This is a genomic window from Aeromonas sp. ANP5 (assembly GCF_963870295.1).
Taxonomy (GTDB): domain Bacteria; phylum Pseudomonadota; class Gammaproteobacteria; order Enterobacterales; family Aeromonadaceae; genus Aeromonas; species Aeromonas veronii.
Genome location: NZ_CAWMRY010000034.1, coordinates 1 through 56,964 on the forward strand (window position 1 = coordinate 1; position 56,964 = coordinate 56,964).

Sequence of the window (56,964 nt, forward strand, 5' to 3'; positions counted from 1 at the left end):
ACAGTATTGCTCTGGGCTGTATCAGTCATTACATGAACGGTACGGGGTGAAATGCTCGATGACGGATGGGTATGACTGTTACCAGAATGCGTTGGTGGAGCGGGTGAGCGGGGTTTTGAAAGGAGAGTTATTGTTGCAAAGCCCGCAGGATTTGACGCAAGCGCGGGAAATGGTGCGTGAAGCGGTGGATATTTACAACGAGGAGCGACCGCATCATGCGTTGAAATTCAGAACCCCCGATGCGGTACATAGGGGATTCTGAGAAGAGAAATGCTAGTTGCAAATGTGTAAACCTATTTCAGGACTAGACACTCATTAACGCACACTCATTAATGAAAATGCCCTATCCAAAGAGAAAGGATTGGGCTGCAACATAATGATCTCAGAGTTGAGCATCCGGCTGGTTGGCGGGGGCGGCCTTGATAAAGGCTTGCAACTGTTCGCAGTTGGCGACGATGCGGTGGATAGTGGGGTAATCGTCCAGGGTCATGTCGTAGCGGCGGGCGTTGTAGACCTGGGGCACCAGCATGCAGTCGGCCAGGGTCACTTCGTTGCCGACGCAGTAGACACCGGCGGTGGTCATCAACAGCTGTTCGAGGGCGGTGAAGGTCTCGTCAATCCAGTGGCGATACCAGCGAGCCTCCTGCTCGTTGTTAGCCCCGAAGTGCTCTTCCAGATAGTTGAGCACCCGCAGATTGTTGAGCGGGTGGATATCACAGGCGATCATGTTGACGATCTGGCGCACCCGGGCCCGCGCGTCGGGGGAAGAGGGCATCAGAGAGTAGGCTGGATAGGTCTCGTCAAGGTACTCCATGATGGCGACCGACTGACCGATCTGCACATCGCCATCCACCAGAAACGGCACTAGCCCTTGCGGGTTGATCCGGCGATAGGCCTTCTCGCTCTGCTCGCCTTGCCGCAAATTGATGGGATGCTGCTCGTAGGCGAGCCCCTTGAGCTGCAACACGATCCGCACCCGAAAACTTGCCGACGAACGCCAATAGCCAAACAACTGCAACATAATCTGTCCCTGCATCTTATCTGGGCCCGAAGCCCGGCAGGTGCTCGCCACCTGCCTCCTTGTGTATCCGGCACCGGTTGAGGGCTCGTCGTGATCCGGACATATCCCGAATATCCTTGCCGCCAACCGGCGCTGGCCATCAACCTCCCTGACCGCTCGCTGGCACCACCTGTTGAGAGATGGTGCCAAACAGGTTTTGGCCAGAGCGATCTTCCATCGCGATCGACACTCTATCACCAAACTGCAAATAGGGGGTTATAGCTTGATCACAATCAAGAATTTCCAGCATGCGGCGCTCGGCGATGCAGGATGAACCGGCGCTGCGATCGTAGTTGGAGACGGTACCGGAGCCGATGATGCAGCCCGCACCGAGCGGGCGGGTCTTGGCCGCATGGGCAATCAACTCGAAGAAGCTGAAGGTCATGTCCACCCCGGCATCAGGTGCGCCAAACAGGGCACCATTCAGATGGGTGTGCAGGGGCAGCAGCACCTTGCCATCGCGCCAGTCATCGCCGAGCTCGTCCGGGGTGATGGCCACCGGCGAGAAGGCGCTAGACGGTTTGGACTGGAAGAAACCAAAGCCCTTGGCCAGCTCCGCCGGAATGAGGTTGCGCAGGCTCACGTCGTTGACCAGCATCAACAGTTTGACGTGACTGGCGGCCCCCTGCGGGCTCACCCCCATCGGCACGTCGTCGGTGATGATGGCCACCTCCGACTCGAAATCGATCCCCCACTCTTCCGAACCCATGACAATCGGCCCACGGGGAGCCAAAAAGCTGTCGGAGCCCCCCTGATACATCAGGGGATCGTGCCAGAAACTCTCGGGCATCTCGGCGCCGCGCGCCTTGCGCACCAGCTCCACATGGTTGACGTAAGCGCTGCCATCGGCCCACTGATAGGCGCGCGGCAGCGGAGAGAGGCAAGACGCTTCATCAAAGGGGAACGCCTCGGCCACGCGGCCCTCGTTAAGCTGCTGATAGACAGCCTCGAGCCTGGGGGCAACCTCGGCCCACTCGTCGAGGGCGGCCTGCAAAGTCGGGGCAATCTCGCTCACCCGCACCGCTCGGGCCAGATCCCTGCTCACAACCACCAAAGCGCCATCGCGCTTGCCATTGTTCAATGTTGCCAATTTCATAAGCGATTCCTTATTTGCCGGCAGCCGCGCTCGGGCGCTGCCAGCTGGAGACATACCGGGTGTTCTCGATCCCTTCGCACAGACTGCCAACGTTCAGCGCATCGCGGGTATCGAGCATCACCGCCACCTCGTCGGTGAACTTCTTGGCATAGGCCTGCCCTGCCGCAAACGCCTTGGGATGGGGGCCGTGGGTGAAACCGGCGGGATGGAAGGTGACCATGCCCCGCTCGATATTGTCCCGGCTAAAGAAGTCCCCGGCGTGGTAAAAGAGCACCTCGTCGTAATCGTCATTGCTGTGATAGAAGGGCACCTTGAGGGCGCCGGGATCGCTCTCGATGGGGCGCGGCACGAAGGTACAGATCACGAAGCGACTCGCCACAAAGGTAGAGTGGGCCGACGGCGGCAGATGGTAGCGGTGGCTCATCAGCGGGCGGATATCCCGCCAGTTGAGGCGCACCACGCACAAGTCGCCGTGCCACCCTTGTGCATCCAGCGGGTTGAACGGCCAGGTGATGACCGACACCTGATCGTGGCGCTTCACCTGCAGCGACCAGGGATTCTCATCCTGCTGGGCCAAAAAGCGCTCGTTGATGGCGGGTACATCCAGCGCCGCCGGGTCGAAGATGGCGTGATTGCCCACCAGCCCCTTGTCCGGCAGCTGGTAGCTGTCGTTGGTCGCCTCGATCATCAGGATGAACAGGGGCGCCGTCGGCTCGATGCGCCACATGGTGCCACGGGGGATCACCACATAGTCACCGTCCCGCAGGCTCAGGTGGCCGTAGTCGCAGAAGAACTCGCCGCTCCCTTCGTGGATAAAGAGCAGCTCGTCGCCATCGGCGTTGCGCACCAGAAACGGCATCGCCTCGGAGAGCCGCCAGATGCGATAGCGGCAGTGGGGGTTGCTAAGAATGTCGGGAGCCACCCAAGGGGAGAGCGAGCTTACCTCCTCTTGCAGGGCATTGAGGTCAAACAGCCGTGGCCGCAGCGGCCCCTCCCAACTGCTCCAGTCGGTGGGGGCATGCTTGTGGTGCATGTGGGTGGCGGGGCCGAAAAAGCCGCTGCGCCCCAACTCGCGCTCATAGATGGCCTGCTCCGGCAGGTCGGCATGGGCCTGCCGGGAGTGGGTTCCCTCCCGATGGGGGAAGTTAATCCAGTTACGCATCGCTCGCTCCCTCTTTGCGGGCACCCTTCTCATCCTCGACGCCATCCAGCACGCCACGGCGGATCTGGTCCAGCTCGATCGATTCAAACAGCGCCTTGAAATTGCCCTCACCAAACCCTTCGTTGCCCTTGCGCTGGATGATCTCGAAGAAAACCGGGCCAATCACGGTATCGGTAAAGATCTGCAACAGGATGCCATCCTTGGTAGGGGAGCCGTCGATGAGGATGCGCAGCTCTTTGAGGGCCGCCAGATCCTCCTGATGCCCCTCGACCCGACTGTTCACCTTCTCGTAGTAGGTATCCGGGGTCGGCATAAAGCCGGTACCGCGGCTGCGCAGGGTGCGGATGGTGTGGTAGATATCGCTGGAGGCCATGGCGATGTGCTGGATCCCCTCCCCCTTGTACTGACGCAGGTACTCCTCGATCTGCGACTTGTCATCCGCCGACTCGTTGATGGGGATACGGATCTTGCCGCAGGGGGCGGTCATAGCGCGTGAATGCAGCCCGGTCAGCTTGCCCTCGATATCGAAGTAGCGAATTTCACGGAAGTTACCGATCCGCTCATAGAAGTTGGACCAGACATCCATATTGCCGCGATGGACGTTGTGGGTCAGGTGATCGATCTCCATAAGACCGGCATCCACCTCTGCCATCCGGGACTGCCAGTCGGGGTAGAAGACAAAATCCACGTCATAGATGGAGCCCTTGTCGCCATAGCGGTCGACAAAGGAGAGCGTGCTCTCGCCGATACCGTAGATGGCGGGAATATTGAGCTCCATCGGGCCAATCTTGCCGACAAAGGGCTTGGCCCCCTTGGCGATGGCGTACTGCTGGGCTTTGCCCGCATCGCTCACCCGAAATGCCATGCCGCAAACGCTCGGCCCGTGCAGGCTGGCAAACTGCTCCGCCTGGGAGTGAGGCTCGGCATTGACCACAAAGTTGATATCCCCCTGCCGGTAGAGCCAACACTGCTTGTGTTTGTGCTTGGCGACCTCGGCAAACCCAAGCGAAACGAACAGGCTCTTGAGGGCGGCAATCCCCTTGGCATCGGGGGCTGTGTACTCGACAAACTCGAAACCGTCTGTGCCTAACGGATTGATGGTATGGGTGGCGGAAGAGGTGGCATTCATCGGGCGCTCCTTGCTCTTGATTCGGTTAAAACGGATTGCGGCACCCAGCGGCGCGGCAAGTGTTAACAACTTGTTTCATTAGAAGCAGGGCGTAGCAGGAATAGAAGAGGCGGGTTGCAGATAGTTTTTCGCAGCTGGCAGCAAAAGATGTAAATGAATTGTGACATTCAAGCTGCAGCCCTGCGGATCAAACGGTGACGACCAGTATGGCTGTCAGCTTTGCATTACAGTTGCCAGTTTTTGACCATCAGATGGGGCAAGCAGGCCCGGGCCTTTTGCAGTCGCACAGGCGTCGGATTGATCAACCACGCCTCTTTCCCCAACTCCAGCAGCGGCAGATCGTGCAGGCTGTCGCTCAAGGCCAGCTCGGCATCGAGGGCGCAAATCTCTGGCAACAGCTTGTGCTGGCCGTGGCAATAGAAGCGGGGCATCAGGCCGCCAAAACGGTAGTGCATCTGCGAGCCAATGATCCGGTGGGGCAACTGGCCGGGCAGTTGCTGATAGAGCTGGGCCCGCACCAGCGCGCAGGGACTGGCGGAGATCACCCAGCAGCGCGCCCCCTCGTGTTGCAGCAGATCGCGAGCCTGACAAAACAGTCCCGGCCTGGTGCGGCAATAGGCGCGCACCAGCTTGCGCCAGCCCAAAGGAGAAAGTCCCAACGAGATGGCCCACCAGATAAGGGAGATACCGCGCCGCCGCTGGCTGGGAAGAAGATAGACCAAGCCACCCAGCGCAATCACTGGCAACAGCAGCAGCGGCCAGATCCGGCGGCGCAGGATATAGCACAGCAGACCGGCGTGGCTGTCGCCGGGGGCCAGGGTGTCGTCAAAGTCGGCCAGGATCCAGCGCGGTGCACGTCCGTCAGGATCACGCTCTTTCGCTGAATGGATAATGGCGTCGGACGCTGGGCGCATCAGCATCAGGGCGCAAGGGCTGCGATGGCTGCCGTGAGCTCGGGAGTGACAAATTCACTCCCCACATCGGGCGGGCAGACAAAATCGAACGGCTCGCACGCCAGGGTAAAGCTGAGCCGCCAGGCGTGCAGATAGCCGCGATCGGCTGGCGTGCCGCCATAGCGCTCATCCCCGAGAATGGGGGCGCCGATACTTTTGAGGGCAACCCGGATCTGGTGGGTTTTGCCGGTCTGGGGCTTGATGCGATAGAGCCGCAGCCCCTCGCGCACCGACACCGAATCAAACCAGCTGATGGCGGGGTTTTCCAGCGTGCGAGCCAGCATCCAGCTACCGCCGCGCCCCTTTTGCATATCCCCCTTCACCCAGCCCTGCTTTTTCTTGGGTTTGCGATCGGAGAGCGCCAGATACTGCTTGGTCACCTCACGGGCCGCAAAAGCCATGCTCAGCTCACGGTTCGCCTCCGTGGTGCGGGCCAGCAGCACCAGCCCAGAGGTCATCTTGTCGAGCCGGTGTACCGGATAGAGAGTGAGCCCAGTATCGGCCTTCACCCGATTGACCAGTCCCGGATTGACCGCCTCCCCGTCGCCCTTCTCGTCATGCATGCCGATGCCGGGCTGCTTGTCGATAACCAGGAAAGAGGGATGCTCAAACAATATCCGGTACATAAAACCTCGGGAACTGGGGGATAAGGCACGCAGCCAACGACTGGCGGCGCTCGGGAGTGCTGCATTCTCCCTGCTCATCCGCCATTTGGCAAACCGGACAGGCGGAGGATAAAGATAAAAAATGGCCCCGCCTGCAACAGGCGGGGCCATTTTCGCTCATCTTGGCAGCTCAACCCTTACACATTGCGCGGGCGCAGGTGGGCGTGCCAGCGCGCTTCCCACTTCTTGAACAGCCAGACGATGACAAAGGTGAGCAGCATATAGAGCAGCCCTGCGGTCAAAAACGCCTCGAACGGACTGTAGTAGCGAGAGTTGATGATCCGCGCCGCGCCGGTCAGATCGACGATGGTGATGATGCCCGCCACCGCTGAGCCTTGCAGCATGAAGATCACCTCGTTGCTGTAAGCCGGCAGTGCCCGACGAAACGAGTTGGGCAAAATGATCCGGGTCAGGGTCTGCCAGCGAGTCATGCCAAAGGCGTTGGCAGCCTCAATCTGGCCGCGCGGCATATTGTGTACCGCCCCGCGCACGATCTCGGCGGTATAGGCGGCGGTATTGAGGGTGAAAGCCAGCAGCGCACAGAACCAGGCTTCGGAGAAGAGCGACCAGGCGGCACTGTTCTTCAGCCACTCCCACTGGGCGGCGCCGTAGTAGATGATAAAGAGCTGCACCAGCAGCGGGGTGCCGCGAAAGAAGTAGATATAGGCCCAGATTGGCCCCTTGATCAGCCAGTTGCGGCTATTGCGCAGGATGCCCATGGGCACCGCCAGCATCAACCCAAGGATCAGAGAGAGGGCCACCAGCCAGACGGTGGTATAGAGCCCCTCCCAGTAGGTGGGCCACTCTTTGAGAATGATTGAGAAATCCATGGCTTACCTCGTCTTGATGGCATAGTGACGCTCGGCCCACTTGAGCGCCGAGGTGGAGACTGCGGTGAAGATCAGGAAGATCAACGCCACCGCCATGTAGAAGGTGAAGGGTTGCTGGGTCGAGCCCGCCGCCAGCGAGGCTTTACGCACCATGTCATCGAGGCCGATGATGGAGACCAGCGCGGTGGTTTTCAGCAGCACCAGCCAGTTGTTGCCAAACCCCGGCAAAGCGTGGCGCATCATCTGGGGGAAGAGGATCCGCACAAACACCTGGGTTGCCCGCATGCCAAAGGCCCGTGCGGCCTCCAGCTCGCCTTTGTCCACCGCCAGAATGGCGCCGCGAAAGGTCTCGGTCATGTAGGCGCCAAAGATAAAACCGATGGTCGCGACACCGGCCACAAAGGGGCTGATGTCGATATAGTCCGGGAGCAGGGAGACCCACTCCTGATTGGGATTACTCTCCAGTAACCAGCTGTTGTAAGTCTCGTTGACCCAGGTGCAGATGCCGTTGATCAGCACCTGGCCGCCAAAGAAGAGCAGCATCATCAGCACCAGATCAGGGATGCCGCGAATGATGGTGGTGTAGCCGGTGGCGATGGCCCTGGCCCACTTGTAGGGAGAGAGTTTGGCCAGCGCCCCCAGCATCCCCAGCAGCAACGCCAGCAGCAGGGAGGCCAGCGCCACTTCCAGGGTGACCCAGGCGCCCTCCAGCAGCGAGGCTTCGTATCCTTTCAAATCAAACATATGCAGCTCCATCGCCACTGAATCTTCACGCACCTGCTAACCAGAAGGCTCCATAGCAGTCCGAATGAAATATGTGCAGCTCCATTGCAATCAATGCGGGCCCGTAAACTCCCTCAGGGAGGTGACGGGCCCGATGACTACTGACGGGATCAACCTGTCGTTACTTGCCGTAGACGTCTTTGGACTTACTCGCCGTATACGTCGAACTCGAAGTACTTGTCGTTGATTTCCTTGTACTTGCCGTTGGCACGCAGCGCCAGAATGGCGGCGTTGAATTTCTCTTTCAGATCCTTGTCAGCCTTGCGCACCGCAATACCGGCACCCTCGCCAAACCACTTGGGATCGGTCAGTTTCGGGCCGACGAATTCGAAGGCATCACCCCCCTCTTTCTTCAGCAGACCGTCGGTGATGGCGGCAGAGTCGGCCAGCACATAGTCCACACGACCGGATTTCAGATCGAGATAGGCTTCATCGGCGGTGCCGTAACGCTTGATGGTGGCATTGGGGAAGTTGTCGGTAATAAAGGTATCCATGGAGGTTGCACGCTGCACCGCGACGGACTTGCCTTCCATAAAGGCTTTGTCGAGCTGAACATCAGTGCCCTTCTTGGCGGCGAAGCGGGCCGGAATGTGCTGGTACTTCTGGGTGAAGTCCACCTTCTTCTTGCGCTCTTCTGTGATGTCCATGGTGGCGATGATGGCGTCAAACTTGCGCGACAACAGCGCCGGAATGATGCCGTCCCAGTCCTGCTTGACCAGGGTGCACTTCACTTTCATCTCTTCGCACAGGGCGTTGGCGATGTCGATATCAAAACCTTTCACCTCGCCACTGGGCTCGGTCCAGGAGAAGGGGGGATAGGCACCCTCAACCCCGATCCGGACCTCTTTCCACTCCTTGGCCATCAGGCTACCGGACGCGAGGGCAGTAACTACGGCTGTCGCCAGCATCAGCTTGTTCATGTATCTCTCCTTGATAAAACAGTTGATTGGGTAACCAGGCATCCCGCCATCAGTAGATGGAGGAGATGAATTGCTTGAACCGCTCGGATTTGGGATGGGCGAAAATCTCCTTGGGGTTGCCCTCCTCTTCCACCCGCCCCTGATGCAGAAACATCACCTTGTTCGATACATCCCGGGCAAACGACATCTCGTGGGTCACCACCAGCATGGTGCGCCCCTCTTCGGCCAGCTCGCGCATCAGACCGAGCACCTCCCCCACCAGCTCGGGATCCAGCGCCGAGGTGGGTTCATCGAACAGCATCACCTCGGGCTCTACCGCCAGCGCACGGGCGATGGCGGCCCGCTGCTGCTGACCACCGGAGAGGTGGCCGGGATAGTAGTCACGCCGCTCCCAGAGTCCAACCCGGTTGAGCAGTTGCTCTGCCTTGGCCAGTGCTTCGGCGCGAGGTACCTTGAGCACCTGGATCGGCACTTCGATGATGTTCTGCATGATGGTCATGTGTGACCAGAGATTGAAACTTTGAAACACCATGGCCAGCCGGCTGCGGATCCGCTCCACCTGACGCATATCCTCGGGCAACCGCTCGCCGGCGCGGCTGGTTTTCATCCGGATCAACTCGCCGTGGAGCGAGACGGTGCCGGATGAGGGGGTTTCGAGCAGATTGATACAGCGAAGAAAGGTCGACTTCCCCGAGCCGGAGGAGCCGATAAGGGAGATCACATCCCCCTTGTGGGCGGTCATGTCGATGCCCTTGAGCACTTCGTGGGTGCCAAAATATTTGTGCAGATCACGTACTTCCAGTGCGGCAACGTCGCTCATCCATTACAACCTTGTCTGTCCCTAGACGCCGCAGGGGGCGTGACTCAACCATCGTCCATTTAACAAAAAGTTAACCGATGGCAACCTTCAGCGAAAATATCACCCGGATAGTGAAAAAACAATACAGAACGAGGGTCTTCAGGGGATTCGCTCTATTTTTATTCGCTCTTTGCGTATTTTTCAGCACTTTGTTTGCATAAACAGCCGTTTCAATGGCTATTCCGATAACGCCTTTTTATACCCCAATCATATCAGTGGCAAGAGAAAAGCGTGATGTGTGCCAAACCGGCACCAAAATGGCTTTATGCACCCCCTTGCCGAGCGAAATATCGGCCCCCCGATCGGATCGACTTGATTTCATTGGTTCACTCGGGCTCGCACAGAACCTTTTCAAACAGAGAGGTTGTGGCAAAAAAGTAACAATCCGCCCCCAAAAGGGCTGTTTTTGGCCATGAAAGCGAGAGATATGTGACACAGAGCCAATAAGTAATGATAAGGTGGTGTTTTTATCAGTTTTTGTGATCGAGGCCTCGATGCTGCTCAATGTGTTGCTGATCCTGTTGCCACTGGCAATCGGCTATCTGGTTCCCCTCTCCTCTGCCCGACTGATCAAGCTGGTCAACCAGAGTCTGGGCAAGATGGTCTACCTCATTCTGTTTCTGATGGGGCTCGGGCTTGCCTATGTGGAGAACCTGGGCAGCAATCTGGCGGTGATCTTCAAGGTCGCCGGGGTGATGCTGACCGCGATCACCTTCTGCAACCTGCTGGCCCTCTGGTGGCTCGACAAACGCACGCCGCCGACCCACGAGGCGAGCGATGCCAAGATGCCGGGCAAGTTACACCTGTTGTGGGAATCCCTGCAGCTCTGCTTTGTGGTACTCGGCGGTGTGCTGATGGGCCTACTGGTGGATCTGCGCGCCCTGCCCATCGACAAGTGGAGCGAGTGGGCCCTGATGCTGCTGCTGTTTCTCATCGGGGTGCAGATGCGCAACTCCGGCATGCGGCTGCGCCAGATCCTGCTCAACCCCTGGGGGATGAAGATAGCCGCCACCGTCATCCTCAGCAGCTGGCTGGGTAGCCTGCTGGCGGCCCAGTTGCTGGGGATGCCCTTTGCCCATGGTCTGGCGATGAGCTCGAGCTTCGGCTGGTATTCGCTCTCCGGCATTCTGGTGGCCGACAAACTGGGGCCGGTGCTCGGTTCTGCTGCCTTTATCAACGATCTTGGGCGCGAGCTTATCGCCATTCTGATCATCCCGGTCCTGATGCGTCGCCACCCCTCGGCGGCCATCGGTTACGGCGGCGCCACGGCGCTGGACTTCACCCTGCCGGTCATCCAGAAATCAGGGGGCATTCAGGTGGTGCCGGTGGCCATTGTCTCCGGCTTTATCCTGAGCCTGCTCGGCCCCATCCTGATCCTCGGGTTTCTGGCGATCTAAGCCTGATTCCCACACTGCAGATCAAAAAGCCCGACCTTGTTGTCGGGCTTTTGCTGTTTGGAGCAACCACGCACTGGCTGCGATATTGCTCGCAGCCTTATTCGCGCCACAGGCCGCCACTCATCACCCGTTCGATAGCAAACGTCCGGTCGTGCACCAGCAGCAGATCCGCATCCTGCCCGACCCCGATACGCCCCTTGCTGCCAAGCCCCAGCGCCTGCGCCGGATTGCTCGTCACCACAGTCAATGCCGTCTCCAGCGAGACACTGAGCCGGGTCGCACGCACGCACTGCTGCCACAGGCTGGCAATCTGGCCACAGCGCATCTCAATTAGCCGCCCTTCGCCATCAAAGCGCGGCAGGCTGGCGTTCGCATCCGAGCTGAAGGTGATGCGCTCGGCAGGCACATTGGCGGCCAGCAGCTCGAGAAACGCATCGGCGGCAAGCCGCTCGCCATCCTCCAGAAGATCGGGAAAGCTCGAGGTGGTGAGGTCAACCCAACCTCCCGCCTTGCCCCACTCGATGGCCTCGGCAAAGAGCCAGGGGTTGCGGTTGCAGTGGGTAGGATAGAGCTGGCGCAGCGGAATATCAGTCTCATCGCGCAGAGCCCGCAGGGGGGTCAATGCCCCCTTGCCATCCCCGACATGGAAGAAGCTGACCCCGCTCTTGCCCGCAAGCAGCCCTGCCACCCGCGCCTCGCTGGCAAGCCTGGCCAGCTCATCGTGGGTCGGCGCACTGGATCTGTGGTCGCTGATGGCCACCTCCCCCACCCCCAATACCTCGGGGATCAGGATGATGTCCGACTCCACCGTGCCGGTCAGGGTCTTGACCGGCAGATGGTAAGAGCCGGTATACATAAAGGCGCTCACCCCGGCGGCGCGAAACTCGCGCACCTTGCCGAGCACCTGCGCGGGAGTGCGGGTCAGGCTGTCGGTGCCAAGCGCCGCCACCAAGGTAGTGACGCCGGCCTTGAGCGCCTCGCTCACCGCCAGCTCCGGGGTGCGAAAAGCAAAGCCCCCCTCACCGCCGCCGCCCGTGATATGGGCCAGCGGATCCACCAGCCCGGGCACCAGATAGCGGCCACGACCATCGACCCTGTGCAGCGGCCAGTTTGTGGGCACCGTCAACCCCTTGCCCATCCAGGCGATACGGCCATCAGCCACCAGCAGATCCTGCTGGCCAAGGTGGGTGGGGCTGAAGATCTCGGCCCCCTCGATCAGGGTCAACATGGCGATCCTCCTTGCACGATTGTCGCTTACCCAATGAAAAGAGAGGGAGCAAGCTCCCTCCCCCCGTCAACCACCATATATATCGTACTTGAAGTACTTCTGGTTGATCTGCTGATAGGTGCCGTTGGCACGCAGGGCCTTGATCGCCTCGTCCAGCTTGCCCTTGAGCTCCTTATCGCTCTTGCGCACGGCGATCCCCATCCCATCACCAAACCACTGGCGATCGGTCAGGGCAGGCCCCACATAATCGAACTTGTCGCCCCCCTCCTTGCCAAGGAGCCCCTGCTCGATGGCAGAGGCATCGGCCAGCAGGGCCAGCACCCGACCCGCTTTCAGATCGAGATAGGCCTCATCGGCATTGCCGTAGCGGACTATGGTGACATTCGAGCCAAAATTGTCGGTCAGGTACTTGTCGTGGGTGGTGGCACGCTGCACCCCGATGCGCTTGCCCGCCATGCCTTCCGGGGTCAGCGTCAGCTCGGTCCCCTTGGCCGCCACAAAGCGATTGGGAATATGGGCATATTTCTCGGTGAAATCGACCTTCTGGCGCCGCTCGTCGGTGATCGACATGGCGGCAATGATGGCGTCATATTTGCGCGACAGCAGGGCCGGGATCATGCCGTCCCAATCCTGCGCCACCAGCTCGCACTTGACCGCCATCTGCTGACACAGGGCGTTGGCGAGATCGATATCAAACCCCTTGATCTCGCCCGACGCATCGGTCCAGGAGAAGGGCGGGTAGGCCCCCTCCACCCCGAAGCGCACGGTTTTCCACTCCTTGGCCATGGCGGGGGTGGCCAGCAGGCTGGCAACAAACAGGGCTGAGAGGGTCAGTCTGATCTTCATCATGTGTACTCCATTACATAAAAAGCGCACAAGCGCGGACAAGGCACCGCAGGCGAATGCATGCGATGACCAAAAACGGCAAAATCTGGATGAGCGAGATCACGCCCGAGCGGGCGTCAGTGAACTGCTCCAGGGGTTCGATCTATTCGTCGAACCACTCGGAGAGATAGAAAGGCTTGAAGTAGAAGGCCAGAAAAAAGCCTCTGGCTTTGCGCATCATGGTGGTTTGTCGCGTCCTGTGACAAAGATGGCAATCACCTTAGCACGCCCGAATTTTGCCCGGCAAGAGGCAGCCGCCAGGCAGTAGCAAAATCCCGATCATGGTCAAGGCAGGCGGGATCCGTTAGGCTCGAAGCACCTTGCCATCCCATAACAGACACACAGCGACCGATGAATTTTCTGGCCCATCTCCATCTGGCTGCCCACACCGGAAGCTCCCTCACCGGCAATCTGCTCGGCGATTTCGTCAAAGGCACGCTGCCCACGGGGCTTGCCGCCCACTTCGATGAGGGGATCTGGCTGCACCGCAAAATTGACGCTTTCACCGACAGCCACCCCGAGCACAAGGCGGCCGTCGCCTGTTTCGAGGCCCCCTGGCGCCGCTTTGGCGCCATAGTGGTGGATATGATCTACGACCACTGGCTGAGCCTGCACTGGGGACTGTTCAGCACCGAGCCCCTGCCCCGCTTCCTGCAACGCAGTTATGAGCAGCTATTGGCGGATCACCCACGCCTGCCGGACGGACTGCCACTCCCCCTCAAACGGATGGCCGAGCAGAACTGGATCGCCTCCTACCGCCACAGGGAGGGGCTGGGGCAAGCGCTAAATGGCATCGGCCGCCGACTGCGTCGCCCGGTACAACTGGGAGAGGCGCTGCTGACCCTCGATGAGTCGCAGTGGCAAACATGCGAGGCGGGATTTCTGCGCTTCTATCCCCAGCTGATGGACTTTAGCCAGCAGCAGCTGGCCCAATATCGGGCAGCCCAAGGGGCACAGTGACCCCTCTGGATAGAGCTGCTTCCCCATAAAAAACGCCCCTTGCGGGGCGTTTGTCATCAGTTGGCTTCGTCTTTCTTTTTGCGAATGCTTAAGCCCAGCTCCCGACCACGCAGTCGGGCGTAATAGATGGTGCCGACAAAGGCGAGAGTGGTGAAGACCAGCTCCACCACCGCCAGCCACCGCTCCCCCTCATCCGTGGTGATCAGGGTGAGGGCGTGGAGGAAATAGGGCATCAACACGAAGTTGCCCCAGGCGTGGGTGTAGGGGTTGCCCTGCACTATCCCCTTGAGGGGAAAGAGCAGCGGCACCGTCCAGATCACCGGCAGCAGCCAGGGGTTGAGGTCCGGATGGGGTGATAGCCACAGATGCCAGAGGATGACCCAGCCCAGCAGACCAAAGAAGCCGACCAGAGTCAGCCAACGTGCGAAGCGGGTGCTCACTTGAGGATCTCCAGCACCTGCTCCGGCGGGCGACCAATGCGGGCCTGACCATTCTTGATGACAATTGGGCGCTCGATCAGCTTGGGATGCTGGTGCATGGCGCGAATAAGGGCATCACCGCTGACATCGGCCAATCCCAGCTCCTTGTAGAGCTCTTCCTTGGTGCGCATCAGCTGGCGGGGATCGCTAAAACCGAGCAGAGAGAGCAGGTTGCGGATCTCATCTTCGCTTGGGGCCTGCTCCAGATAGAGCACCACATCAGGGGCGATCCCGTGCTGTTCCAGCAGGGCCAGGGTTTCGCGACTCTTGGAGCAGCGCGGATTGTGGTAGATTTGGGTCTCGCTCATGGTAACTCCCTGATTAATCGCAAGATGGGATTAGAAACGGCGCTATTGTAGGGGAAAGTGATGGTCAGGGTAAGCGGCAGTGGAAAGGAATTGAAACGAATTTGTTGGCTGATTGTGGCTGGCCTGCTGGGCGCTTGCACGCCCGCCCCCAAATTTACCGATGCAACAGGGCAGTCGGTCAGCCTGCGCCACTTTGCCGGCAAGCCGCTGCTGGTCAACTACTTCGCCCCCTGGTGCGCCCCCTGCCTGCGAGAGATGCCGCGCCTCAACGGGCTGGCAGCGGAGGGCCAGATCACAGTGGTGGCCATCAACTACGACCCGACCACGCCAGCAGAGCTGAACAAGCTGGCTGCGCAGTATCACATCAAGGTGCCGCTCCTTATTGCCAATGAAGATGCCAGGCTCCCCTTCCCTCGCCCAAGCGGCCTGCCCACCAGCTATCTGCTCGATAGCGAGGGCAAGCTCAAGCAGACGCTGGTCGGCGAGCTCGACCAGCAGCAGATCGAGATGCTCAAGGCGACCGCCAGCGGCATGAGTCACTAGCCCATCGCTGCTATCACCGTCCCCCACATCAACGCCACCGCCATAAACAACAAGGGCGCACCATAGTGCGCCCTTGTTTGATAGGCTTCGTTAGCCCTTGAGGCTGTCGAGATCCTTTTTGGCCCGCTCCAGCTCGGTGATGCGCGCCTCCAGACGAGCCAGGGTCATCCGGTCGCTGGTGGTACCGCGTGCCACGATCAGCTCGTCGATGGCCGCCTGATAATCCCCGCGCAGTGCGAGCATCTCGGCCCGCGCCATATGCAGCTCGGTCATTCTGCCCGCCTTGCGATAGGCATCGGCCAACAGGTTCCAGGCCAGATTGTTCTCCTCATGGGCACGGGCATAGGGGTCGAGGATGGCGATGGACTTCTTGTAGTTGCCGCTCTCGAGGTAGGCGTTGCCGAGGTTGACCACCACCACTTCGTTATCCGGCATCCGGCTGCGGAACTTCTCGAGGCGCGCGATGGCCTGAGCACTGCGCCCCTTGGCCAGATCGATGTCGGTCTGGGCATCGACGATAAAGAGATCTTCCGGATGACGGGCCGCCAGCTCCTGCATCAAGGTATCCGCCTCGTCGGTGCGCTTGAGCTGGATCAGCGCCAGCGCCTTGCCATAGATGGCGGCATCCTTGAGCGGATAATCCCCCTTCTGGATCCGGCTATCAAAGTAGCTCAGCAGCCCCTGCGGGGTATCGGTACCAAAACGCACCTGAATCCGCACCTTGGCCAGCCAGAAGTCGAGGCTGGGCGGCAAGTCGCGGCGGCCATAGCTGCCCGCCCGAGCGCGGGCCTCGCTGATCCGGGTCTCCGGCAGCGGGTGAGTCAGCAACATTTCTGGCGGCTTGCTGGCATAGCGATACTCGGCAGCCAGTTTCTGGAAGAAGTTGGCCATCCCCATGGGATCGAAACCGGCATCATAAAGCGTCTTCATGCCGATCCGGTCCGCTTCGTATTCGTTGTCGCGGGTGTAGTTGATGGCCGACTGCATGGAGAGACCGAGCGTGGTCTGCAACGCAGCGATACCGGCAGTCGGGTTGATCACCGCCAGCGCGATGGAGCCCACCAGACCGGCCAGGGTCACCGCCGAGCTGCTCGCCTGCGCTTCCATATAACGGGCGATATGGCGCTGGGTCACGTGAGTGATTTCGTGGGCCAGTACCGAGGCCAGCTCGCTCTCGCTGTCGGCGTAGAGGAAGAGGCCGGTGTGCACCTTGACTCGCCCGCCGAGGAAGGCGGCCGCGTTGATGCTGGGATCATTGATGAGGAAGAAGGTAAACGGGAAACGCACCCCATCGGCGTTGGTCAGCAATCGCTGACCCAGATCGTCAATGTATTGGCTCAGCACCGGATCATCGATAATCGGCAGACCCGCACGGGCAAAGCGCATAAAAGCGTTGCCGTAACGCACTTCCTGCTCGATGGGCAGGGCAGCAACCCCGGCCGTGCCGATGTCGGGAAGCTGATTGTTGGCCTCGGCATGAAACGTGGCGCCCATCAGGGAAGCCAGCAGGGGAAGCGATGCCATCAGGGGGGAAAAACGTGCCACGTTATCTCTATCTCCATCAGAAAGGGCCTCGGCAGAATACCCTTGCCCATCAAGGGCTACAAGCGTTGTTTCATGCTCTTATCACGGCCATAATAGCGGCCACCTGCCTGATGGAGCCCCCATGGAAATTCTCGACCTGACCCCCTGGCGTTGCCCCGAGCCGCTGATCCGGCTCAAGCTCTGGTTAAGGGAGGCCAAAAGCGGTCAAACCGTCACCATCCGGCTGGCCGATGCGGGCTCCCGGCAGGATATTCCGGCCTATCTGCACCGTCAGGGCCACCATGTCGAGGTGCAGCAAGAAGCGGACAAAACCCTCTCTTTGCAGTTGGTTGTCGGGGCTAAACAACCATCTTGAGCCCCAGTGATGTAAGGATGCCGTCATGTTAGAAGTATTGAAGCGCTGGTATCAGACCCGTTTTTCCGATCCCGATGCCGTTACCCTTTTCCTGTTGCTGGTGTTCTGCTTTGCCATCATCTGGCTGTTTGGCGATCTGCTGGCCCCCCTGCTGGTGGCACTGGTAATGGCCTATCTGCTGGAGTGGCCGGTCGCCCGGCTGCAAAAAGCGGGGCTGTCGCGCACCCTGGCCACCAGCGTCATTCTGATCCTCTTTATTGCAGTAGCAGTCGCCTCCTTGCTGGGTCTTATCCCGACGCTGGTCAGTCAGGGGATCAATCTGGCCAAAGAGGCGCCGGCCATGCTGACCCACGCTCAGGATTATGTCCGCACCCTGCCTGACAAATACCCCGAGCTCATCGACGTCAGTCTGGTGGAGACCGTCATCGACAATATTCGCCAGCGCATCCTCAGTGGCGGCGAGCATCTGGTAAGCGCCTCCCTCAGCTCGCTGGTGAACGTGGTCGCCATCATGATCTACCTCATTCTGGTACCGCTGATGGTCTTCTTTATGCTCAAGGACAAGCGGGTACTGATGGGCAGCCTGCGCCGTTTCCTGCCGCGCAACCGCACCCTGGTCAACCGGGTGTGGGTGGAGATGAACAACCAGATCATCAACTACATCCGCGGCAAGGTGATCGAGATCCTGATCGTCGGCATCGCCACCTATGTCCCCTTCGCCCTGATGGGACTGCGCTACTCGGTGCTGCTGGCGGTCGCGGTCGGCTTCTCTGTGCTGATCCCCTATATCGGCGCCGCCGTGGTGACCGTACCGGTAGCCATGGTCGCCCTGTTCCAGTGGGGGCTCACCCCCGAGTTCGCCTGGCTGATGGTGGCCTATCTGGTCATTCAGGCTCTCGATGGCAACCTGCTGGTACCTGTGCTTTTCTCGGAAGCGGTCAACCTCCATCCGGTGGCCATCATCATCGCCGTGCTGGTCTTCGGCGGCTTGTGGGGATTCTGGGGAGTCTTCTTCGCCATTCCCCTCGCCACCCTGGTCAAGGCGGTGATCAATGCCTGGCCAAAACGCGAAGAGATGCCCGGTGCCGCAAAATAACCTGCTTCCCCTGCAATCGTGACAACGGAGTGTCCATGACCTTTTTTCGTCAAATCAGAGCGGCAGGGCTGACGGCCCTGCTCCTCGCTGCCGCCCTGCCAGCGCGTGCCGATATCGATCTTGGCGCCATGGATCTGCTCACCAGCGACAGCCCAACCAGTCCGGTGCCACAAGGCTTTGTCGCCGGTGCGGCGCTCATCGGGGGGCAGGCCCGTTATGAAGCGCAGGACAACGCCCTCTACGCCATCCCGGGCTTTATCTACTTCGGCGACGACTTTATGTTTCTGGGAGATCGGGCCCGCTACTACTTCCACAAGGATGAGAACGTGGCCCTCTACGGCTATGGCCGGGTCCGTTTTGGCAATCTGGATCCCGAGGACTCTCCGGCCTTTACTGGCATGGAGCAGCGAAAATGGCAGCTGGAAGGCGGGATCGGTGGCAACATCATCACCCCCTACGCCCTGCTGACCGTGCGTGCCAACAGCGATGTCACCGGCCGCAGCAAGGGACAGGAGCTGCTGCTGTGGGCCGATTTCCCCATCCTGCGTGACAACCTGCTGATCATGCCGGGGATGGGGCTGATGCTGCGCAGCGACAAGATGGCCAACTACTACTTCGGCGGCATCTCCGAGAGCGAGGCAACCGCCCAGCGGCCTGCTTGGGATACCGGTACCACCCTCTCCCCGATGACGGCCCTCATCACCAGTTACCGCTTCAGCCCCAACTGGGTTGGCATGTTTGCCATGAACTACGAATGGTATGATCGGGACATCAAAAACAGTCCCATCGTCCAGCACGATGGCGAACTTTATGCGGGTTTTGCGCTGGGCTATATCTGGTAACGGTTATGAGTCTTGAACCGTGAGACACAACCAAACAAAAGGGAGCCCTCGGCTCCCTTTTTCACGGCCATCATCAGGCTGCCTATTCAAGCTTACAGCGTCGCCAGAAAATCGGCCAGCTGCTGATTGACGAAGGCCGGATTTTCCAGCGACGAGATGTGGCCAGCCATCGGGATCTCCCTGAACGGGCAACCCAGCACCTCGGCCATCAGATAGCCCTCCAGCACCGGACGGGCCTTGTCCTCGCAGCCGGTCATCACCAGTGCGGGAGTGGTGATCTCCTCCAGCCACTCGATACGATCTTCGCGGGTCACAAAGCTGCGGCCCACCGCCACCATGGCGGCGATCTTCTCGTTTGGCCAAGCGGCCAGACGCGCCTTGAAATCGGCCTGCAAGTCGGCATCGGGCTGGTTCGCAAAGAAGATAGGCGCCACCTGTTCGATGATGGGCGCCGGCACGGTGCCGAGCTGCTCGATCATCGCCAGCATGCCGAGGTAGCGCTCGCAGGTGATCTGCGGTTCCAGGCCGACAAAACTATCCATCAGCACCAGACCCTTAAGGCGGTTTGGCACCATGCGCGCCAGCTCCACACCCCACATACCGCCGATGGAGAGGCCCACCAACACGAACTCCTCAATGCCGAGGGCATCGAGCAGCGCCAGGTGATCCCGCGCCAGAGTCGCCAGGGTGCAGCCACCTTCGGGGAGCAGGTCGGAATCGCCGTGGCCCCACAGCTCGGGAACGATGCAGCGATAGCTGCCCTTGAGCGCCTCGATTTGCGGCGCCCACATGGCGCTGTCCCACAGATAGCTGTGGCCAAACAGCAGTACCGGCCCTTGCCCTTCATCCAGATAGGCCATCCGGCGGCCCGCTATCTCCATAAAATGCTTCATGTTATCTCCTGTTGCCAGCGATGGGCGGGCAGTGTATCACGTCCCCCTTGGCAGGTGACGCCTCCCTGGTGCAAGCTGACAGTGACTCAAAGAAGTCACCCATGAAAGGATGCCAAAAGGAGAAGCCCATGGCGAAGGAGAAGAGCAAGAAGCGGCCACGTCTGGACAAGAAGTGCTACGAGCACCACCTTGCCCATCTGCAGGAGGAGCTGGTCAAGCTGCAGGAGTGGGTCAAGCAGGAGGGGTTAAAGGTAGTGGTACTGTTCGAAGGACGGGACGCCGCGGGTAAAGGGGGCGTCATCAAGGCGATCACCGAGCCGCTCAACCCCCGGGTCTGCCGGGTCACGGCGCTGCCCGCCCCCTCCGATCGAGAGCGCTCCCAGTGGTACTTTCAGCGTTATGTGGCCCACCTGCCCGCCGCTGGCGAGATGGTGCTGTTTGACCGATCCTGGTACAACCGGGCCGGAGTCGAGCGGGTGATGGGATTTTGCAGCGACGCCGAGTATCGCGAGTTTCTGCGCGCCTGCCCCGAGTTTGAGCGGATGCTGATCCGCTCCGGCATCACGGTGATCAAATACTGGTTCTCGGTCAGTGACGAGGAGCAGGAGAAGCGCTTTAAAGAGCGGATCAACACCCCCATCAAGCGCTGGAAGTTCAGCCCGATGGATTTGCAGTCCCGCTCGCGCTGGGTGGAATACTCCCGCGCCAAGGATGACATGTTCACCTACACCGACACCGAGGATTGCCCCTGGTTCGTGGTGGAGGCAGATGACAAACGCCGTGCCCGCCTCAACTGCATCGCCCATCTGCTGAGCAAGGTGCCCTACGAGGCGATCCACTACGAGCCTATCAAGCTTCCCCCCATCAAGACCGAAGGGTATGAGCGCCCGCCGCTGGCCAGCCAGACCTTTGTGCCCGATATTACCGCCGAACTCGAGGCTTGAACCGGGTTACCTTGCCTATCTGCATGTTCAAATCGCAGGCAATAAAAAGCCGGTCTGACGACCGGCAAAAAGGCATTGATTATTAAGAAAGGAAAACCGGCACAACAAAAAATCAGGTACGGATATATTTGGCGGTACGGGGGAACGCCTGCTCCTTGGCATCGAACAGGTAGCAGGCTTCGGCCGGGATACCCACGCTGTAGGTCTGACCGGTCGCCACATCCACATCCGAGGTGGCCTTGACGGTAAAGTCGTGACCATCCACATCCATATAAACGAAGGACTCGGCGCCCAGGTGCTCGGCCACCTGCACGATCCCACTCACCTTGCTGTGCGCATGGGGGTGATCCAGCGGCATCAGGTGCTCGGGGCGAATGCCCAGCTCCACCTTGTCACCCACAGCGCCACTGCGGGCATCGACCCGGGCACGCACGGTATCGCCAGAGGTCAACTTGACCAGGCACTCCTGCTCGCCAATCTCCAGCAACTCGCCCGCCAGGAAGTTCATCTTGGGAGAGCCGATAAAGCCCGCCACGAACTTGTTGTCCGGGTTGTGGTAGAGATCCAGCGGTGAACCGAACTGTTCCAGGTTGGTGGCAGCTTCGGCCTTGAGCGGGCTCAGCACCACAATCTTGTCGGCCAGGGTCATCGCTTCCACCTGATCGTGAGTCACGTAGATGATGGTGGAGTTAAGCTCCTTGTGCAGCTTGGCGATCTCGATCCGCATCTTGACCCGCAGCGCGGCATCCAGGTTGGAGAGCGGTTCGTCAAACAGGAACACCTGCGGCTGCTGCACGATGGAGCGACCGATGGCGACCCGCTGACGCTGACCACCGGAGAGCGCCTTGGGCTTTCTGTCCAGCAGCGGCTCAAGACCCAGGATCTCGGCGGCGCGCATCACCCGCTTGTGGATGTTCTCCTTGTCCATTTTCTTGAGCTTCAGACCAAAGGCCATGTTCTCGTAGATGTTCATGTGGGGATAGAGGGCGTAGGACTGGAACACCATGCCGACGTTGCGCTCTACAGGCGGTACGTCGTTCATGTAGCGACCGCCGATGGTCAGCTCACCGCTGGTGATGTCTTCCAGACCCGCGATCATCCGCAGCAGGGTGGATTTACCGCAGCCGGACGGGCCGACGAAGACGATGAATTCGCCCTCCTTGATGGAGAGGTTGATATTGCGCAGGGTGTCCTTGTGAACAGCCGGATCGTAATTTTTGCGAACGTTGTTGAGTACTACTTCAGCCATGACGAGCTCCGCTCTTGAATCTTTGCAAATCGTGATAGCGGGGGGAGTCAGCTCCCCCGGCCATAAACTTAACCTTTCACACCACCAGCAGTCAGACCGCCAACCAACCAGCGCTGTGCCAACAGGAAGACCACAGTGATGGGGAAACCGGAGAGCACTGCGGCCGCCGCGAAATCACCCCACAGATAGTTCTGCGGATAGAGGTACTGCTGGGCCCCGACCGCCAGGGTCAGATTGTTCACATCCTGCAGCAGGATGGAGGCCATGGGCACCTCGGTAATGGAACCGATAAAGGCCAGAATAAACACTACCGCCAGGATGGGCACCGACAGGGGCAACAGGATCAGACGGAATGCCTGCCACGGGGTCGCACCGTCGATGGCCGCCGCCTCCTCCAGGGAGGAGTCGATGGTCTCGAAGTAGCCCTTGATGGTCCAGACGTGCAGGGCAATCCCCCCCATGTACGCCAGGATCAGGCCACCGTGGGTGTTGAGACCGAGCCAAGGGATGTAGTCACCAATCTTGTTAAAGAGCGCGTAGATGGCTACCAGCGCCAACACCGCCGGGAACATCTGGAAAATCAGCATGCCCTGCAGGATGGTGGACTTGCCACGAAAACGCAGGCGGGCAAAGGCGTAAGCACAGGTGGTGGAGAGCGTCACGATCATCAGGGCAGTGATGCCGGCGATCTTGATGGAGTTCCACAACCAGGTCAGCACCGGGAACGGCGGCGGCGTGATGCTGCCGTCGGCGTTGGTGATGGACATGCCCAGCGCCAGCTTCCAGTGATCCAGCGTCGGATTGGAGGGGATGATCTCCCCTACCGCGAAGTTACCGTTACGGAACGAGATGGCGATAACCATGATCAACGGGAAGATGATCAACGCCAGGAAGCCCCACATGACCAGGTGGGTTGCCCACACCCGGTATTTAACTGATTTGGGTTGTACGATTGCCATGTTGAAGCCTCCTTACAGCTGCTTGTCGGCTTTGGACAATTTCAGGTTGAGCAGCGCCAGCGCACCTACGATGAGGAAGATGGCTGTGGCGATGGCACTGGCCAGACCGTAGTCCTGACCACCCGATCCCTGGAACGCAATCCGGTAGGTATAACTCACCAGCAAGTCGGTGGTACCGGCCGGAGTGCTGGCGCCGATGATGTCGGGCGCACCGTTGGTCAACAACTGGATAAGCACGAAGTTGTTGAAGTTGAAGGCGAACGAGGCAATCAACAGGGGTGTCAGCGGCTTCATCAGCAGCGGCACGGTGATCTTGAAGAAGTTCTGTACCGGGCCGGCACCGTCCATGGCGGACGCTTCATAGAGATCTTCCGGAATGGCTTTGAGCAGGCCCATGCAGAGGATCATCATGTAGGGGTAGCCGAGCCAGGTGTTGACAATCAGGATCATCACCTTGGCCAGGAAGGGGTTGGTATACCAGTCCGGCTTGATGCCAAACGCCGCTTCCAGGAACATGTTGATCTCACCGAAGTTCTGGTTGAACAACCCCTTGAACACCAGGATGGAGATAAACGCCGGAATCGCATAGGGCAGGATCAGCATGACTCGATAGAAACCACGCCCCTTGAGCTCTTCCCACTGCACCAGACAGGCCAGCACCATGCCGATAGCCAGGGTGAAAGCGACGGAGCAGGTTGAGAAGATCACGGTCCAGATGAAGATCTGCAGGAAGGGTGACTGGATGCCCGGATCGGTGACGATGCGCGCGAAGTTCTTCCAACCGACGCTCACCACAAAGCCCGGAGCAATACCCTTGCCGACAAACTGACCCTGTTCGTCGATGTACTGATAGAAGCCGGTCTCACCATTGGGCAGCATCAGCTCGCCATTCTGGGTATCACGCAGCAAGTTGCTGTCTTTGATCACCACGCCGGATTCGAGCTTGATACCATCAACCAAGCGGATGTATTGCTGCTTCTGGGCGGCAAACTTGCGCAGGCTGCTCAGGGTCAGGTGGGTACCGCCATCCGGCAGCACCAGATCAAGGTCACTCAGGTGAGTACGATGCTCAACAATGGCGCGGATCGGTGCGGCCTTGCTGGCAGCTTCGCCGGTGAAGGGCTGCAGCTCGACCACTTGCTGGGTGTTCTGCACACGGCCCTCGCGGGACGCCAGCTCACGGGCCTTGTTGGTCATCAGGGAAACAGGTTGGCTGATAAAGGATTGATCATCCTGTGTCAGCAGCAGCTGGAACTGGCCGTTGTCGCCACCCAGCAGGGTAAAATCGAATTCACCGCCCGCCACCTTGTAGGTTTTCTTCAGGTGGTAGTCCCGCGCCTGCTCCACGGAGAGCAAGTTGGACCCCGAATAGTTGGTGAAGGCAATGCCAATGGTGTAGGCAAGAGGGAAGATGATAAACACAACCATGCCCGCAACACCCGGAAAGATGTAGCGATGGGCATAGGTCTTCTTGTTCATGAAGACATACAGACCGACGGAAACCACCACCAGATCCAGCAGCGCGAATACCCACTCGCCACTGGCGTACATCATCACGGCTGCGTAGCCGTTGAGGATGGCAACCAGGGCCGCTATGGTCCACTTAAGCCAGGTGTGCTTATCCTTCGGACCGGCATAGGACTCAACAGAAGGTACTACTTCCATGCCAATTAACCTTTATAACGCCAAGAGAGATTTGAGAGAGTGGGAGGCCATGACGGCCTCCCGGGTAGTGCGTGCTTACTGAACGATACGCTTGGCAGCGGTATCCAGCGCTTCGTCAACACCCTGACGACCGGAGGTCACGTTCTTGAGGGCAGTTTCGAAGGAAGACCAGAAACGGCTCATCTCGGGAACGGATGGCATCGGCTCGCCAGCCTGGGCGTTCAGCATGGTGGCCTTGATGTGCGGATCGGATTCCAGGGTCTTCTGGAAGGATTTCAGCGCAACGGCACCCAGCGGCTTGTCGGCGTTAACCGGCGCCAGACCGGCATCGGTCAGCAGGTAGTTTTCCAGGAACTCGATAGCCAGATCCTTGTTCGGGCTGGCAGCGTTGATGGTGGCACCCAGTACGCCAACGAAGGCTTTGGCCGGCTTGCCGTTCAGGGTCGGCAGCGGCGCTACGCCGTACTTGATGCCGCTCTTGTCCAGGTTGCTCCAGGCCCAGGGACCATTGATCATCATGGCCACTTCGCCCTTGTTGAACTTGGCGTCCATCACACCGTAGTCGATGCCTTTTTCAAGGTGACCGGACTTGATCATCTCGGAGATGTAGCCCACGCCCATCTTGGCACCTGCGTTGTTCACGCCGGTATCTTTGACATCATAACCGGTAGCGGTTTTCTTGAAGGCGTAACCACCGTTGGCAGCCACCAGCGGATAGCTGAAGTACGGGGTGTCATAAGCCCACATGATGGCGCGCTTGCCATTTTTCTTCAGAGTCTCGTCAATCTTGGCGATCTCTTCGAAGGTTTTCGGCGGCTCGGGCAGCAGGTCTTTGTTATAGATCAGGCTGACAGCTTCCATGGCAACCGGGTAGCCATAGGTTTTGCCATCAACAGTCATGGCATCCCATGCCAGCTGTTCAAATTTGCCTTTGGTGGCAGCGTTCGGCGTTACCGGAACCAGCAAACCGGCTTTGACCCACTCACCGTAACGGTCGTGAGCCCAGAAGAAGATGTCCGGGCCGTTGCCAGTGGCGGCGGCTTGCTGGAATTTCACTTCAACCTGATCCGGGTGAGCCACAGTAACCTTGATGCCGGTTTCTGCTTCAAACTTCTTACCCACTTCAGCCAGACCGTTGTATCCCTTGTCACCGTTGATCCAGATGGTCAGCTGGCCTTCATCGATGGCAGCAGTAGCAGAGCAAGCGACGCCAAGAGTGGCCAGACCGATCAGGGATGACAGCAATTTCTTTTTCATGAGCCTTTCCTTGTATTAGTTCCGCGCTGTAAGAGCATTGTGTGCGAGATGAATATTATCCCAAGCGGCAAACGGCTCACATGACGCAACTCGCATTTTTGAAATGCAATTACGTATTTCCTTCCAGAAAGTTTTGAAAACATTTTCTTATTTCAGGGAATTACGGCCATTTATCGGCTTAATTCCAGACAACCACAGAATAATAATTACCAAAATGAAATAAAATTTCATGAATGAAAGGGTTTTCACCTCAATGAAAACCCTTTCAGGTGGTTTATTTTGTTTGATTTGTTAACAAAGTACCGCGCCAGTTTCGAGGTCTGCCCGAGCGCGATAAAAAAAGAGACCCCGCCGGGGCGGAGTCTCTTTTTGCCAGAAATGACGAGTTGATCACACTCGGGAGCATGACTACGACTGGCGCAGCAGCTGATCCTTAAGATTGGGCGGCACACCCTTGATGGTCAGGGTGTCGGTCTGAGGGTCGTAAAAGATCCGGCTGTTCAACAGCTTCTGCTCAAAGCTCAGAGTCAGACCGCCGCCGGAGCCGACAAACTTGGTCAAACCACGCAAGGTAGAGCGATCCGCCGGGAAACGCTCTTCCAGCTCATACTCCTGACCGATAAAGCTGTAAAAATCGAGGTCACCGTCGCCGGGCAATTCTGCAGACAACTCCTTGATTTCGATCTCTTCACCGGCGCTCGCCTGTTCGGTGCAATATTTGAAGACCTGCTTTTTATAGTCATTGCGCTCGGTCGGTTCAAGCTGACGACTGTCGCAATAATCTTCTACCGCCTGCAGCAAGCCTTTATTTTGTACCTTGGCATCCATACCCTCGCGGGCACCCAGCAGATCCATAAAGAAGTCGCCCAGTTTGCGACCAATGCGCCCCTTGCTGAAGGTGATATAGCGGCGCGAATCCGGTTGGGTTTTCCATTCGGTCAAATCAATGCGGGCCACCAGATTGAGTTTGCCGATATCCAGATACTGGATATGGCGCAATTCCAGCGCTTCGCTGACGGTGACGCTCTCCTTGCCCTCCAGCAGGGCAATCAGCAGATAATCGACCCCGACGTAGTTATATTTGGCAAACAGCAGCACCCCCTGCTCATCGAGGGCGTGCTCCACCAGCTGCTTGACCAGCATCTGGGTCACAGTGACCGAGAAGGGAACGAATTCGGTCTGCTCGGCGAGCAGCTGTTCGAGGGCGATACGAAACGCGGGTGAAGGCTGCTTGGGAGCATCGATGCCGTCAGCCAGCTCGGCGACGGAGGCCTCGGGGTCAGCAAAGAAGCCAAAGCCCTTGCCGCCCTTGCCGTTGTAGATCCGATGCAGTTCCGCCATCAGTCCCTGTACCGCCTCATCAGGGGGCAGGGTCTGGCTGCGGGTATCGGCGTGGGGTTGACCATCGCCGCCCTGGCGCAAGGAGTGAAGAATGATCTTGTCGATATCGAGACTCATGTCACAAAGCCATAGTGTTAGCCGAAAGGGTGAAGTATTATAAGGCGCTTTGAACCGAGATGAACTGAAGATTATGCCTATCGTATCAAAGTACAATAACGAGCAATTTGACGCCCTGATGAACGACCTGATCACCGCGCTGGAAAAGCATAAAGCGCCGGTGGATCTCAGCCTTATGGTGCTTGGCAATCTGACCACCAATATCATCAACGGTATGGCACCGGCCCAGCGCCAGGCCATCACTGAAAAGTTTGTCCAGGCCCTGACCGCATCGGTCGATAATCGCCACGACGCACACTGAGTCCCCGACTCTGTTGATTTGACGTTTCTCAACGCAGATGGATCACTATGGTCGAAACCGGTAACCCCTATCGTGATAATGTCTCTCGCCTGATCACCTGGGGGCATTGGTTCTCCTTCTTCAACATTATTCTGGCCATGCTCATCGCCACCCGTTATCTGGGTGCCATCAGCTGGCCATCGACCACGCTTGGCGTGATCTATCTCGTTGTAAGCTGGATTGGCCACTTCTCGTTTCTGAGTTTTGTCACCTACCTGTTGACGATCTTCCCGCTCAGCTTCGTGCTGCCCAAGGAGAAGTCGTTGCGGTTCATCTCGGCCATCATCGCCACCCTGGCGCTGGTGCTGCTGCTGATCGACACCCAGGTATTCCGGCTGTTCAAGTTCCACCTCAACAGTCAGGTATGGCAGTTGCTGCTGGATCAGGCGCAGACCGAAGAGGGCTCAATCTGGAGCATCATCTTCGTTGCCGTGCCCACCATCTTCCTGCTGCAACTGCTGCTGTCGGCCTATGTCTGGCGCAAGATCAACAAGCGCAAGCGCCGCCAGTACGGCAATCAGGTGGGGCTGGCCCTGCTGATCTGCTTTATTCTGACCCACGTGGTCAACAGCTGGGCGGATGCGACCCTCTATCAGCCGATCACCATGCAGAGAGCCAACTTCCCCCTCTCCTACCCCATGACGGCCCGCTCCTTCCTGGCCAAACATGGCTGGCTGGATCTGGATCAGTACGAGAAGCAGGCGGCCTCCCAGGGTGATAACAGCGACAGCCGGATGCACTATCCGCTGCGCCCGCTCAACGTCAACGCCCCCCTGACTCACAACAATCTGCTGATTGTGGTGGTCGACTCATTGCGTTTTGACATGCTCAACAACATCAACATGCCCAATCTGCAGCGCTATGCGGATCAGCATCTGACGTTCCGCAATCACCTGAGTGGCGGCAACGACGACCTGATGGGCATGTTCAGCCTCTTCTACGGGTTGCCCGGCCACTACTACAAGGACATCAGCAGCGACAAGCGTCCGCCGGTGCTGTTCGACGAGATGCTGCGCCAGGATTACCAGTTCGGGCTGTTCGGCGCGATGGAAGATGCCCAGAAGTATCGCAAGAGCATCCTCGCCGGTCTGCGCAAACAGGTGTTTGTCTCCGAACAGAGTGACGATGGCAAGCTGCTGACCGACTGGCAACAGTGGCTGGAGAAGCGCTCTCCCGAGCGCCCCTGGTTCTCGCTGGTCTATCTCTCGAGCCCCGGCGACTACCAGTTACCCGCCACCATGAAGGGGCCGTTCCAACCGGAGCTTGCCAACTTCAATCCGGCGACCGCCTATCGGGCGGAGAACCTGCAAAAACTGGAAAACCGCTACAAGAACTCGGTCTTCTATACCGACCAGTTGCTTGAGCAGATGCTGACCAAATTGCAGTCGCAGGGGATGGACAGCAACACCATCGTCGTCATCACCTCCAACCACGGTCAGGAGTTCAACGACACCCGCAGCAACAGCTGGGGCGCAGGCAGCAACTACTCACCCTATCAGGTGCAGGTACCGCTGGTACTGGCCTGGCCGGGGCGCAGCAGTGACGTTCGGGAACAAGCAAGCAGCCATTTCGATCTGGCGCCGACCCTGATGCAGGGGATGCTGGGCGTACGCAATCCGGCGCGCGATTACAGCGTTGGCCGCTCGCTGTTTGATACCAGCCCGCGCAACTGGCTGCTGGCCGGGGATCAGAACGACTTCGCCATCTATGAAGGGGACACCATCACCCACTTCAACAAGCAGGGTGACTTCGAACTGCTGGAACGCAACAGCTATCGCCCGATCAAGCACGGCACCCCGGATATGGGCGCCATGATCCAGGTGATGAACGAGCTGAACCGCTTCTATCGCAACCAGTGAAGCGCCCGTTGATGGCTTGATACCATAAAAACGCCCCGAATTCGGGGCGTTTTTCGTTGTATAGCCGGGCCACGTTCACGACTGTTAGCCACCCCACCCTTGCGGGTACTTGTAGCCGACAAAACGCTTTGCTGCATAGGCTTTGAAAGCCGCCGAGTTGTAGGCTGCCGCCACATCTTTGGCAAACGGCTGATCCGCATCTGCGCTTTTCACCACCACCCAGTTGATGAAATCGTAGCTGCGCTCCAGAAACAGTCCTTCACTGAACGGGATACCGCTGGAGGCTGCAAAATTACCGTTGATCACCGAGAAGTCCACATCCTCCCGCGAGCGGGGCAACTGCGCGGCTTCCAGCAACACCAGCTTGAGATTGTGCGGATTGTCCACCACATCAAACTCGCTCGCCTTGAGCGGGTTTATCCCCTCCTTGAGAGTGAGCCAACCAAGATCCTGCAGCATCAAGAGCGCCCGCGCCTGATTGGTGGGATCGTTGGGGATGGCCACCGTGCTCCCCTCTTTCACCTTGTCGAGTGCCGCCAGCTTGCCGGAGTAGAGCCCCATCGGGCCAGTTGGCACCTGGGTAATGGGTGCCAGCGACAAGCCGCGATCTTTGGCAAAACTCTCCAGATAAGGTTTGTGCTGGAAGCAGTTCACATCCAGTGATCCGTCAGCCAGAGCAATATTGGGGGTCACATAGTCGGTGAACTCCACCAGCTTGACTTTGTACCCCTTGGCCTCCAGCTGCGGCTTGATGGAATCGGTTACCATGTCGGCAAAATCCCCCACCGTGGTACCAATCACGATCTCCTGTTTGGTCGGCAAGGACGCATCGGCGGCAACCGCGGAAAAAGAGAGGCTCCCGACCGCCATCGCGGCAATAAAGGTGCTGGCGCCAGCATTGGCGCGCAAGGAAGCAGTCAAAGGAGAAGATAAGAAGGAACGAAACGGCATAGGGACTCCCTGTCAGGTACGCATCAAGCTATGGGACTGCGGCGGGGTGGCTCTCAGAGATTAGGCCCCTCAAACCACAGCAATCTAGCCATCCAAACGGCTATTTCAATTACCATAACAGAGCCATCCACCGCCGCCAAGCAATAAACCGCTGGTTCCACCTCATCACCCTTGCTGTCACCCCCGAATGCATAGCTGCACTCACGTTGGCACATACAACCATGCCACTCACGTTCAAGAGCGCACGAGCTCCCCTCGGGATTGCCCCGAATCGAGACGGCTGCGGCGAAGGAGAGTCGCGAGAGGAGTGAATTACAGATAAAAAGATCAGTAGCGAGCGGTGAGAACCATTCTCAATAAAACACATAACCAGCGTCATTGGAATACCTACCATAAACCAGATCGGATTTCTTTGAACCTCATTGCGTTTTTTGAAAATGGCTCTTTTTGAACCCCTACCACCCGTGTATAGATTTCCGTCGCACTCAGGATGGTGCGATCCAAGATGGAGTTAAAAAAATAATGAAGCAAACATCGTTAGCACTGGCGATCACAGCACTGCTGTCGACCCTGCCCAGTGCGCTCGTTCAGGCAAATGAAGATTGTGCGCCGCTCACCGGCAAGGAGAGCGGCATGGATATCGGACGCAGCAGCACTGAGCGCTGCCTGCCAGGTGCCAATCCCCTGCAGGAGCAGCAGTGGTATCTGCTCAACAGCGGCCAGGATGGGTTCAGCGCCCGTGGCGGTATAGCGAGCAATGACCTCAACCTCTGGTGGGCTCATCGCACCGGCGTGCTGGGCCAGGGAGTCAATGTGGCCGTGGTGGATGATGGTCTGGCCATCGCCCACCCGGATCTGGCGGAGAACGTGCGTCCGGGTTCGAAAAACGTGGTGACCGGCAGCGATGACCCGACACCGACCGATCCGGATACGGCCCACGGCACATCGGTCTCCGGCATTATTGCGGCGGTAGATAACGCCATCGGTACCAAGGGAATTGCCCCGCGAGCCCAGCTGCAGGGGTTCAACCTGCTGGATGACAACAGCCAGCAGTTGCAGAAAGATTGGCTCTACGCCCTTGGCGACAGCGATGCCAGCCGCGACAATCGGGTGTTCAACCAGAGCTACGGCATGAGTGTGGTGGATCCCCGCTCAGCCAACTCTCTGGATCAATCCCAGCTTGATCGTCTGTTTGAACAGCAAACCCTCAAGGCGCAGGGCGCGGCCTATATCAAGGCCGCTGGCAACGGCTTCAACAAGATAGCGGCGGGCGGCTATGTGCTTAACCGCACCGGCAATGGTCCTAAATTGCCGTTTGAAAACAGCAACCTCGATCCCTCCAACAGCAACTTCTGGAACCTGGTGGTGAGCGCGCTCAACGCCGATGGCGTCAGATCCTCCTACTCCAGCGTCGGCAGCAACATCTTCCTGAGCGCGACCGGCGGCGAGTACGGTACCGACGCTCCGGCGATGGTGACCACGGATCTGCCCGGCTGCGACATGGGTTACAACCGCACCGATGATCCCAGCACCAACCGGCTGCACGGCAACCCGCAACTGGATGCCAGCTGCGACTACAACGGTGTGATGAACGGCACCTCCTCCGCCACCCCCAGCACCTCCGGCGCCATGGCGCTGCTGATGTCCGCCTACCCGGATCTGTCGGTACGTGACCTGCGGGATCTGCTGGCGCGCAGCGCAACCCGGGTCGATGCCACACAGAAACCTGTGATGGTCAGCTACACCAGCAGCACCGGCAAGGTGCGTGATGTGAAAGGGCTGGAAGGGTGGGAGCGCAATGCCGCTGGCATGTGGTTCAGCCCGACTTACGGTTTTGGTCTGATCGACGTCAACAAGGCCCTTGAGCTGGCAGCCAATCACCAGCCCCTGCCCCCGCTGGTGCAACTGCCGTGGCAGAAGATCAATGTCAGCGGCAGTGCCGCTGCCATTGCGGATGTGGGCAACAGCCCGACCAGCTCAACAACCCGCATCGCCACACCGTTGACGGTGGAAGCGGTTCAGGTGATGGTGAGCCTGGATCACCAGCGTCTGCCCGATCTGCTGATCGAACTGGTCTCCCCCGCCGGCACCCGCAGCATCCTGCTGAGCCCCTTCAACAGCCTGGTCGGCCAATCTCTCGACCAGCAGCAACTGGGCTTTGTGCGAACCAAGGGATTGCGCGACATGCGGATGCTGTCCAACAAGTTCTACGGCGAATCGGCGCAAGGCACATGGCGACTGGAAGTAACCGATGTTGCCAACGGTACCCGTCAGGTCTCTCTGCTCAATCGCGAGACCCGTGAGCGTACCACCCTGACCGAGCGCAACAATCGCCAACCGGGCAAGCTGATCTCATGGTCCCTGCGGGTCCTGGGTCACGATGCCAACCGCAGCTAACACGCTAGGAGTATTACCATGAACAAACCTGTTACCTTGCTTCTGGCAACCCTGCTGGCCCCCCTCTCGGGACAGCTCTGCGCCCAGGAGTCCGTCACCATGGATGGCAAGCAGTACAGCACCATAGAGGTGAACGGCCAGACCTACCTCATTCCTGACAACGGCAGCAAGAAGCGGGTCGCCCGCAGCCTTGACAGCAAGGTCCCGCAACAGACCCTGCGCCGCGGTGACGTGTTGATGCAAGGGGCCGCCAGCCCGGAGCTGACTGTAAGCGGCACTCTGCTGGTGGAAGCTGACGATGCCAGCGCCAAGGCGCTGGCGACTCGCCACGGCCTGAACTTCAAACAGAGCAGTGGTGGTATCGCCCTGCTGGAGGCCAAACCGGGCACCGATCTCAACGCCATCGCCACCAAGCTCAAGAGCGAAGGGGTGAATGTGCAGATCGAGCTGTCGGGGGCCGAACAGCAGCCGAAATAGGCCGCGACAAACAGATAACAAAGGGGGCCATCATGGCCCCCTTTCTGCTGCTTATTTTGACAGTGACTTACTTGGCGCCATGCTGCTCCGCCAGATAGAGCCAGGTATCAACCACGGTATCGGGGTTGAGCGACACCGAATCGATCCCCTGCTCCACCAGCCAGGCGGCAAAGTCCGGATGATCAGATGGGCCCTGACCGCAGATCCCCACGTACTTGCCCGCCTTGCGCGCAGCCTGGATCGCCATCGCCAGCAGTGCCTTGACCGCCTCGTTGCGCTCGTCGAACAGGTGGGCAATCAGCCCCGAGTCCCGATCCAGCCCAAGGGTGAGCTGGGTCATGTCATTGGAGCCGATGGAGAAGCCATCCACGTGCTCGAGGAACTTGTCTGCCAAGAGGGCATTGCTCGGGATCTCGCACATCATGATCACCTTGAGCCCCCGCTCGCCACGGCGCAGACCGTTCTCGGCCAGGATGTCGATCACCTGCTCCGCCTCGCCCACGGTGCGCACGAAGGGGATCATCACCTCGACGTTGGTCAGCCCCATCACATCGCGCACCCGCTTGATCGCCTCGCACTCGAGGGCAAAACAGGGGCGGAAGCTGTCGGCGATGTAGCGAGATGCGCCACGAAAACCGATCATCGGGTTCTCCTCGTGGGGCTCGTAGCCACGACCGCCCACCAGATTGGCGTACTCGTTGGACTTGAAGTCCGACATCCGCACGATCACCCGCTCCGGCCAGAACGCAGCGCCCAGAGTGGCGATCCCCTCGGTCAGCTTGGCCACGTAGAACTCACGCGGGCTGTCGTAACCGGCGACCATCTTGCCGATGGTGGCCTTGAGCTCTGGGGTTTGCTGGTCAAACTCCAGCAGCGCCTTGGGGTGCACGCCGATCATCCGGTTGATGATGAATTCAAGGCGTGCCAGCCCCACCCCAGCATTGGGCAACTGGGCAAAGTCGAAAGCGCGGTCCGGGTTGCCGACGTTCATCATGATCTTGATGGGCAGGCGCGGCATATTGCCCACCTCGGTCACCGCCACGTCGAAGTCCAGCTCGCCGTCATAGATAAAACCGGTATCCCCTTCCGCGCAGGAGACGGTGATCCGCTGGCCCGGCTGAATATGATCGGTAGCGTTGCCACAGCCCACCACTGCCGGAATGCCCAGCTCGCGGGCGATAATGGCGGCGTGACAGGTGCGGCCGCCCCGGTTGGTGACGATGGCGGAGGCCCGCTTCATGATGGGCTCCCAGTCCGGGTCGGTCATGTCGGTGACCAGCACATCGCCGGGTTGCACTTCGTCCATCTGGCTGATGGAGGAGATGACCCGCGCCGGGCCCGCGCCAATCTTGTGGCCGATGGCCCTCCCCTCGATCAGCACCTTGCCCGCTTGCTTGAGGGCAAACCGCTCGAGGGTGTTGGCCTCCTGGCGGCTGCGCACGGTTTCCGGGCGCGCCTGCACGATATAGAGCTGGCCATCCTGACCATCCTTGGCCCACTCGATATCCATCGGGCGGCCATAGTGCTGCTCGATGATGAGGGCCTGTTTCGCCAGCGCCATCACCTCCTCATCGGTGATACAGAAGCGGCTACGCTCGGCTTCGTTGGTGTCGACAATCTTCACCTGACGGCCGTGACCGGCATCGTCCGAGTAGGTCATCTTGATAAGCTTGGAGCCGAGGGTCTTGCGCACCACCGCCGGGCGCCCCCCCTTGAGGGTCGGCTTGTGCACATAGAACTCGTCCGGGTTGACCGCCCCCTGCACCACCATCTCGCCAAGACCATGGGCGCCGGTGATAAAGACCACGTCGTTGAAACCGGACTCGGTATCCAGGGTAAACATGACGCCGGAGGCGGCGAGATCCGAGCGCACCATCCGCTGCACCCCGGCCGAGAGGGCAACACCCTTGTGGTCGTAGCCCTGATGCACCCGATAGGAGATGGCGCGATCGTTGAACAGGGAAGCAAACACATGCTTGACCGCCGTCATGACGGCATCGATGCCACGTACGTTGAGGAAGGTCTCCTGCTGACCGGCAAAGGAGGCGTCCGGCATATCCTCGGCGGTGGCGGAGGAGCGCACCGCAAACGAGGCCTCGACACCGGCACTCAACTTTTCATAGGCAACCCGGATAGCCTGCTCCAGCTCGGGCTGGAACGGCGCTTCTATCACCCAGTCGCGGATCTGCTGACCGGCCCGGTTGAGGGCGGCGATATCGTCCACGTCGAGATTGTCGAGCAGATGGTGGATCTTGCCGTTGAGGCCGCTTGACTCCAGAAACTCGTTAAACGCAAAGGCGGTGGTGGCAAAGCCCCCCGGCACGGATACGCCGGCGCCAGAGAGGTTGCTGATCATCTCGCCAAGGGATGCGTTCTTGCCGCCAACTCGTTCTACGTCCTGCATTCCGAGTTGTTCGTACCAGAGCACGTACTGTTGCACTTGGATGTCTCCAGGTTGGTGGGCACCGATGCCATAGCACCTCGTGCGCCCGGTTTAATCGATGAGGTTATGGGTAAGTCAGGTGCGTTATTGTCTGTTTCTTTTGTTGCCAATGACCATGAAAACGTTTTCTATTGGTTTTCAAAAAAATCCCCGAGCAAGAGGTGGGGATGGTCGAATGACCGGAACATTCTACAATGGCGACACAAAAAGATAACGATTCAGGTTTGCAAGCCACTTCACAACTTGGGCACAGCAGACCGGTTGACAAAACTGGTATGGTTTCGGGAGATACTTCTCACCCCTTACCCCATGCGACCCCACCCGCGGTATCACAGGAGCCCTACGTGCACACCGTATTTTATGTTTCAGACGGCACCGCCATCACCGCCGAAGTGTTCGGCCACGCGGTACTGAGCCAGTTTCCGCTGGCCTTCGAACAGATCACTATCCCCTTTGTGGAGACACTGGAGAAAGCCCGTCAGGTACGGATGCGGATCGACGAGCAGTTTCGCCAGACCGGGGTACGCCCCATCCTGTTTCACACCATTGTCGACCCGCTGGTACGGGACGAGGTACTGAAATCGGAGGCGTGCGGCCACGACTTTCTCAACACCTTCGTCAGCCCGCTGGAGCAGGAGCTGGGGGTCAAAGCCGAGCCCCGCCTCCACCGCACCCACGGCATGGAGAACCGCAAGCTCTATGACGATCGCATCGAGGCGGTCAACTTCGCACTTGCCAACGACGATGGCATCACCACCAAGGAGTACGATGAGGCGGACATCATCCTGATCGGGGTCTCCCGCTGCGGCAAGACCCCCACCAGCCTTTATCTGGCGCTGCAGTTCGGCATTCGCGCCGCCAACTACCCCTTTATCGAGCAGGACATGGGGATGCTGGAGCTGCCCGCCCCCCTCAAGGCCAACCGTCACAAGCTGTTTGGCCTCACCATAGCGCCGCAGCGGCTGCACGAGATCCGTAACCAGCGCCGTGCCAACAGCCGCTACTCCTCCATCGAACAGTGCGAGCAGGAGCTGGCCTGCGTGGAGCGACTGTTTCGCCAGGAGGCGATCCGCTTCCTGGATACCAGCTCCCACTCGGTGGAGGAGATCAGCGCCAAGGTCCTCGAGGCGACCGGTCTGCGCCGCCAGCTCTGTTAAGCCAGCTTGACAGCTATCGGCATCAACAAAAGATAAAAATTACAGTGTCGCGGCGAAAGTCAGCTGTGGCGAACTGCAATTCACATAGATGACAGTGAAAAGCGTGGATAAAAAAGGGATAATCACCACAAATGCTTATCCCTCTTCTTGTCGACCTTGGCGTTGTGCCCTTGTCACCTGCTGCCAGTTAGCCGCTATTCGATTCCGTTCTGCTGCGCTCGGCAAACAGCCTGCGTTCACTAACGATTGAGCTCAGGGTTGTTCATCAACCGGGCATAGAAGGCCAGCAAACCGTGGCGCAGGCGAACCCGCTCCTCCAGCCAGCCGCCAACGAGCGCCCCCGTCACCCCGCCAACCAGCAGCAGCGACTGCCAGTAGTGCAGCAATCCCTGATCACCGAGCGAGAGCCAGCCCAGCAGCATGGTGGCGGCCACCAGCAACAACAGCGGACTGGCGGCAATCCCTAACCAGAGCGCCACCAGCACACTCCGGGCAACCCCTTGTTGCAGCACGCTTTCGCACTTTCTGTACTCCAACTCCCTGCACTCTTCCCTGTACTCTCGCTTGTTTGGCATCATTTGCATCCATTTGTGGCTTGGCACCACAAAAGCACACCAACAAGACAAAATGTCAATCAAACAGAATTCGATTGCACAAACATTAACCAAAAACTACCAAGAAGCCTCTTCAGATCATGAAAAAGCTGCCTTTGGTACAAAACACGGCCATTAGAGATGGAAAAAAGGTGCATTCATGGCGGATTATCACTATTCTGCTTCGGTTGCCAGCCAACACTAAAAATTGCAAATGGCATGGTGTAACGAAATAAATACAGCTTTCGTCAGGTTTTGGCTACGCACTGCGGCCTGCTCAGGATGAGCCCAACACCGACAAGAGACAACAGAGACGTAAGGACAGACCCATGGATTTGAAACAAGACGGTGAGGAGCTGAAGCGCGGCCTTAAAAACCGCCACATTCAGTTGATTGCTTTGGGCGGCGCCATCGGCACCGGCCTCTTTCTGGGCATTGCCCAAACCATCAAGATGGCAGGCCCCTCAGTCCTGCTGGGTTATGCCATCGGCGGCTTTATCGCCTTCCTGATCATGCGCCAGCTCGGTGAAATGGTGGTGGAAGAGCCGGTAGCCGGTTCATTCAGCCACTTTGCCTACAAATACTGGGGCGAGTTTGCCGGTTTTGCGTCCGGCTGGAACTACTGGGTGCTCTACGTGCTGGTGAGCATGGCCGAGCTGACCGCGGTGGGCATCTATGTCCAGTACTGGTGGCCCGAGATCCCGACCTGGATGTCGGCAGCCTTCTTCTTCGTGCTGATCAACGCCATCAACCTCTCCAACGTCAAAGCGTTTGGCGAAATGGAGTTCTGGTTCGCCATCATCAAGGTGGTTGCCATCATCGGCATGATTGGCTTTGGCGGCTATCTGCTCATCTCCGGTGCCGGCGGACCCGAGGCAAGCGTCACCAACCTGTGGGCTCAGGGCGGTTTCTTCCCCAACGGCATCAGCGGTCTGGTGATGGCGATGGCGGTGATCATGTTCTCCTTTGGCGGCCTGGAGCTGGTGGGCATTACCGCCGCCGAAGCGGACAACCCCGAGAAGAGCATTCCCAAGGCCACCAATCAGGTGATCTACCGCATCCTCATCTTCTACATCGGTGCTCTGGCTATCCTGATGTCCCTCTACCCTTGGGGTAAAGTGGTGGAAGGCGGCAGCCCGTTCGTGATGATTTTCCACGCTCTGGACAGCAATCTGGTCGCCACCGTACTCAACATCGTGGTACTGACGGCGGCACTGTCGGTCTACAACAGCTGCGTCTACTGCAACAGCCGGATGCTGTTCGGTCTGGCCAAACAGGGCAACGGCCCGAAAGCCCTGCTCAAGACCAACAAGAGCGGCGTGCCGCTGGTTGCCCTCTCGGTCTCAGCCATCGCCACCCTGCTCTGCGTGCTGATCAACTACCTGATGCCGGGCAAGGCGTTCGGCCTGCTGATGGCGCTGGTGGTCTCCGCACTGGTGATCAACTGGGCGATGATCAGCCTCGCGCACCTCAAGTTCCGCAAGGCCAAGGTCGCAGAGGGTGTCCAGCCCAAGTTCAAGGCGTTCTGGTACCCCTTCGGCAACTATCTCTGCCTCGCGTTCATGGCCGGTATTCTGGTGATCATGTATATGACCCCCGATTTCCGCATCTCGGTCGAACTGATCCCGGCATGGCTGGTCGTGCTGGGTATCGGCTTTGTCATCAAGCGCAAGGGACAGGCCCAAAGCAAGGTTGCAGCCAATCTGGGTTAATACCCGCAGCTGAGAAAAACAATGCAAAACGCCGATCGGATGATCGGCGTTTTTTTATTGCGCGCAGCACTATTAGCAGCCGTAGCCCTCAGGAAGGCAGCTCTTGCCTTTGATCTTGCCGATGCTCCGGGCTGTTGACGCAACACTCATCGCGGAAAAAGGCGATGATCTCCTCCAACACCGCGTATTGAGAGACGCAAAGCAGGGTGCGACTCTCCCGGTTTTGCTTCACCAGCCCCACCGAGACCAGCGCCGCGATATGGTGGCTAAGGGTGGAAGCGGGGATCGCCAGCTGCTTTTGCAGCTCACCCACCGGCAGCCCCTGCTCTCCCGCCTTGACCAGATGCTTGAAGATAAACAGCCGGGTCGGATGACCCAGCTCTTTCAATGCCTTGGCGACCTCTTCCAGTTGCATCTCTGCGCCCTCTACAAATTTGATATTTCGATAATACCAGAAATATCTTGACCGGCCATTCATTTCGATTATTTTGGAAATATAGAAACCAAGTGAGGATACGACAATGAATGAGTGGTTAACCATGCTGACCGATGCAGCCCAGATGTTCCTGTTTCTGGCTGTCGAGCTGTCGGTGCTGTTTCTGGTCATTAGCGCCGGGGTCAGCCTGATCCGCCAGAAGATCCCCGACGAGAAGATCCAACGGATGCTGGGGGCGCGCCATGGCAAGGGCTATCTGCTCTCGGCCCTGCTCGGTGCCGTCACCCCCTTTTGCAGCTGCTCCACCATCCCCATGCTGAGAGGATTGCTCTCGGCCAAGGCTGGCTTTGGCCCCACCCTCACCTTCCTGTTTATCTCGCCACTGCTGAACCCCATCATCGTCGGCTTGATGTGGGCCACCTTTGGCTGGAAAGTGACCCTGCTCTACGCCGTGATCGCCGCCAGCGTCTCCGTCATGGCGAGCATGCTGCTCGACAGATTGGGGTTCGAGCGCCATGTCATCGACCCCAAAGAGGCCACCCCCTCTTGCGGTAGCGGCTGTGGCCCGGCAACCCGCGCCACCACTCAAGCACATTGCAGTGACAACCAACGCAGTGCCATTCGCGCAATCAACCCCCTCAACGGGGCAGCGTGCTGCCCGGCTCCGCAACCAGAGATGGCAGAGCAGGCCGCCCTCTCCTGCTGCAGCGATGGCACTGCAACCCTAGCCAGTGCGCCACAGCTCCCCACCGCCTGGGTCAAAGCTCGCATCGATGCCTGGCAGCAGTTCAAAGCGGTATTGCCCTTCCTGCTGCTGGGGGTGCTCATCGGCTCGTTTATTTACGGTTTTATTCCGGCCGAGTGGATCGCCGCCCATGCTGGCGCCGACAACCCGCTGGCCATCCCCTTCAGCGCCATCGTCGGGATCCCGCTCTACATCCGCGCCGAAGCCGTGATCCCGCTGGCGTCGGTACTACTGGGTAAAGGGATGGGAATGGGCGCCGTCATGGCGCTGATCATCGGCAGTGCCGGTGCCAGCCTGACCGAGGTGATCCTGCTCAAATCGATGTTCAGAACCCCGATGATTGCGGCCTTCCTTACCGTGATACTCGGCATGGCGATCCTGATGGGCTACCTGACGCAACTGCTGTTTTAAGTCGCCCATCTTTAAACAGGCAAAATGCCAAAGCAGCCGAGTGTGAAACCATCAGGCTTACCCTAGACAAACGCCGATCGGATGATCGGCGTTTGTCTATTCCGTACGGCAATCAATTTGAGACAGCCAAAGGATGAGGGGTTTGCTGCTCTCCGGGCCATGTGACTTGGCCTGCCTCCCCTCGCCGAACTGTGCTGTAAAAATGTGAGACCCATCCCGTCCCCACGCAGTAGCACAAGAGTTAATGTGCAACAACACAATAAATGAACATCCTCTGCCATACTCAAACGAAGTATTCCGTTACGCCGAAACCGGAGCCTGATCATGGTAACCAGCTCGCTTCACACCACAGATACCGAGGTTGAATTTGCCGACGATATCCAGTTGGTATCGACGACCGACCTCAAAGGGGACATCACCTACGCCAATCCGGCGTTTTGTCAGGTGGCAGGCTATCGCCTGGAAGAGATGTTGGGGCAGCATCACAATCTGGTGCGCCACCCCGACATGCCCAAGGCAGCGTTTGCCGATCTCTGGGCCCACCTGCAGGCAGGCAAACCATGGCGAGGCATGGTAAAAAATCGCTGCAAAGATGGTCGCTATTATTGGGTTGATGCCTATGTCACCCCGATTTATGAAGATGGCAAGATGGTGGGTTACCAATCCGTCCGCTGCCGTCCAGCCGCAGAGCACAAAGCGCGTGCCAGCAAGATGTACAAAACCCTTAAAGCCCGTGAAACCGGCTCTGCCATTCACATGGGCCTGCGTCAACTCACACCGGCCATGATGACCATACCTCTGCTGCTCGTCAGCGTGATCAGCGCGCTCTGGCTGCTCTCACCGCTGCAGGCGCTCTGGGTCATCATTCCTCTCTTGGCAGCCATCTGGTTCAATCGCCACCCTCTCTTCCTCACACCGCGATTCTTGCAGCAGCTCGAGCAGGATTACGACAGCATCAGCCGCCTTATCTTCTCGGGGGATGCCCCCCACAGCATTGCCGATTTCCATATCAAGCTCGGGCAAGCGAAGATCCGTACCGTACTCGGCCGGGTGGATGACACCACCGCGTCGCTCAATGCCATGGCCAATGACCTGCGCGGCTCCGCCTCGCTGGCCAGCCAGGATATCTCTTCGCAAGACACGCAGATCCAGCAGATTGCCACCGCCGTCACCCAGATGGCTTCGGCCGCCGAGGAGATCAACCGCAATATTCAAGACAGCAACAGCCAGATTGAAGAGGCCCGTAGCCACTGCATCACCACCAGCACCCAGCTTTCGGAAGCAGGAGAAGAGATGTCGGCGCTTGCTACTCAAGCGGAGCAAGCCTTTCAGTCAGCCGTCGAACTGGCGAGCGAATCCGAGCGGATCGGCACCATCATGAGCGAAATTCGCGGCATTGCAGATCAAACCAACCTGCTGGCGCTCAATGCCTCCATCGAAGCCGCACGGGCAGGCGATCAGGGGCGTGGCTTTGCAGTGGTGGCGGACGAGGTTCGCAGCCTGTCGACCAGAACCCACAAGGCAACAGAGCAGATCCAGAACAGCATTGGCCATATCCAGCAAACCCTGGGGGGATGGAAAGAGATGATGCATCTCAATGTGACCAGAACCAACGCCTGCCTCGCCACCACCCGGGCAAGCACCGGCAACCTGAATCAGGTTGTGGTCGAGATAGACAAGGTCTCTGATTTTTCCAACCAGATCACCGCAGCAGCCACCGAGCAACAAGCAGTCATCGAGGAGATCAGTCGCAATATCAATCAGATATCCTCGCTCTCTCACGATAACAGTCTCAAAATCGATCAGGTGAGTGAAACCAGTGCCAACTTGCAGAGCAAAGCGAGCCAGCTCAAGGACTTAAGCCGGACGTTTGGATAGCAGCAATCAGATGACATATAAAAAGGGCCACCCGTCTGGGTGGCCCTGTTGTTTATAAGGCTTAACTGTTGCCCCTAAACGCCACTTACTTGGCGTAATCCTCGGTCGGAATGCAGGAGCAGAACAGGTTGCGATCGCCGTAGACGTCGTCGATGCGGTTGACCGAGGGCCACAGTTTGCTGGCACGCACGGCGTCGGATGGGAAGACCGCCTCGGCACGGCTGTAGCCACGGGACCACTCTGCATCCATCACATCGTCCTGGGTGTGAGGCGCATGGACCAGCGGGTTGTCGGCGAGGCTCCACTGCCCCTCCTGCACCTTGGCAATCTCGGCGCGGATGGACGTCATAGCCTCGACGAAGCGATCCAGCTCACGCTTGGATTCCGATTCGGTCGGCTCGACCATCAGGGTGCCCGCTACCGGGAAACTCATGGTCGGTGCGTGGAAGCCGTAGTCCATCAGCCGCTTGGCCACATCCATCTCGCTGATGCCGGAAGCCTCCTTGAGCGGACGGATATCCAGGATGCACTCGTGGGCCACCCGACCGTTGCGCCCGGAATAGAGCACCGGGAAGGATTCGCCCAGCTTCTTGGCCAGATAGTTGGCGTTAAGGATGGCGACCTGAGTGGATCTCTTCAGTCCCTCGTCACCCAGCATGGCGATGTACATCCAGCTGATGGGCAGGATGCTGGCCGAGCCGAACGGTGCCGCCGACACGGCGCCGTTGTCACGGCTCTCCTTGTCGGTCTTGACCACGGCGTGGCCAGCCACGAACGGTGCCAGATGCTTCTTCACGCCGATGGGGCCCATGCCTGGGCCGCCACCGCCGTGAGGAATGGCGAAGGTCTTGTGCAGGTTGAGGTGAGAGACGTCCGCGCCGATAAAGCCCGGTGCCGTCAACCCGACTTGCGCGTTCATATTGGCGCCGTCCAGATAGACCTGACCACCGTGCTGGTGAACGATGTCGCACACCTCCTTGATGGTCTCCTCGTACACCCCGTGGGTGGAGGGGTAGGTCACCATCAGACAGGAGAGCTGATCCCCCGCCTCGGCGGCCTTGGCGCGCAAGTCGTCGAGATCCACGTTGCCGGACTTGTCACAAGCAGTGACGATCACCTTGAGCCCCGCCATCTGGGCAGAGGCCGGGTTGGTCCCGTGGGCGGACGCAGGGATCAGGCAAATATCGCGATGCCCTTCGCCGCGGGACTCGTGGTACTTCTTGATGGCCAAGAGACCAGCGTACTCGCCCTGGGCACCTGAGTTGGGCTGCATGCAGACCGCATCGTAACCGGTCACCTTCACCAGCCAGTTTTCGAGGTCGGCCAGCAGCAACTGGTAGCCCTTGGCCTGCGCCAGCGGGGCGAACGGGTGCAACTTGCCAAACTCGGGCCAGGTGACCGGGATCATCTCGGCGGTGGCGTTGAGCTTCATGGTGCAGGAGCCGAGCGAAATCATGGCGTAGTTGAGCGCCAGATCTTTGGCTTCGAGACGGTGGATATAACGCAGCATCTCGGTTTCGGAGTGGTACTTGTTGAACACCTCGTGGGTCAGCACGGCATCGGTGCGCAGCAGATCCTGCGGGATGGCGTGATGGGCCTGAGCCGCCTTGTCGAGGGCCTCGATATCGAGCCCATGGCCTTGGCCGAGGAAGAGATCAAACAGCTCCGCCACATCGCCGCGGGTGGTGGTTTCAGAGAGGGAGACCCCTACCGCACCGTCGAGATCGGCGCGCAGGTTGATGCCATTAGCTTCAGCCTTGGCAATAAGTGCTGCTTTATCTGCCGTCAGCACGGTCAGGGTATCGAACCAGCTGGCATGCTTGAGGGCCACCCCCTTGGCCTTGAGGCCAAGCGCCAGAATGGTAGTGAGACGGTGCACGCGGGAGGCGATGGTTTTCAGCCCGACCGGGCCGTGGTAGACGGCGTAGAAGCTCGCCATGTTGGCCAGCAGCACCTGTGCGGTACAGATGTTGGAGTTGGCCTTTTCGCGGCGGATATGCTGCTCGCGGGTCTGCATCGCCATACGCAGCGCGGCCTTGCCACGGGCATCCTTGGAAACGCCGATAATGCGGCCCGGCATCGAACGCTTGTAGGCATCGCGGGTGGCGAAGAAAGCGGCGTGGGGGCCACCGTAACCCATGGGCACACCAAAGCGCTGGGCGGAGCCCAACACCACGTCGGCGCCTAGCTCGCCCGGGGATTTGAGCAGCAGCAGGGAGAGCAGATCGGCGCTGACGCAGGCCAGCCCTTTCTGGGCCTGTACCGCGGCAATCAGGGCGCGCAGATCTTTCACCTCACCTGTGGTGGTGGGGTACTGGAACAGGGCACCAAACACCTCTTCGCTCACTGCATCGCTCGCGGCGCCAACCGCCACGTCAAAACCAAAGTGAACCGCACGCTCCTTGACCACGTCGATCACCTGCGGGTGCACGTCATCGGCCACGAAGAAGAGGTTGGATTTGGACTTGGCCATCCGCTTGGCCAGCGCCATCGCCTCGGCGGCGGCGGTCGCTTCATCCAGCAGGGAGGCACTCGCCAGATCCATGCCGGTGAGATCCAGTGTCAGCTGCTGGAAGTTGAGTAAAGCTTCGAGACGGCCCTGTGCCAGCTCGGGCTGGTAGGGGGTGTAGGCGGTATACCAGCCCGGGGTTTCCAGCACATTGCGCAAAATGACGTGAGGCACATGGGTATCGTGATAACCCATGCCGATATAGCTCTTGGCAATCTTGTTCTGGGCGGCATAGCCCTTGAGCTTGGCCAGCGCCTCCACTTCGGTCATGCCGGCACCGATCCCCAGCGGACCCGGCAGGCGAATGGCGGCGGGCACGGTCTGTTCAATCAAATCGTCCAGGCTTTCGGCCCCAACGGTCGCCAGCAGCTGGCGCAGCTCTTCCTCGCCCGGGCCGATATGGCGGCGGACAAAATCAGTTTTTTGCTCGAGTTCAAACAGTGACTGGGTCATTTCCCTATTTCCTGATAAATAAGTCCTGGCATGACATCCTGATAACCAAGACCTGATGTTCCTGATCGTCGGCTGATACCGACTCCACTCATGTTCTGGGTCCCGCAGACAGGGTGCGGCACCGGATGCTGCGGCAGCATCAAGAGAGGATCGCCTTGTTGCGGACCGGCCCGTTTGCCCCCTAGGCACCTAGGCTGGCAAACGGCAAGCGCGGGCGACTTCACCCTTCCACCGGCCGGTGCTTGCCCGGCTGGCTGTCATACAAAGGGGCCCTGCTGTGTTGGCAGGGCCCGGGGGCATTACTCTTCGTCCACCACGTTCTGGTAGCCCTCGGCATCCAGCAGGTTGGCCAGCTCGCTCTCGTCATCGAGCTTGATGCGGAACAACCAGCCAGCGCTGTAGGGGTCGGAGTTGACCAGCTCGGGGCTCCCTTCCAGCTCTTCGTTGACGGCAATGATCTCGCCGCTCACCGGGCTGTAGATGTCGGAGGCCGCCTTGACCGACTCGGCCACGGCGCAGTCGTCACCGGCACTGACCTGCTTGCCCACTTCCGGCAGCTCGACAAACACCATGTCACCCAGCAGCTCCTGGGCGTGTTCGGTGATACCGACCACAGCCTCGCCGTTGGCTTCAACACGGATCCACTCGTGGGAAGTGGCATATTTCAGTTCGCTCGGGATATGGCTCATTTGTGCTTCCTTTGATCTTTGAGTCGCGTTTAAAAACGAATATGAAAAGGGATGGGGGGAGGCACTGCCCTCCCCCAAAACGGTATTAAACCAGCTTCTGGCCGTTACGGACGAAAGCGGGCTTGGTGACCTTCACGGTGACCAGCTTTTTGCGGATCTCCACCTCGGCCAGCTCACCGATATCGCGGGGCACCCGCGCCAGGGCAATACTGTAGCCCAGGGTGGGGGAGAAAGAGCCGGAGGTGATCACACCTTCCCGCTTCTCACCGTTTGCCGCGGTGAAGGTAACGGGCATACCGGCACGCAGCACCCCTTTCTCTTCCATCACCAGACCCACCAGCTTGGGCTGGTTGCCCGCCGCTTTCTGCGCTTCCAGCACGTCACGGCCGATGAAATTTCGATCGCTCGGCTCCCAGGCGATGGTCCAGGCCATGTTGGCGGCGAGTGGAGAGATTGACTCATCCATATCCTGACCGTAGAGGTTCATCCCCGCCTCGAGGCGCAGGGTATCGCGGGCACCGAGGCCGCACGGGGCGACGCCGTTATCCAGCAGTGCCTGCCACAGCTCGCAGGCTTTCTCTTGCGGCACCACGATTTCATAACCATCTTCGCCGGTGTAACCGGTAGTGGCGATAAAGAGATCGCCAGCCTGCACGCCGAAGAAGGGTTTCATCCCCACCACGGCGGTACGCTGAGCGGCGCTCAGCACGGCAGCAGCCTTGACCTTGGCGTTGGGGCCTTGCACCGCAAGCATCGCAAGCTCGGGACGCTCGGTCACTGTGATATCGAAATCGATGGCGTGATGGCGGATCCAGGCCAGATCCTTCTCGCGGGTAGCGGAGTTGACCACCAGCCGGTAGAAGGTATCGGTCAGGTAATAGGTGATGAGGTCATCGATGACGCCGCCTTCCGGATTGAGCATGCCGCTGTAGAGGGCCTTGCCGGGGGCAGTGAGTTTGGCCACGTCGTTGGCCAGCAGGTGTTGCAGAAAGGCTTTGACCCGTTCGCCGGTCAAATCGACGATGGTCATGTGGGAGACATCGAACATACCGGCATCGCTGCGCACCGCGTGGTGCTCTTCCAGCTGGGAGCCGTAGTTGATGGGCATTTCCCAACCGTGGAAGTCCACCATCTTGGCGCCGGCTTCCAGGTGTTTGGGATGCAGTACAGTAGTCTGGATCATCGCATTCTTTCCTTAGCAAAAAGCCTTTTCGCTTTGGCGACCACCCTTGCGACCCGCGCCACCGCTCTGACTGCACTGCATGCAACAAAAAGCGACCGGATCCAAAAGTGTGTGCTCGCTCCTGCCCTTGCCAGGCAAGAGGGATTCCTTGAACGGAGCGGATTATATGACAAGCAGGCGAGCGTGCCGCTCAAAAAAAACTAATCCCCTCCCGTAAAACTGACTCCAGACACTAAGATAAATGCAGTGATAAAAACAGCCATAAGCCGACTCAGGCGAGATTAAATTTTGATTTTTACCGTTTCGTCACAATTTACAGAAAAACGTTTCGCTCCAGAGCAAAATTAAAGGCTGACACCCAAAACGGGTCATCAGCCTTGTCGGATTACTTTTGTTGTCAAAAACGGCGAGTAATATTAGTTTTTTTCACCCTGGGCCTGCATGGCACTGCCCTTGGTCGCAGCAACGACCCAGTCAGGACGGGCCAATGCGGGCAACTCTCCCTCCAGCCCCATGGCGGCGCGGATCACCCCCTCCTTGAAGGGCGTCAGCAGATTGGCCGCGCGCAATCCCACGCCCCGCACCAGCTTCTTGAACGGGTTGGCCCCGCTGAACAGCCGCTTGAGCCCCTCCATCGCCGCCAGCATGCGAGCCGCTTCGCTCTTGCGCCAGCGCTCGTAGCTGCGCAGGTTGGCGAGCAGGCCGATATCCTCACCCGCGGCATGATTTTGCAAGATCTGCTCCGCCAGCGCGGCAGCATCCAGCAGGCCAAGGTTGACCCCCTGCCCCGCCAGGGGGTGGATGGTATGAGCGGCATCTCCCACCAGCACCAGCCGCTCGCGAGCAAAGTCGCGGGCATAGCGGGCGGTGAGCGGAATCGCGCTGCGCACCCCCTCCACCTTGCACAGACCGAGCCGGGCATCGAAGGCGGTGGTGAGCTGGCGGTTGAACTGCTCGTCGTCACAGGCGCAGAGCGCCTCGGCGCGGGCCGCAGGCAGCGACCAGACGATGGAGCAGAGGTTCTCCTGCCACAGCGGCAAAAAGGCGAGCGGGCCATCCGGGGTGAAGATCTGGCGAGCAACAGCTTCATGGGGTTCGGCGCAGCGCACCGTCGCCACCAGCGCGTGGTGGCCATAATCCCAGCTGGTGAGCGGGATATCAGCCTGACGGCGTACCCAGGAGTGGGCGCCATCGGCGGCCACCACCAGTTTGGCAGAGATGGCCTGACCATCTTCAAGGAGCAGCAAGGCGCCCGCCGGGCCGCTCTGCAGGCTCTTGGCTCTGGCGGGGGTCAGCAGCTGGATATTGCTGGCACCTTCAGTCGCCTCAAGCAGCGCCAGCTGGATCACCCGATTCTCGACGATGTGGCCGAGGTTGGCCTGACGCAGGCTGGCGGCATCGAAGTTGATATGGCCAAAACTGTCCTGCTCCCACACCGCCATCTTGTCGTAGGCCTGCAGGCGGCGCGCTTCAATGCCGTCCCAGGCGCCGACATGGCGCAGGATCTGCTGGCTGGCCAGACTCAGGGCGCTGACCCGGTTATCGGCCACCTCCCCCAGCTGCGGGTCGGGCAGTTGTCCCTCCACCACCAGCACCTTGAGGGCGCTATGTTTCAGGGCCGCAGCGAGCCCCAGCCCCACCATGCCGCCACCGACAATCACCACATCCACATTTTGCATCTGCATCATCTCATCCTTTCAGGGCTGACCGGCTGGCCAGCGAGGGGACGCCCGCAAGCATCACCTCTTTATTCAATAGGTTTTGATCAACGAATGGTGGTCAACAGGTTCCACTCAACAAGTGCTGGCTAGTTGCCGCACACATCAGCGACAAAGCCCAAGGTGCGCGAGGCAAGCGGCGCCTTGAGGCACTGGAATCGCCCCATCAGGGTGAGCGCCAGATTCCGCCCCGCCACCAGCGGATCGTGACCATTGGAGAAGAGCTGGGCCAGCGAAGAGGTGAGCCAGACGGTCTGCGCCTGATCGCGCTGACGCTGCTGCCAGTAGCCACTCAGTACCTTGAAGCTGCCGATATCCTCCCCCTCTGCCAACGCCTTGGCTACGGCGCCGGTAAGCAGGTCGAGGTCCCGCATCCCGAGGTTGAAGCCCTGTCCGGCGATAGGGTGCAGGGCGTGGGCGGCATTACCGACCAGCACGGTGCGCTGGGCCAGCGGGTAATCGCAGGCGGTCAGAATGAGCGGATAGACGTGACGCACGCCGCATCGCTCGAAGCGACCAAGCCGCCAGCCAAAGGCCTGCTGCAGACGGGCAAGAAACGCCGCCTCATCGAGGGCCGTCAGCTCATCCACCTCATGCTGCCCGACGCTCCACACCAGCGAGGAGAGCCCCTCCTGCATCGGCAGCAGGGCCAGCGGCCCCCCTTCGGTAAAACGCTCGAAGGCGCGTCCCTCAGGGTCTTGCGCCGTTTTGACCGTGGCGATGATGGCGTGCTGCTCAAAGTCGTGGCGGGTCACCGGCAACTTGAAGTGCTGACGCACAAAGGAGTTGCCGCCGTCTGCCGCCACCAGCAGGCGGGTCTCAATCTGTTCACCGCTCTCGAGGGTGAGGGTCACCTTCTCTTCATCGGGCACAATCTCGCTCACCCGGGCCGGACAACAGACCCGGATATTGGGAGAGGCCGCCATCGCCCGTTGCAGCTCCTTGCCGGCGGATGCCAGCTCGATCACCTGGCCCAGCGCGGGCAGGCCGTATTCGGCAGCCGACAGGCGAGCCTGACCGAAGTGGCCCCGATCCGAGACATGAATCTGGGTAATGGGGGCGCAATGGGGGGCAAACAGCGGCCAGAGTCCGCGTCGCAACAGCGCATCACAGGTACCGGCCGAGAGCGCAATGGCGCGGGCGTCGAACCCTGAATGGGTGTGCTGTTCGGGGACGATTGCCTCCAGCAGCAGGATCTCGAGGGGGGAGCCATCGGATCGAAGCAGGGCTGCCAGCGAGAGGGCCAGCACGGCACCGCTCATTCCACCGCCGACCAAGGTGACATCGACCTGTCGCACATCAGATTGAGACATAAGCAGAGAGGAAGAAGTGAAAAAGGTGGCCTCATGCTATCACAAAGCCGCTGGCCGAATGCGAGGTCACCGGCAAAAAACCGGTTGCGCCTCACAGGGTTAGCCACCACAAGGAAATAAAAAAGAGCGCCATCAGGCGCTCTTGCAGATTCAGTAAGGGTCGCGTTGACCCGCACCTCAATGAAGGGTCGGCGGCGCGCTCGGGGTATCGGGGCGCTTGCCAAACTCTTCGAAGGCCATCATGACCCCCAGTTTGACGTGTTCGTAGAGCACCAGGAAAGAGGCTTCGTTCTCGTCATCTTCCTGATCGAACTCGGCGGAGACCTGAGTGATGCTGGCGATATCCTGGATCATCTCCTGCAACTCTTCCGACGCGCGGGAGAGCTCCTGCTGCACCACGCCAAAACCGGCCAGAAATGCCTGTGACCAGTCCACCAGCGAATCGATGCGCTCGTCGAGGGGAGCATCATCACTTGGCAGCAGCAGCTCGACGCCCTTCTGGGCCATCAAACTCTCGACCACATTGTGATAAAGATCGGTCATCACCTGGCGCACCGGGGCCGGCAGGCCGAAACCGTCGTTCACAAGATCGTTGAAATGGGGGACCCAGCTCTTCTCATCCAGTGCCACACCACCACACACCAGACCGCAGATCACACCATGGGCCTCGACTGCACTGGCCATCAGCTCATGCTGCTCCATGATGTCGGCCACAGCCGCATATTTAAGGGGGTTTGTTTTGCTCATAGAGGATCCGCTCAAAGTTCAGTCAAATTTGCAGAATTAATGGTCAGGATCCTAGCATTCTCCCTCTTGCAGAGCCAGCAAGGCCTTGAAACTTATGCATCTGCGCTATATAGTCCCGCCCAGTTGTCCACGTGGATAAAGGCGGAAATCAGCTCCGCCGTATTGAGGAAGGCATGAGCACAGAGGCCGTAGAAATCGTCATTTTGGGACGTCCCTACAAGGTATCCTGTCCCTTGGGACAGCAGGATGCCCTGCGCCAGGCCGCCGAGCAGCTGACCGACAAGTTGATCGACCTGCGTCAACGTTCCAAAGTCTCCAGCAACGAGCAATTGGCTATCATGGCGGCGCTCAATTTCTGTCATGAGCTCTGCCTTGAAAAAGAGAAGAACCATCAATACTCTGAGACCATGGACAAGCGGATCAAGATGCTGCAGCGCACCATCGAAGCGGCCCTGATCGAGCACGGACAATATGGTGATTCCAGCGAAGAGGGGCAGCAGCCCTAATCGCAAACCGTTTTAAAATTCCCTGGGATGTTTGTCAGCCGGTTCAAGTCCCCGAGCCGATATTCATACCAAACAGGGGATCTGCCTTCTGGCTATTGCGCATGCTCGGCACGACCGAGAAGCCTGCGGTCAGATCCGATCCCCGCCTTGAACCGACGGTTCAAGGGCCCAAACCGGCAACGGCATCTCGGGGTACCAATAGCAAAAGCCCGTCACCAGCGTGACGGGCTTTTTCTTTGCCTGATGATCAACGAACCCAACCCCTTTCAGAGCTGAAAAAATGCCCCGGATGAAAAGCTCACCCGGGGCATCACCGCATTCACTGCGCAGGCTATCTCAGCGCAGCCAGTCGCGTTAGCGCTTTTATTTGACCAGCAACAGATTCTCCTGCTGGCGGGAGGCTGTCACCAGCACCGGGATGGACTTGGAGGTCGGGGTAAACGACCCGGCCCCGATACTGTCGATGGGCACCAGCGGATTGGTCTCCGGGTAATAAGCCGCGATGTTGCCCTGCGGAATGTCATAGATCACCACGCTAAAGCCGTTCACGATACGCTCGCGCCCATCGTTGCAGATGGCCGCCATGTCGACCCGCGCCCCTTCGGCAAAGCCAAGCTGGCGAGCATCCGCCTCGTTCATGAACACCACGTTGCGCTGGCCCTTGATGCCGCGATAGCGGTCATCCATGCCGTAGATAGTAGTGTTGTACTGATCGTGAGAGCGCAGGCTCTGCAGCAGCAGTACCGGCTGATCTGCCATCTGTTCGGCATGGCGGGTACACTCCGGCAACACTGATTGCGGTAGGGTACTGGCGCGAAACTCGGCGCTGCCACTGGCGGTACTCCACGTCAGTTGCGCGGCGGAGTTATCGAGATGAAAACCGCACGGCTGCTGGATGCGGGCATTGAAATCGGCAAAGCCGGCGATGGTCTGTTCGATAAGATCGCGGATGCGGCCATAATCATCGCGCAGAGACAGCCAGTCGACCCGCTCGCTGCCCACAGTGGCATGAGCCATCCGCGCGACTATGTCGGTCTCGGAGAGGCAGAGGGGCGATACCGGCTCGGCTGCGCCGGTCGAGGCGTGCACCATGCTGAAGGTGTCCTCCACCGTGATCTTCTGGTTGCCGCTGCGCTGGATATCGAGCTCGGTGCGGCCAAGGCAGGGCAGGATCAGTGCCGCCTTGCTCACCTGCAAGTGGCTGCGGTTGAGCTTGGTGCTGATCTGCACGTTGAGCTCGGCCTTTTTCATCGCCCCGTAGGTGAAGTCGGTGTCGGGCGCCGCTGCAGCCAGGTTGCCACCCAAACAGATGAGCACCTTGCTCCTGCCCTCGTCCAGCGCCTTGAGCGCTTCGTACACGTTGTGACCGCGGGCCCGCGGCAGGCTCACCTGCAGATGACGCTCGAGCCGGTCGATAAAGGCGGCGGTCGGCTTTTCGTTGATACCCATGGTGCGGTTGCCCTGCACGTTGCTGTGGCCCCGTACCGGGCAGAGCCCCGCCCCCGGCTTGCCAATCTGGCCGCGCATCAGGTGCAGGTTGACGATTTCGCGAATGGTATCGACCGAGTGCAGATGCTGGGTCACCCCCATGGCCCAGCAGCTGATGATGCGCTGGCTGGCGGCAAAGACCCGGGCCGCCTGCACGATGTCGGCGCGAGTCAGGCCGGATTGCTGCTCGATCGCCGCCCAATCGGTGGCACGCACCTGCGCCTCGTACTCGGCAAAATGGCGGGTGTGGCGGGCGATGAAATCGCGATCCACCGCCTCCGGCACCTCTTCCAGGATGTACTTGGCCATGCCACGCATGGCGGCCATGTCGCCACCCAGTTTCGGCGTCAGGTATTGGTGGCTGATGGTGGTGGCCGCCGGGGTCAGCAGCTCAAGCGGGCTCTGCGGGCTGGCGAAGCGCTCCAGCGCCACCTCTTTCAAGTTGTTGAAGCTGACGATCTTGCAGCCGCCGCGCGCTGCCTGGCGCAGGGCATTCATCATGCGCGGGTGGTTGGTACCCGGATTCTGGCCATAGACGAACACCGCATCGGCCTGGTCGAAGTCATCCAGCACCACAGTGCCCTTGCCGATGCCGACCGACTGGATCAGCGCCACCCCGCTCGCCTCGTGGCACATGTTGGAGCAGTCGGGGAAGTTGTTGGTGCCAAACAGGCGACCAAACAGCTGATAGAGGTAGGAAGCTTCGTTGCTGGCACGCCCCGAGGTGTAAAACTCCACCTCGTCCGGGCTATTCAGCCCCTTGAGGGTGTCGGCAATCAGGGCAAAGGCGTCGTCCCAGCTTACCGGCTCGTAGTGATCGGTCGCCGGGTTGTAGCGCATCGGCTCGGTCAGCCGCCCCTGATACTCGAGCCAGTAGTCGCTCTGGCTGGCCAGCTGGCGCACCGAGTGAGCGGCGAAAAACTCGGCCCCCACCGTCTTGCCGGTAGACTCCCATGCCACCGCCTTGGCGCCGTTCTCACAGAACTGGAAGGTGCCGTGGTCGTTGTCGCCCCAGGCACACCCCGGGCAGTCGAAGCCGTCGGTCTGGTTGACCCGCAGCAGGTTCTTGATGTTCTGACGGGTCTTCTGGCTGCGCAGCACCTGTTTCATGGTGGATTGCAGGGACGAAAAACCGCCGGCTTTGGCGGGCTTTTCAATATGACTCATGGCACTCTCCGATGGGATCCGCCGGGCGATGGCTCGAATAGCTGACCGGGGCATCAAACTTGGGAATATGAACGACGTTGAGGTTGTATTTGAGGGCCAGCCTGATTGCCAACTGGCTGGGCGATGCCAGACAGATGAGATGACGGGCACCGAAGCGGGCGGCTTTTTGCACCAGCTCACTGCCACAGCGGCTGGTCACCACCAGGGTGTCGCACGCACTTTGCTGACGCAGCAGCAGGCCGATCAGCTTGTCGAGGGCATTGTGGCGCCCGATATCTTCCCGGCAGTGGAGGATCCGGCCCTCGGCATCCAGCGCCAGCGCCGCATGCAGGGCACCGTGTTGCTGTCCCTTGAGCTGCCACTGGGCGATCTGAGCACGCAGCCGCGCCAGCAAGGCCCCATTCAGCGGCGGTGTCAGCGGCAACACCGGCAATGCGGGCAGCGCCTGCTCCACCGCCGCTACGCCGCAGATGCCGCAGCCAGTTGCCCCGGTCAGCCGACGCTTGTTCTCAGCCAAAGCAGCCAGGGAGCGGTTGGCAATGGTCACATCCAGCACAATACCCTGTTCGGCTGGCGCGACCTGGATGTCGTGGACTTCGTGGTTATGCCGGATGATCCCCTCACCAAACAGAAAGCCGACGGCAAAGTCGTCGAGATCGTCCGGGGTCGCCATCATCACCGCGTGGTTGATGCCATTGATGTTGATGGCGACGGCTACCTCCTCCACCAGATGATCCAGTGAAGGCGAGGCAGGCAAATTGACGGGGATGTCGACAGGCGTGTAGGCAGGCATGCAGGTTGGCCTAAAAATGCAAACTGCATTCAAGTTTAGAGAGGCGACTGACGCAAAACCAATGAAATAAATCTATATCCTGATAGAGTTGTTCTATTGAAGATGTTTTTTCAATTGATTAATTCTTCAATAGCCGGTTCCACTGCCTCCCCTACAACCAGATGAACATCAAGCAACTTCACTACTTTCACGAGCTGGCCAAACACCAGCATTTTGCCAAAGCGGCCAAAGCCTGCCACATCACCCAACCGACCCTCTCGGCCAGCATTACTGCCCTGGAAAAGAGTGTCGGCACCGATCTGGTGGTACGCACCAGCCAGTTTGTCGCCCTGACCGAGGCCGGCGAGCTGGTACGCCAGTATGCCGAACGAATGTTGCTGGAACAGGAGGCGCTCAAACAGGAGCTGGCCCTGTTCCAGGGCGAACTCTCCGGCACCCTGCGCATCGGCATCGTGCCGCAGTCCAATCTCGACATCATGCCGTTTATCGCACGCTGCAAGCAGCGCTATCCCGATATCGTCATTCGCCTGTCGGTGCTCAGCAACGAAGCGCTGCTGTCACAGCTGGAGTTGCATCAGTGCGATATCGGACTGGGATTTGATGAACCGGTTGGCGGAGCTGGCCGGCGCGCCTTTCATGTCTACCCGCAAGGCGCCAACCAGATGGCGGTGCTGATGAACCGTGACGAAGCGGATCTGTACCCGCACAGCGGTGACATTGCGCTTGCTGAACTGCAGCAACAGCCGTTGGTGCTGCCCAGCCGCACCATGCAATTTCGCCAATATCTGGATCGCGCCGCCGAGCAGATGGGGACCTCGCTTAACGTGGTACTGGAGACCGACTCGCTGTTCCATCTGGTCAGCGCCGTACGCCACCGGCTGGGCTGGGCCATCGTCAGCGCCGGTCTCGCCCGCTCTGCCAGCAAACTCTCGGATCTCGTTTGCCTGCCACTCGCTCCGCTGGAGAATATCGGCCATACCGCCTTTCTGACCCGCCAGCAGAGCATCACCCCCGCCATGCGTGCCTTTCTTGAACTGGTGGCTGAAGGTGAACCGGCAAACGCGCCTTGACGCAGGCCAAGCGGTAAACCTCATCCGGTTCTGGCATAGAAAAAGCCCGCCAGAAGGCGGGCTTTCAGAGAGCAAGCGCAGGCATCAAATCGCCATCTGCTCGTGGGGGGAGCCATGGTGGCGTAACCAGATAAAGCTCAGCGCCACGATCAGCACCATCAGGGTCATGATGGCACCCAGAGTCACCTGACCGGTCATCGGGAAACCGGCCGCTAGCAGGGTCACCACACCGGCCCCCAGATTCTGCATCCCGCCGAGAATGGCCCCCGCGGTGCCGGCCTGACCCGGGAAGGGCTCGATGGCACAGGAGGTGGCGGTCGGGTAGAGAATACCGCTACCGATGAAGTAGACAGCCGCACCACCAACCAGCGAGGCGGCACTCACCACCCCGAACAGCCCCGGCACCAGA

General features: G+C 59.4%; 53 protein-coding genes and 1 other RNA gene (1 of these 54 only partly in view). 20 read left to right on the plus strand and 34 right to left on the minus strand.

What is annotated here, in order from left to right; genetic code table 11:
- Positions 1-262, plus strand: a 262-nt coding sequence (locus tag AACT07_RS17265; protein ID WP_139123864.1) for an integrase core domain-containing protein, incomplete at its 5' end; no start/stop codon positions are given.
- A 120-nt stretch (positions 263-382) separates the two neighbouring features.
- Here AACT07_RS17265 and maiA read toward each other — a convergent pair.
- The 10 genes from maiA to AACT07_RS17315 all read right to left on the minus strand — a co-directional run bounded on the left by maiA (position 383) and on the right by AACT07_RS17315 (position 9,418).
- Positions 383-1,021: a maleylacetoacetate isomerase gene (gene maiA, locus AACT07_RS17270; RefSeq protein ID WP_069529192.1), complete on the minus strand. Its 639-nt coding sequence runs from the start codon at positions 1,019-1,021 to the stop codon at positions 383-385.
- A 139-nt stretch (positions 1,022-1,160) separates the two neighbouring features.
- Entirely contained in the window at positions 1,161-2,156 is a 996-nt protein-coding gene (locus AACT07_RS17275; RefSeq protein WP_069529141.1) for a fumarylacetoacetate hydrolase family protein, read from the minus strand.
- A 10-nt stretch (positions 2,157-2,166) separates the two neighbouring features.
- On the minus strand, positions 2,167-3,318 hold the full coding sequence (locus AACT07_RS17280; protein WP_069529143.1) for a homogentisate 1,2-dioxygenase: 1,152 nt from the start codon (positions 3,316-3,318) through the stop codon (positions 2,167-2,169).
- Positions 3,311-4,447, minus strand: a complete 1,137-nt coding sequence (gene hppD, locus AACT07_RS17285; protein ID WP_069529145.1) for a 4-hydroxyphenylpyruvate dioxygenase — start codon at positions 4,445-4,447, stop codon at positions 3,311-3,313. The genes AACT07_RS17280 and hppD overlap by 8 nt, the downstream gene beginning before the upstream one ends.
- 224 nt (positions 4,448-4,671) lie before the next feature.
- The gene (locus AACT07_RS17290; protein ID WP_069529147.1) at positions 4,672-5,367 is read right to left on the minus strand and encodes an HAD family hydrolase; all 696 of its coding nucleotides are present in this window, start codon (positions 5,365-5,367) and stop codon (positions 4,672-4,674) included.
- Positions 5,367-6,026, minus strand: a complete 660-nt coding sequence (locus tag AACT07_RS17295) for a TIGR01621 family pseudouridine synthase (protein WP_069529149.1) — start codon at positions 6,024-6,026, stop codon at positions 5,367-5,369. Before AACT07_RS17295 ends, AACT07_RS17290 begins: the two co-directional genes overlap by 1 nt.
- Positions 6,027-6,202: 176 nt before the next feature.
- On the minus strand, positions 6,203-6,895 hold the full coding sequence (locus AACT07_RS17300) for an ABC transporter permease (protein WP_005337302.1): 693 nt from the start codon (positions 6,893-6,895) through the stop codon (positions 6,203-6,205).
- A gap of 3 nt (positions 6,896-6,898) precedes the next feature.
- On the minus strand, positions 6,899-7,639 hold the full coding sequence (locus AACT07_RS17305; RefSeq protein ID WP_005352911.1) for an ABC transporter permease: 741 nt from the start codon (positions 7,637-7,639) through the stop codon (positions 6,899-6,901).
- Between the two features lie 185 nt (positions 7,640-7,824).
- Complete coding sequence (locus AACT07_RS17310) at positions 7,825-8,598, minus strand: ABC transporter substrate-binding protein (RefSeq protein ID WP_005337307.1); 774 nt, start codon at positions 8,596-8,598, stop codon at positions 7,825-7,827.
- A 49-nt stretch (positions 8,599-8,647) separates the two neighbouring features.
- A complete protein-coding gene (locus tag AACT07_RS17315; protein ID WP_005337310.1) occupies positions 8,648-9,418 on the minus strand; it encodes an ABC transporter ATP-binding protein in 771 nt (256 codons plus the stop codon).
- 533 nt (positions 9,419-9,951) lie between these two features.
- Here AACT07_RS17315 and AACT07_RS17320 point away from each other — a divergent pair.
- Positions 9,952-10,854, plus strand: a complete 903-nt coding sequence (locus tag AACT07_RS17320; protein WP_069529150.1) for a lysine exporter LysO family protein — start codon at positions 9,952-9,954, stop codon at positions 10,852-10,854.
- A 97-nt stretch (positions 10,855-10,951) separates the two neighbouring features.
- On the opposite strand, the gene iadA is transcribed toward AACT07_RS17320, so the two are convergent.
- On the minus strand, positions 10,952-12,082 hold the full coding sequence (gene iadA / locus AACT07_RS17325; protein WP_069529152.1) for a beta-aspartyl-peptidase: 1,131 nt from the start codon (positions 12,080-12,082) through the stop codon (positions 10,952-10,954).
- Between the two features lie 66 nt (positions 12,083-12,148).
- Entirely contained in the window at positions 12,149-12,931 is a 783-nt protein-coding gene (locus AACT07_RS17330; protein WP_019445361.1) for an ABC transporter substrate-binding protein, read from the minus strand.
- Between the two features lie 387 nt (positions 12,932-13,318).
- Between AACT07_RS17330 and AACT07_RS17335 the strand changes: the two genes are divergently transcribed.
- Positions 13,319-13,927 (plus strand): acyl carrier protein phosphodiesterase, encoded by a 609-nt coding sequence (locus tag AACT07_RS17335; RefSeq protein WP_069529155.1) that lies wholly within the window; start codon positions 13,319-13,321, stop codon positions 13,925-13,927.
- Between the two features lie 56 nt (positions 13,928-13,983).
- Here AACT07_RS17335 and AACT07_RS17340 read toward each other — a convergent pair whose 3' ends face one another.
- Positions 13,984-14,367 carry a DUF2069 domain-containing protein gene (locus AACT07_RS17340; protein ID WP_005333836.1) on the minus strand — a complete coding sequence of 128 codons (384 nt, stop codon included), beginning with the start codon at positions 14,365-14,367 and terminating at the stop codon, positions 13,984-13,986.
- Positions 14,364-14,714: an arsenate reductase (glutaredoxin) gene (arsC, locus tag AACT07_RS17345; RefSeq protein ID WP_040066495.1), complete on the minus strand. Its 351-nt coding sequence runs from the start codon at positions 14,712-14,714 to the stop codon at positions 14,364-14,366. The genes AACT07_RS17340 and arsC overlap by 4 nt, the downstream gene beginning before the upstream one ends.
- Positions 14,715-14,774: 60 nt before the next feature.
- Between arsC and AACT07_RS17350 the strand changes: the two genes are divergently transcribed.
- Positions 14,775-15,257, plus strand: a complete 483-nt coding sequence (locus AACT07_RS17350; protein ID WP_069529157.1) for a TlpA family protein disulfide reductase — start codon at positions 14,775-14,777, stop codon at positions 15,255-15,257.
- A 90-nt stretch (positions 15,258-15,347) separates the two neighbouring features.
- Here AACT07_RS17350 and AACT07_RS17355 read toward each other — a convergent pair whose 3' ends face one another.
- A complete protein-coding gene (locus tag AACT07_RS17355) occupies positions 15,348-16,802 on the minus strand; it encodes a beta-barrel assembly-enhancing protease (RefSeq protein ID WP_005333848.1) in 1,455 nt (484 codons plus the stop codon).
- A 121-nt stretch (positions 16,803-16,923) separates the two neighbouring features.
- Between AACT07_RS17355 and AACT07_RS17360 the strand changes: the two genes are divergently transcribed.
- Genes AACT07_RS17360 through AACT07_RS17370 form a run of 3 tightly spaced genes read left to right on the plus strand, consistent with a single transcriptional unit; the run spans position 16,924 to position 19,095 of the window.
- Positions 16,924-17,157, plus strand: coding sequence for a sulfurtransferase TusA family protein (locus tag AACT07_RS17360; protein WP_069529159.1), 234 nt, complete (start codon positions 16,924-16,926; stop codon positions 17,155-17,157).
- A gap of 25 nt (positions 17,158-17,182) precedes the next feature.
- Complete coding sequence (locus AACT07_RS17365) at positions 17,183-18,253, plus strand: AI-2E family transporter (RefSeq protein WP_069529160.1); 1,071 nt, start codon at positions 17,183-17,185, stop codon at positions 18,251-18,253.
- A 35-nt stretch (positions 18,254-18,288) separates the two neighbouring features.
- Positions 18,289-19,095 (plus strand): MipA/OmpV family protein, encoded by an 807-nt coding sequence (locus AACT07_RS17370; RefSeq protein ID WP_069529162.1) that lies wholly within the window; start codon positions 18,289-18,291, stop codon positions 19,093-19,095.
- Positions 19,096-19,187: 92 nt separating this feature from the next.
- On the opposite strand, the gene AACT07_RS17375 is transcribed toward AACT07_RS17370, so the two are convergent.
- A complete protein-coding gene (locus AACT07_RS17375; RefSeq protein WP_069529164.1) occupies positions 19,188-19,988 on the minus strand; it encodes an alpha/beta fold hydrolase in 801 nt (266 codons plus the stop codon).
- Between the two features lie 128 nt (positions 19,989-20,116).
- Between AACT07_RS17375 and ppk2 the strand changes: the two genes are divergently transcribed.
- Positions 20,117-20,932 carry a polyphosphate kinase 2 gene (gene ppk2 / locus AACT07_RS17380; RefSeq protein ID WP_069529166.1) on the plus strand — a complete coding sequence of 272 codons (816 nt, stop codon included), beginning with the start codon at positions 20,117-20,119 and terminating at the stop codon, positions 20,930-20,932.
- Positions 20,933-21,044: 112 nt separating this feature from the next.
- On the opposite strand, the gene AACT07_RS17385 is transcribed toward ppk2, so the two are convergent.
- The 5 genes from AACT07_RS17385 to yejK all read right to left on the minus strand — a co-directional run bounded on the left by AACT07_RS17385 (position 21,045) and on the right by yejK (position 27,520).
- Positions 21,045-22,181: an ABC transporter ATP-binding protein gene (locus tag AACT07_RS17385; RefSeq protein WP_005333867.1), complete on the minus strand. Its 1,137-nt coding sequence runs from the start codon at positions 22,179-22,181 to the stop codon at positions 21,045-21,047.
- A gap of 68 nt (positions 22,182-22,249) precedes the next feature.
- The gene (malG, locus tag AACT07_RS17390; RefSeq protein ID WP_005333868.1) at positions 22,250-23,140 is read right to left on the minus strand and encodes a maltose ABC transporter permease MalG; all 891 of its coding nucleotides are present in this window, start codon (positions 23,138-23,140) and stop codon (positions 22,250-22,252) included.
- 12 nt (positions 23,141-23,152) lie between these two features.
- Positions 23,153-24,805 (minus strand): maltose ABC transporter permease MalF, encoded by a 1,653-nt coding sequence (gene malF, locus AACT07_RS17395; protein WP_042053124.1) that lies wholly within the window; start codon positions 24,803-24,805, stop codon positions 23,153-23,155.
- 75 nt (positions 24,806-24,880) lie between these two features.
- Positions 24,881-26,062 (minus strand): maltose/maltodextrin ABC transporter substrate-binding protein MalE, encoded by a 1,182-nt coding sequence (malE, locus tag AACT07_RS17400; protein ID WP_005333871.1) that lies wholly within the window; start codon positions 26,060-26,062, stop codon positions 24,881-24,883.
- A 408-nt stretch (positions 26,063-26,470) separates the two neighbouring features.
- Positions 26,471-27,520, minus strand: coding sequence for a nucleoid-associated protein YejK (yejK, locus tag AACT07_RS17405; RefSeq protein ID WP_069529167.1), 1,050 nt, complete (start codon positions 27,518-27,520; stop codon positions 26,471-26,473).
- Between the two features lie 73 nt (positions 27,521-27,593).
- Here yejK and AACT07_RS17410 point away from each other — a divergent pair, with 73 nt between their 5' ends.
- Together AACT07_RS17410 and AACT07_RS17415 are read left to right on the plus strand one after the other, a co-directional pair.
- Positions 27,594-27,821, plus strand: coding sequence for a YejL family protein (locus AACT07_RS17410; RefSeq protein ID WP_005333874.1), 228 nt, complete (start codon positions 27,594-27,596; stop codon positions 27,819-27,821).
- 47 nt (positions 27,822-27,868) lie between these two features.
- A complete protein-coding gene (locus AACT07_RS17415; RefSeq protein ID WP_069529169.1) occupies positions 27,869-29,719 on the plus strand; it encodes a DUF3413 domain-containing protein in 1,851 nt (616 codons plus the stop codon).
- An 84-nt stretch (positions 29,720-29,803) separates the two neighbouring features.
- On the opposite strand, the gene AACT07_RS17420 is transcribed toward AACT07_RS17415, so the two are convergent.
- The gene (locus AACT07_RS17420; RefSeq protein WP_069529193.1) at positions 29,804-30,589 is read right to left on the minus strand and encodes a MetQ/NlpA family ABC transporter substrate-binding protein; all 786 of its coding nucleotides are present in this window, start codon (positions 30,587-30,589) and stop codon (positions 29,804-29,806) included.
- Between the two features lie 603 nt (positions 30,590-31,192).
- Here AACT07_RS17420 and asp point away from each other — a divergent pair.
- Positions 31,193-33,067, plus strand: coding sequence for a serine protease Asp (gene asp / locus AACT07_RS17425; RefSeq protein ID WP_069529171.1), 1,875 nt, complete (start codon positions 31,193-31,195; stop codon positions 33,065-33,067).
- Positions 33,068-33,085: 18 nt separating this feature from the next.
- On the plus strand, positions 33,086-33,544 hold the full coding sequence (locus AACT07_RS17430; protein ID WP_058056145.1) for a serine protease chaperone: 459 nt from the start codon (positions 33,086-33,088) through the stop codon (positions 33,542-33,544).
- Between the two features lie 67 nt (positions 33,545-33,611).
- Here the strand turns inward: AACT07_RS17430 and ppsA are convergent, their stop codons facing one another.
- Entirely contained in the window at positions 33,612-35,984 is a 2,373-nt protein-coding gene (gene ppsA / locus AACT07_RS17435; protein ID WP_069529173.1) for a phosphoenolpyruvate synthase, read from the minus strand.
- A 347-nt stretch (positions 35,985-36,331) separates the two neighbouring features.
- Here ppsA and ppsR point away from each other — a divergent pair, with 347 nt between their 5' ends.
- Positions 36,332-37,144 (plus strand): posphoenolpyruvate synthetase regulatory kinase/phosphorylase PpsR, encoded by an 813-nt coding sequence (ppsR, locus tag AACT07_RS17440; protein ID WP_069529175.1) that lies wholly within the window; start codon positions 36,332-36,334, stop codon positions 37,142-37,144.
- A 239-nt stretch (positions 37,145-37,383) separates the two neighbouring features.
- Here ppsR and AACT07_RS17445 read toward each other — a convergent pair whose 3' ends face one another.
- Positions 37,384-37,680: a hypothetical protein gene (locus AACT07_RS17445; RefSeq protein WP_253182276.1), complete on the minus strand. Its 297-nt coding sequence runs from the start codon at positions 37,678-37,680 to the stop codon at positions 37,384-37,386.
- A 386-nt stretch (positions 37,681-38,066) separates the two neighbouring features.
- Here AACT07_RS17445 and AACT07_RS17450 point away from each other — a divergent pair, with 386 nt between their 5' ends.
- Entirely contained in the window at positions 38,067-39,449 is a 1,383-nt protein-coding gene (locus AACT07_RS17450; RefSeq protein ID WP_005333893.1) for an amino acid permease, read from the plus strand.
- An 88-nt stretch (positions 39,450-39,537) separates the two neighbouring features.
- Here the strand turns inward: AACT07_RS17450 and AACT07_RS17455 are convergent, their stop codons facing one another.
- Positions 39,538-39,864, minus strand: a complete 327-nt coding sequence (locus tag AACT07_RS17455; protein ID WP_005344826.1) for an ArsR/SmtB family transcription factor — start codon at positions 39,862-39,864, stop codon at positions 39,538-39,540.
- A 106-nt stretch (positions 39,865-39,970) separates the two neighbouring features.
- On the opposite strand from AACT07_RS17455, the gene AACT07_RS17460 reads away from it, so the two are divergent.
- Positions 39,971-41,041, plus strand: a complete 1,071-nt coding sequence (locus AACT07_RS17460) for a permease (RefSeq protein ID WP_069529176.1) — start codon at positions 39,971-39,973, stop codon at positions 41,039-41,041.
- Positions 41,042-41,365: 324 nt separating this feature from the next.
- Complete coding sequence (locus tag AACT07_RS17465) at positions 41,366-42,919, plus strand: methyl-accepting chemotaxis protein (protein WP_005361477.1); 1,554 nt, start codon at positions 41,366-41,368, stop codon at positions 42,917-42,919.
- Positions 42,920-43,004: 85 nt separating this feature from the next.
- On the opposite strand, the gene gcvP is transcribed toward AACT07_RS17465, so the two are convergent.
- From gcvP to gcvT, 3 genes are all read right to left on the minus strand, one after another.
- Entirely contained in the window at positions 43,005-45,881 is a 2,877-nt protein-coding gene (gene gcvP / locus AACT07_RS17470; protein WP_069529178.1) for an aminomethyl-transferring glycine dehydrogenase, read from the minus strand.
- A 299-nt stretch (positions 45,882-46,180) separates the two neighbouring features.
- Complete coding sequence (gene gcvH / locus AACT07_RS17475; RefSeq protein WP_005333898.1) at positions 46,181-46,570, minus strand: glycine cleavage system protein GcvH; 390 nt, start codon at positions 46,568-46,570, stop codon at positions 46,181-46,183.
- Between the two features lie 85 nt (positions 46,571-46,655).
- On the minus strand, positions 46,656-47,753 hold the full coding sequence (gcvT, locus tag AACT07_RS17480; RefSeq protein ID WP_069529180.1) for a glycine cleavage system aminomethyltransferase GcvT: 1,098 nt from the start codon (positions 47,751-47,753) through the stop codon (positions 46,656-46,658).
- Here gcvT and AACT07_RS17485 point away from each other — a divergent pair.
- Positions 47,730-47,957, plus strand: a complete 228-nt coding sequence (locus AACT07_RS17485) for a hypothetical protein (protein ID WP_139123866.1) — start codon at positions 47,730-47,732, stop codon at positions 47,955-47,957. The genes gcvT and AACT07_RS17485 overlap by 24 nt on opposite strands.
- Positions 47,958-48,169: 212 nt before the next feature.
- Here AACT07_RS17485 and AACT07_RS17490 read toward each other — a convergent pair whose 3' ends face one another.
- The 3 genes from AACT07_RS17490 to AACT07_RS17500 form a co-directional block, all read right to left on the minus strand.
- Positions 48,170-49,438: an FAD-dependent 2-octaprenylphenol hydroxylase gene (locus AACT07_RS17490; RefSeq protein ID WP_069529182.1), complete on the minus strand. Its 1,269-nt coding sequence runs from the start codon at positions 49,436-49,438 to the stop codon at positions 48,170-48,172.
- Between the two features lie 122 nt (positions 49,439-49,560).
- Positions 49,561-50,784 (minus strand): 2-octaprenyl-6-methoxyphenyl hydroxylase, encoded by a 1,224-nt coding sequence (gene ubiH / locus AACT07_RS17495; RefSeq protein ID WP_069529183.1) that lies wholly within the window; start codon positions 50,782-50,784, stop codon positions 49,561-49,563.
- A 177-nt stretch (positions 50,785-50,961) separates the two neighbouring features.
- Complete coding sequence (locus AACT07_RS17500) at positions 50,962-51,531, minus strand: UPF0149 family protein (RefSeq protein ID WP_033138039.1); 570 nt, start codon at positions 51,529-51,531, stop codon at positions 50,962-50,964.
- A 173-nt stretch (positions 51,532-51,704) separates the two neighbouring features.
- On the opposite strand from AACT07_RS17500, the gene zapA reads away from it, so the two are divergent.
- Positions 51,705-52,037 (plus strand): cell division protein ZapA, encoded by a 333-nt coding sequence (zapA, locus tag AACT07_RS17505; protein ID WP_005333910.1) that lies wholly within the window; start codon positions 51,705-51,707, stop codon positions 52,035-52,037.
- A gap of 16 nt (positions 52,038-52,053) precedes the next feature.
- Positions 52,054-52,235: non-coding RNA, 6S RNA (gene ssrS / locus AACT07_RS17510), on the plus strand.
- Positions 52,236-52,400: 165 nt separating this feature from the next.
- Here ssrS and AACT07_RS17515 read toward each other — a convergent pair.
- Both AACT07_RS17515 and fdhD read right to left on the minus strand, forming a co-directional pair.
- A complete protein-coding gene (locus AACT07_RS17515) occupies positions 52,401-54,692 on the minus strand; it encodes an FdhF/YdeP family oxidoreductase (protein ID WP_069529185.1) in 2,292 nt (763 codons plus the stop codon).
- On the minus strand, positions 54,679-55,485 hold the full coding sequence (gene fdhD, locus AACT07_RS17520; RefSeq protein WP_069529187.1) for a formate dehydrogenase accessory sulfurtransferase FdhD: 807 nt from the start codon (positions 55,483-55,485) through the stop codon (positions 54,679-54,681). The genes AACT07_RS17515 and fdhD overlap by 14 nt, the downstream gene beginning before the upstream one ends.
- A 161-nt stretch (positions 55,486-55,646) precedes the next feature.
- Between fdhD and AACT07_RS17525 the strand changes: the two genes are divergently transcribed.
- Positions 55,647-56,555 (plus strand): LysR family transcriptional regulator, encoded by a 909-nt coding sequence (locus tag AACT07_RS17525; protein WP_069529188.1) that lies wholly within the window; start codon positions 55,647-55,649, stop codon positions 56,553-56,555.
- Between the two features lie 84 nt (positions 56,556-56,639).
- Here AACT07_RS17525 and emrD read toward each other — a convergent pair whose 3' ends face one another.
- Positions 56,640-56,964, minus strand: partial view of a multidrug efflux MFS transporter EmrD gene (emrD, locus tag AACT07_RS17530; RefSeq protein WP_069529190.1) — the final stretch only. The gene runs 872 nt beyond the window's last position; only the last 325 of its 1,197 coding nucleotides appear in the window; the start codon falls outside the window, past its right edge; its stop codon occupies positions 56,640-56,642.

Bases quoted from the DNA above. Each gene is read 5' to 3' on its own strand.
- AACT07_RS17375 (WP_069529164.1), bottom strand. From the start codon at position 19,988: ATGAAGCATTTTATGGAGATAGCGGGCCGCCGGATGGCCTATCTGGAT.
- malF (WP_042053124.1), bottom strand. From the start codon at position 24,805: ATGGAAGTAGTACCTTCTGTTGAGTCCTATGCCGGTCCGAAGGATAAG.
- AACT07_RS17385 (WP_005333867.1), bottom strand. From the start codon at position 22,181: ATGGCTGAAGTAGTACTCAACAACGTTCGCAAAAATTACGATCCGGCT.
- AACT07_RS17370 (WP_069529162.1), top strand. From the start codon at position 18,289: ATGACCTTTTTTCGTCAAATCAGAGCGGCAGGGCTGACGGCCCTGCTC.
- AACT07_RS17500 (WP_033138039.1), bottom strand. From the start codon at position 51,531: ATGAGCAAAACAAACCCCCTTAAATATGCGGCTGTGGCCGACATCATG.
- zapA (WP_005333910.1), top strand. From the start codon at position 51,705: ATGAGCACAGAGGCCGTAGAAATCGTCATTTTGGGACGTCCCTACAAG.
- AACT07_RS17360 (WP_069529159.1), top strand. From the start codon at position 16,924: ATGGAAATTCTCGACCTGACCCCCTGGCGTTGCCCCGAGCCGCTGATC.
- maiA (WP_069529192.1), bottom strand. From the start codon at position 1,021: ATGTTGCAGTTGTTTGGCTATTGGCGTTCGTCGGCAAGTTTTCGGGTG.
- AACT07_RS17410 (WP_005333874.1), top strand. From the start codon at position 27,594: ATGCCTATCGTATCAAAGTACAATAACGAGCAATTTGACGCCCTGATG.
- AACT07_RS17305 (WP_005352911.1), bottom strand. From the start codon at position 7,639: ATGTTTGATTTGAAAGGATACGAAGCCTCGCTGCTGGAGGGCGCCTGG.
- AACT07_RS17280 (WP_069529143.1), bottom strand. From the start codon at position 3,318: ATGCGTAACTGGATTAACTTCCCCCATCGGGAGGGAACCCACTCCCGG.
- AACT07_RS17490 (WP_069529182.1), bottom strand. From the start codon at position 49,438: ATGCAGATGCAAAATGTGGATGTGGTGATTGTCGGTGGCGGCATGGTG.
- gcvT (WP_069529180.1), bottom strand. From the start codon at position 47,753: ATGATCCAGACTACTGTACTGCATCCCAAACACCTGGAAGCCGGCGCC.
- malE (WP_005333871.1), bottom strand. From the start codon at position 26,062: ATGAAAAAGAAATTGCTGTCATCCCTGATCGGTCTGGCCACTCTTGGC.
- AACT07_RS17460 (WP_069529176.1), top strand. From the start codon at position 39,971: ATGAATGAGTGGTTAACCATGCTGACCGATGCAGCCCAGATGTTCCTG.
- AACT07_RS17315 (WP_005337310.1), bottom strand. From the start codon at position 9,418: ATGAGCGACGTTGCCGCACTGGAAGTACGTGATCTGCACAAATATTTT.
- iadA (WP_069529152.1), bottom strand. From the start codon at position 12,082: ATGTTGACCCTGATCGAGGGGGCCGAGATCTTCAGCCCCACCCACCTT.
- AACT07_RS17420 (WP_069529193.1), bottom strand. From the start codon at position 30,589: ATGGCGGTCGGGAGCCTCTCTTTTTCCGCGGTTGCCGCCGATGCGTCC.
- AACT07_RS17430 (WP_058056145.1), top strand. From the start codon at position 33,086: ATGAACAAACCTGTTACCTTGCTTCTGGCAACCCTGCTGGCCCCCCTC.
- AACT07_RS17365 (WP_069529160.1), top strand. From the start codon at position 17,183: ATGTTAGAAGTATTGAAGCGCTGGTATCAGACCCGTTTTTCCGATCCC.
- AACT07_RS17310 (WP_005337307.1), bottom strand. From the start codon at position 8,598: ATGAACAAGCTGATGCTGGCGACAGCCGTAGTTACTGCCCTCGCGTCC.
- AACT07_RS17455 (WP_005344826.1), bottom strand. From the start codon at position 39,864: ATGCAACTGGAAGAGGTCGCCAAGGCATTGAAAGAGCTGGGTCATCCG.
- AACT07_RS17465 (WP_005361477.1), top strand. From the start codon at position 41,366: ATGGTAACCAGCTCGCTTCACACCACAGATACCGAGGTTGAATTTGCC.
- fdhD (WP_069529187.1), bottom strand. From the start codon at position 55,485: ATGCCTGCCTACACGCCTGTCGACATCCCCGTCAATTTGCCTGCCTCG.
- AACT07_RS17275 (WP_069529141.1), bottom strand. From the start codon at position 2,156: ATGAAATTGGCAACATTGAACAATGGCAAGCGCGATGGCGCTTTGGTG.
- malG (WP_005333868.1), bottom strand. From the start codon at position 23,140: ATGGCAATCGTACAACCCAAATCAGTTAAATACCGGGTGTGGGCAACC.
- AACT07_RS17485 (WP_139123866.1), top strand. From the start codon at position 47,730: ATGCAGTACAGTAGTCTGGATCATCGCATTCTTTCCTTAGCAAAAAGC.
- AACT07_RS17525 (WP_069529188.1), top strand. From the start codon at position 55,647: ATGAACATCAAGCAACTTCACTACTTTCACGAGCTGGCCAAACACCAG.
- AACT07_RS17450 (WP_005333893.1), top strand. From the start codon at position 38,067: ATGGATTTGAAACAAGACGGTGAGGAGCTGAAGCGCGGCCTTAAAAAC.
- AACT07_RS17330 (WP_019445361.1), bottom strand. From the start codon at position 12,931: ATGATGAAGATCAGACTGACCCTCTCAGCCCTGTTTGTTGCCAGCCTG.
- ppk2 (WP_069529166.1), top strand. From the start codon at position 20,117: ATGGCGAAGGAGAAGAGCAAGAAGCGGCCACGTCTGGACAAGAAGTGC.
- yejK (WP_069529167.1), bottom strand. From the start codon at position 27,520: ATGAGTCTCGATATCGACAAGATCATTCTTCACTCCTTGCGCCAGGGC.
- AACT07_RS17415 (WP_069529169.1), top strand. From the start codon at position 27,869: ATGGTCGAAACCGGTAACCCCTATCGTGATAATGTCTCTCGCCTGATC.
- gcvH (WP_005333898.1), bottom strand. From the start codon at position 46,570: ATGAGCCATATCCCGAGCGAACTGAAATATGCCACTTCCCACGAGTGG.
- arsC (WP_040066495.1), bottom strand. From the start codon at position 14,714: ATGAGCGAGACCCAAATCTACCACAATCCGCGCTGCTCCAAGAGTCGC.
- AACT07_RS17515 (WP_069529185.1), bottom strand. From the start codon at position 54,692: ATGAGTCATATTGAAAAGCCCGCCAAAGCCGGCGGTTTTTCGTCCCTG.
- ubiH (WP_069529183.1), bottom strand. From the start codon at position 50,784: ATGTCTCAATCTGATGTGCGACAGGTCGATGTCACCTTGGTCGGCGGT.
- AACT07_RS17300 (WP_005337302.1), bottom strand. From the start codon at position 6,895: ATGGATTTCTCAATCATTCTCAAAGAGTGGCCCACCTACTGGGAGGGG.
- hppD (WP_069529145.1), bottom strand. From the start codon at position 4,447: ATGAATGCCACCTCTTCCGCCACCCATACCATCAATCCGTTAGGCACA.
- asp (WP_069529171.1), top strand. From the start codon at position 31,193: ATGAAGCAAACATCGTTAGCACTGGCGATCACAGCACTGCTGTCGACC.
- AACT07_RS17350 (WP_069529157.1), top strand. From the start codon at position 14,775: ATGGTCAGGGTAAGCGGCAGTGGAAAGGAATTGAAACGAATTTGTTGG.
- AACT07_RS17295 (WP_069529149.1), bottom strand. From the start codon at position 6,026: ATGTACCGGATATTGTTTGAGCATCCCTCTTTCCTGGTTATCGACAAG.
- AACT07_RS17290 (WP_069529147.1), bottom strand. From the start codon at position 5,367: ATGCTGATGCGCCCAGCGTCCGACGCCATTATCCATTCAGCGAAAGAG.
- AACT07_RS17335 (WP_069529155.1), top strand. From the start codon at position 13,319: ATGAATTTTCTGGCCCATCTCCATCTGGCTGCCCACACCGGAAGCTCC.
- AACT07_RS17320 (WP_069529150.1), top strand. From the start codon at position 9,952: ATGCTGCTCAATGTGTTGCTGATCCTGTTGCCACTGGCAATCGGCTAT.
- gcvP (WP_069529178.1), bottom strand. From the start codon at position 45,881: ATGACCCAGTCACTGTTTGAACTCGAGCAAAAAACTGATTTTGTCCGC.